At 43.8% G+C, this 57,671-nt stretch carries 44 protein-coding genes, 1 pseudogene and 1 riboswitch (1 of these 46 running past the window's edge); of the genes and pseudogenes, 23 read left to right on the plus strand and 22 right to left on the minus strand.

What is annotated here, in order from left to right; genetic code table 11:
• The first annotated feature begins 75 nt into the window (after positions 1-75).
• Positions 76-1,209, plus strand: a complete 1,134-nt coding sequence (locus tag OQJ75_RS13690; RefSeq protein WP_265973343.1) for a cupin domain-containing protein — start codon at positions 76-78, stop codon at positions 1,207-1,209.
• A 142-nt stretch (positions 1,210-1,351) separates the two neighbouring features.
• Here OQJ75_RS13690 and OQJ75_RS13695 read toward each other — a convergent pair whose 3' ends face one another.
• Positions 1,352-3,469, minus strand: coding sequence for a methyl-accepting chemotaxis protein (locus tag OQJ75_RS13695; protein ID WP_265973341.1), 2,118 nt, complete (start codon positions 3,467-3,469; stop codon positions 1,352-1,354).
• Positions 3,470-3,923: 454 nt separating this feature from the next.
• Here OQJ75_RS13695 and emrD point away from each other — a divergent pair.
• From emrD to OQJ75_RS13725, 6 genes and pseudogenes are all read left to right on the plus strand, one after another.
• A pseudogene (emrD, locus tag OQJ75_RS13700) lies at positions 3,924-5,168 on the plus strand (multidrug efflux MFS transporter EmrD); the annotation flags it as partial.
• Between the two features lie 335 nt (positions 5,169-5,503).
• Positions 5,504-7,594 carry a S9 family peptidase gene (locus OQJ75_RS13705; RefSeq protein ID WP_265973623.1) on the plus strand — a complete coding sequence of 697 codons (2,091 nt, stop codon included), beginning with the start codon at positions 5,504-5,506 and terminating at the stop codon, positions 7,592-7,594.
• 169 nt (positions 7,595-7,763) lie between these two features.
• Positions 7,764-8,570: an exodeoxyribonuclease III gene (xthA, locus tag OQJ75_RS13710; RefSeq protein WP_265973340.1), complete on the plus strand. Its 807-nt coding sequence runs from the start codon at positions 7,764-7,766 to the stop codon at positions 8,568-8,570.
• A gap of 156 nt (positions 8,571-8,726) precedes the next feature.
• Positions 8,727-10,412 (plus strand): type I secretion system permease/ATPase, encoded by a 1,686-nt coding sequence (locus OQJ75_RS13715; RefSeq protein WP_265973339.1) that lies wholly within the window; start codon positions 8,727-8,729, stop codon positions 10,410-10,412.
• Complete coding sequence (locus tag OQJ75_RS13720) at positions 10,405-11,745, plus strand: HlyD family type I secretion periplasmic adaptor subunit (protein ID WP_265973338.1); 1,341 nt, start codon at positions 10,405-10,407, stop codon at positions 11,743-11,745. The genes OQJ75_RS13715 and OQJ75_RS13720 overlap by 8 nt, the downstream gene beginning before the upstream one ends.
• 9 nt (positions 11,746-11,754) lie before the next feature.
• Positions 11,755-11,830: riboswitch (cyclic di-GMP riboswitch) on the plus strand.
• 30 nt (positions 11,831-11,860) lie between these two features.
• Positions 11,861-14,731 (plus strand): hypothetical protein, encoded by a 2,871-nt coding sequence (locus tag OQJ75_RS13725; RefSeq protein ID WP_265973337.1) that lies wholly within the window; start codon positions 11,861-11,863, stop codon positions 14,729-14,731.
• Between the two features lie 163 nt (positions 14,732-14,894).
• Here OQJ75_RS13725 and OQJ75_RS13730 read toward each other — a convergent pair whose 3' ends face one another.
• The 5 genes from OQJ75_RS13730 to OQJ75_RS13750 form a co-directional block, all read right to left on the minus strand.
• A complete protein-coding gene (locus OQJ75_RS13730) occupies positions 14,895-15,572 on the minus strand; it encodes an ABC transporter permease (RefSeq protein ID WP_248397318.1) in 678 nt (225 codons plus the stop codon).
• Positions 15,573-15,574: 2 nt separating this feature from the next.
• Positions 15,575-16,315 carry an ABC transporter permease gene (locus OQJ75_RS13735; RefSeq protein ID WP_139684738.1) on the minus strand — a complete coding sequence of 247 codons (741 nt, stop codon included), beginning with the start codon at positions 16,313-16,315 and terminating at the stop codon, positions 15,575-15,577.
• Between the two features lie 79 nt (positions 16,316-16,394).
• The gene (locus OQJ75_RS13740; RefSeq protein WP_248372124.1) at positions 16,395-17,165 is read right to left on the minus strand and encodes an ABC transporter substrate-binding protein; all 771 of its coding nucleotides are present in this window, start codon (positions 17,163-17,165) and stop codon (positions 16,395-16,397) included.
• Between the two features lie 136 nt (positions 17,166-17,301).
• Entirely contained in the window at positions 17,302-18,072 is a 771-nt protein-coding gene (locus OQJ75_RS13745; RefSeq protein WP_265973331.1) for an ABC transporter ATP-binding protein, read from the minus strand.
• A 237-nt stretch (positions 18,073-18,309) separates the two neighbouring features.
• Positions 18,310-19,773, minus strand: coding sequence for a hypothetical protein (locus tag OQJ75_RS13750; RefSeq protein WP_265973330.1), 1,464 nt, complete (start codon positions 19,771-19,773; stop codon positions 18,310-18,312).
• A gap of 434 nt (positions 19,774-20,207) precedes the next feature.
• On the opposite strand from OQJ75_RS13750, the gene OQJ75_RS13755 reads away from it, so the two are divergent.
• The 7 genes from OQJ75_RS13755 (at position 20,208) to OQJ75_RS22585 (ending at position 28,551) form a co-directional block, all read left to right on the plus strand.
• A complete protein-coding gene (locus OQJ75_RS13755) occupies positions 20,208-21,749 on the plus strand; it encodes a DUF3360 family protein (RefSeq protein ID WP_248372128.1) in 1,542 nt (513 codons plus the stop codon).
• A 306-nt stretch (positions 21,750-22,055) separates the two neighbouring features.
• On the plus strand, positions 22,056-24,332 hold the full coding sequence (gene pflB / locus OQJ75_RS13760) for a formate C-acetyltransferase (RefSeq protein WP_265973329.1): 2,277 nt from the start codon (positions 22,056-22,058) through the stop codon (positions 24,330-24,332).
• 202 nt (positions 24,333-24,534) lie between these two features.
• Entirely contained in the window at positions 24,535-25,536 is a 1,002-nt protein-coding gene (locus OQJ75_RS13765) for a lipid A deacylase LpxR family protein (protein ID WP_265973327.1), read from the plus strand.
• A 164-nt stretch (positions 25,537-25,700) separates the two neighbouring features.
• Complete coding sequence (gene pflA / locus OQJ75_RS13770; protein ID WP_265973326.1) at positions 25,701-26,441, plus strand: pyruvate formate lyase 1-activating protein; 741 nt, start codon at positions 25,701-25,703, stop codon at positions 26,439-26,441.
• Between the two features lie 384 nt (positions 26,442-26,825).
• On the plus strand, positions 26,826-27,326 hold the full coding sequence (locus OQJ75_RS13775) for a YfbU family protein (protein WP_265973325.1): 501 nt from the start codon (positions 26,826-26,828) through the stop codon (positions 27,324-27,326).
• Between the two features lie 544 nt (positions 27,327-27,870).
• Positions 27,871-28,440, plus strand: a complete 570-nt coding sequence (locus tag OQJ75_RS13780) for an outer membrane beta-barrel protein (RefSeq protein WP_265973323.1) — start codon at positions 27,871-27,873, stop codon at positions 28,438-28,440.
• A gap of 3 nt (positions 28,441-28,443) precedes the next feature.
• Complete coding sequence (locus OQJ75_RS22585; protein WP_416340678.1) at positions 28,444-28,551, plus strand: prepilin-type N-terminal cleavage/methylation domain-containing protein; 108 nt, start codon at positions 28,444-28,446, stop codon at positions 28,549-28,551.
• 69 nt (positions 28,552-28,620) lie between these two features.
• Here the strand turns inward: OQJ75_RS22585 and OQJ75_RS13785 are convergent, their stop codons facing one another.
• Positions 28,621-29,376: a MipA/OmpV family protein gene (locus OQJ75_RS13785; protein WP_265973321.1), complete on the minus strand. Its 756-nt coding sequence runs from the start codon at positions 29,374-29,376 to the stop codon at positions 28,621-28,623.
• Between the two features lie 354 nt (positions 29,377-29,730).
• On the opposite strand from OQJ75_RS13785, the gene OQJ75_RS13790 reads away from it, so the two are divergent.
• The 3 genes from OQJ75_RS13790 to OQJ75_RS13800 all read left to right on the plus strand — a co-directional run bounded on the left by OQJ75_RS13790 (position 29,731) and on the right by OQJ75_RS13800 (position 34,593).
• A complete protein-coding gene (locus tag OQJ75_RS13790) occupies positions 29,731-31,665 on the plus strand; it encodes a PrkA family serine protein kinase (RefSeq protein WP_048607448.1) in 1,935 nt (644 codons plus the stop codon).
• Positions 31,666-31,747: 82 nt separating this feature from the next.
• A complete protein-coding gene (locus OQJ75_RS13795; protein WP_265973317.1) occupies positions 31,748-33,019 on the plus strand; it encodes a YeaH/YhbH family protein in 1,272 nt (423 codons plus the stop codon).
• Between the two features lie 11 nt (positions 33,020-33,030).
• On the plus strand, positions 33,031-34,593 hold the full coding sequence (locus tag OQJ75_RS13800) for a SpoVR family protein (RefSeq protein ID WP_248372143.1): 1,563 nt from the start codon (positions 33,031-33,033) through the stop codon (positions 34,591-34,593).
• A gap of 205 nt (positions 34,594-34,798) precedes the next feature.
• Here the strand turns inward: OQJ75_RS13800 and sohB are convergent, their stop codons facing one another.
• Positions 34,799-35,860 carry a protease SohB gene (sohB, locus tag OQJ75_RS13805; protein ID WP_009849001.1) on the minus strand — a complete coding sequence of 354 codons (1,062 nt, stop codon included), beginning with the start codon at positions 35,858-35,860 and terminating at the stop codon, positions 34,799-34,801.
• Between the two features lie 143 nt (positions 35,861-36,003).
• Between sohB and OQJ75_RS13810 the strand changes: the two genes are divergently transcribed.
• The 4 genes from OQJ75_RS13810 (at position 36,004) to OQJ75_RS13825 (ending at position 42,268) form a co-directional block, all read left to right on the plus strand.
• Positions 36,004-36,744 (plus strand): YciK family oxidoreductase, encoded by a 741-nt coding sequence (locus OQJ75_RS13810; RefSeq protein WP_029225624.1) that lies wholly within the window; start codon positions 36,004-36,006, stop codon positions 36,742-36,744.
• A gap of 154 nt (positions 36,745-36,898) precedes the next feature.
• A complete protein-coding gene (imuA, locus tag OQJ75_RS13815) occupies positions 36,899-37,606 on the plus strand; it encodes a translesion DNA synthesis-associated protein ImuA (protein ID WP_265973311.1) in 708 nt (235 codons plus the stop codon).
• Between the two features lie 3 nt (positions 37,607-37,609).
• Entirely contained in the window at positions 37,610-39,079 is a 1,470-nt protein-coding gene (locus OQJ75_RS13820) for a Y-family DNA polymerase (RefSeq protein ID WP_265973310.1), read from the plus strand.
• Between the two features lie 96 nt (positions 39,080-39,175).
• Complete coding sequence (locus OQJ75_RS13825) at positions 39,176-42,268, plus strand: error-prone DNA polymerase (RefSeq protein ID WP_265973308.1); 3,093 nt, start codon at positions 39,176-39,178, stop codon at positions 42,266-42,268.
• Positions 42,269-42,601: 333 nt separating this feature from the next.
• Here the strand turns inward: OQJ75_RS13825 and OQJ75_RS13830 are convergent, their stop codons facing one another.
• Together OQJ75_RS13830 and OQJ75_RS13835 are read right to left on the minus strand one after the other, a co-directional pair.
• Positions 42,602-43,543, minus strand: coding sequence for a chemotaxis protein CheV (locus tag OQJ75_RS13830; RefSeq protein WP_265973307.1), 942 nt, complete (start codon positions 43,541-43,543; stop codon positions 42,602-42,604).
• A gap of 168 nt (positions 43,544-43,711) precedes the next feature.
• Positions 43,712-44,929 carry an ROK family protein gene (locus tag OQJ75_RS13835; RefSeq protein ID WP_248372153.1) on the minus strand — a complete coding sequence of 406 codons (1,218 nt, stop codon included), beginning with the start codon at positions 44,927-44,929 and terminating at the stop codon, positions 43,712-43,714.
• A 319-nt stretch (positions 44,930-45,248) separates the two neighbouring features.
• Between OQJ75_RS13835 and pyk the strand changes: the two genes are divergently transcribed.
• Positions 45,249-46,697, plus strand: coding sequence for a pyruvate kinase (gene pyk / locus OQJ75_RS13840; protein WP_265973305.1), 1,449 nt, complete (start codon positions 45,249-45,251; stop codon positions 46,695-46,697).
• A gap of 160 nt (positions 46,698-46,857) precedes the next feature.
• Here the strand turns inward: pyk and OQJ75_RS13845 are convergent, their stop codons facing one another.
• On the minus strand, positions 46,858-48,072 hold the full coding sequence (locus OQJ75_RS13845) for a patatin-like phospholipase family protein (protein ID WP_265973304.1): 1,215 nt from the start codon (positions 48,070-48,072) through the stop codon (positions 46,858-46,860).
• A 41-nt stretch (positions 48,073-48,113) separates the two neighbouring features.
• Positions 48,114-48,203, minus strand: a complete 90-nt coding sequence (locus tag OQJ75_RS13850; protein ID WP_102308674.1) for a YnhF family membrane protein — start codon at positions 48,201-48,203, stop codon at positions 48,114-48,116.
• A 145-nt stretch (positions 48,204-48,348) separates the two neighbouring features.
• Here OQJ75_RS13850 and OQJ75_RS13855 point away from each other — a divergent pair, with 145 nt between their 5' ends.
• Positions 48,349-48,942, plus strand: coding sequence for a porin family protein (locus tag OQJ75_RS13855; RefSeq protein ID WP_248372158.1), 594 nt, complete (start codon positions 48,349-48,351; stop codon positions 48,940-48,942).
• Between the two features lie 65 nt (positions 48,943-49,007).
• Here the strand turns inward: OQJ75_RS13855 and OQJ75_RS13860 are convergent, their stop codons facing one another.
• The 10 genes from OQJ75_RS13860 to fabG form a co-directional block, all read right to left on the minus strand.
• Positions 49,008-49,412, minus strand: coding sequence for a hypothetical protein (locus OQJ75_RS13860; protein WP_265973301.1), 405 nt, complete (start codon positions 49,410-49,412; stop codon positions 49,008-49,010).
• Between the two features lie 231 nt (positions 49,413-49,643).
• A complete protein-coding gene (gene ptsG / locus OQJ75_RS13865) occupies positions 49,644-51,074 on the minus strand; it encodes a PTS glucose transporter subunit IIBC (RefSeq protein ID WP_102437028.1) in 1,431 nt (476 codons plus the stop codon).
• Positions 51,075-51,519: 445 nt separating this feature from the next.
• On the minus strand, positions 51,520-52,287 hold the full coding sequence (locus OQJ75_RS13870; protein ID WP_265973299.1) for a TatD family hydrolase: 768 nt from the start codon (positions 52,285-52,287) through the stop codon (positions 51,520-51,522).
• Positions 52,278-53,243, minus strand: a complete 966-nt coding sequence (locus tag OQJ75_RS13875; RefSeq protein WP_265973297.1) for a DNA polymerase III subunit delta' — start codon at positions 53,241-53,243, stop codon at positions 52,278-52,280. Before OQJ75_RS13875 ends, OQJ75_RS13870 begins: the two co-directional genes overlap by 10 nt.
• A gap of 6 nt (positions 53,244-53,249) precedes the next feature.
• The gene (gene tmk, locus OQJ75_RS13880; protein ID WP_265973295.1) at positions 53,250-53,882 is read right to left on the minus strand and encodes a dTMP kinase; all 633 of its coding nucleotides are present in this window, start codon (positions 53,880-53,882) and stop codon (positions 53,250-53,252) included.
• A gap of 10 nt (positions 53,883-53,892) precedes the next feature.
• Positions 53,893-54,909, minus strand: a complete 1,017-nt coding sequence (gene mltG, locus OQJ75_RS13885; RefSeq protein WP_265973293.1) for an endolytic transglycosylase MltG — start codon at positions 54,907-54,909, stop codon at positions 53,893-53,895.
• On the minus strand, positions 54,906-55,730 hold the full coding sequence (pabC, locus tag OQJ75_RS13890; RefSeq protein ID WP_265973291.1) for an aminodeoxychorismate lyase: 825 nt from the start codon (positions 55,728-55,730) through the stop codon (positions 54,906-54,908). The genes mltG and pabC overlap by 4 nt, the downstream gene beginning before the upstream one ends.
• A gap of 104 nt (positions 55,731-55,834) precedes the next feature.
• Positions 55,835-57,079, minus strand: coding sequence for a beta-ketoacyl-ACP synthase II (fabF, locus tag OQJ75_RS13895; protein WP_010437291.1), 1,245 nt, complete (start codon positions 57,077-57,079; stop codon positions 55,835-55,837).
• 93 nt (positions 57,080-57,172) lie between these two features.
• The gene (acpP, locus tag OQJ75_RS13900) at positions 57,173-57,406 is read right to left on the minus strand and encodes an acyl carrier protein (protein WP_004737381.1); all 234 of its coding nucleotides are present in this window, start codon (positions 57,404-57,406) and stop codon (positions 57,173-57,175) included.
• A 166-nt stretch (positions 57,407-57,572) separates the two neighbouring features.
• On the minus strand, positions 57,573-57,671 hold the 3' portion of the coding sequence (gene fabG / locus OQJ75_RS13905) for a 3-oxoacyl-ACP reductase FabG (protein WP_170962450.1). The gene runs 636 nt beyond the window's last position; the window shows 99 of its 735 coding nt (coding positions 637-735); its start codon lies beyond the right edge, outside the window; its stop codon occupies positions 57,573-57,575.

Below are 57,671 nucleotides of genomic sequence, written 5' to 3' on the forward strand. Positions count from 1 at the left end.
CTAGCATCTAGCATCTAGCATCTAGCATCTAGCATCTAGCATCTAGCATCTAGCATAAAAACATACAGGATTCACATGTACCAACTTAGCTTTTCTATGCCCGAGTTTCTTGAAAACTACTGGCATAAAAAACCAACCATCTTGAAAGGTGGCTTCCAAAACTTCGTCGACCCAATTTCGCCGGAAGAACTTGCTGGTTTATCGATGGAAGAAGAAGTGGATTCTCGCTTTGTCTCTAACCTCGACAATCAGTGGACTGCAGAACACGGTCCATTCTCTGAAGAAAAATTTGGCGAGTTGACTGAAACTCATTGGCAGTTAATCGTTCAAGCAGCGAACCACTGGCACCAAGGCGCAAATCAGCTGACTGAGGCGTTCCAAGCGTTACCAAACTGGTTATTCGACGATCTGATGATCTGCTACTCAGCACCAGAAGGCGGTGTTGGCCCTCATATTGATCAATACGATGTCTTTATCATTCAAGGTCAAGGTAAACGTCAATGGAAGGTTGGCGCGAAAGATGTTGGCCAATACAAAGAGACAGTTCAAGCTTCTGCACTTCGTCAAATTGAAGGTTTTGACCCGATCATTGATGAAACTTTAGAGCCGGGCGATATCCTTTATATCCCACCGGGCTTCCCACATGAAGGGAATACGTTAGAGCCGTCAATGAGCTATTCTATTGGCTACCGCTCCCCTAAAGAACAAGAGCTGATCAGCAACTTTGCCGACTTTGTGCTTGCTCATGATATGGGTGACGTACACCTGCATGATCCAGAATTCAAAACGCAAGAAGGCTACGGCAAGATTCGTTCGTCAGATTTAAGTAATCTCACTGACATGTTGAAATCTGCACTAGAGCAACCTGAAACCATCAGTGAATTCATGGGTTGTCTGCTAAGCCAATCACGCCACCAGCTTGATATCGTTGCTCCTGAGCCATTATGGGCAGCAGAAGAGATCGCTCAACACTTAGAGTCTGAAGGTGAGATTCACCGAGTATCAGGCTTAAAAGCGCTCTACCACGAAAATGAAAGCAACACGGCTTACATCAATGGCGAAGTGGTTAAGGTTGATGAAGCGGATTCTTCGTTACTCAACATACTTTGCGATGAGACCATGATTACCTCGGCTACTGCCCTATCTCCTTCGGGCGTAACTGTCGTGACTGAATTGGTCAACAAAGGCTACTGGTTTATCGAAGAGTAAGCAGCGTCAACCGCTGGTTATTGACTAGCTTCTAAAGAAACAATTAAAAAAGGGACAAATGAAATCTTCATTTGTCCCTTTTCCTATTCAACCGTTAACTAAGCTTAAATTGCTAAACCTTGAACACCTATACCGTGAACAACTAAACCTTGAACTGATTAACCAATTTCTGTTGCTGTTGAGACAGTTGGTCAATTTCACTTCCCACTTGCTCAGACGCCGCTGCTTGCTCCAGAATCTTCGCGCTTAAATCACGAATGTTAACCACACTTTGATTCACCTCACCGGAAACGGATTGCTGCTCTTCAGCGGCTCGAACGATCTGACTGTTCATATCACTGATCGCCTCAATAGAAGTAAAGATCGAACCTAGATCTTCAACCGCTTTCTGAACGTGTAGTGCTGTGTCATTTGCAAGTATGTTGCCTTCTTGTATCGCTTCGACAACATCTTGTGTTCCAGCATGAACCTTGTCGATCACCGCTCTGATCTCACCAACCGATGACTGTGTGCGACTTGCGAGGTTTCTTACCTCATCCGCAACAACAGCAAAGCCTCGACCTTGTTCGCCAGCACGAGCCGCCTCAATAGCAGCATTCAAGGCTAGCAAGTTAGTTTGCTCAGAGATCCCTTCAATAACACTTAAGATCTCGGTGATATTACCGTTATTTTTTGCCAATTCTTCAACGATAGGTACAGCACTCGACATACGCTCCACCAACTTTCTCATTTCACCGGCTGAAAGTTCGATAACTTGCTGCCCTTGTTGAGCTGAACGATTCGCTTCGCACGCGGCATCAACGGCCACTTCTGCATTTTGTACTACTAAACCTGAGGTTTGAGTCATCTCTTCTGCCGCTGTTGCCACAAGATCGACTTCTTTAAATTGAGATTCACTGCTTTCTCGAGTGCTTGATGCGGACGCTTTAGCCTGGCTCGTCGTACTCGCCACTTGCTCAGTGGTGTGAATGACTTCTTTGATCGTGTGTTGTAGCTTGTCTAAGAATAAGTTGAACCCTTTAGATAACTGGCCAATTTCGTCTTGAGATTTAACCTCTAAACGCTGCGTCAAGTCACCTTCACCAGAAGCAATATCGTTCAGTCGCTCGACTACTTGTCGAATAGGCTTAACAATTGAAAGTGAAGCAAATGCGATAATGGCTAAACCGAACAAAATAAACACAGTACCTGCAATCACTTCCGTCTTTATACCTTCACTTAACTTAGTGCTAATGATGGCATCCAATTTGTTGGCATCGGCGACAACGCTCTCTCTTGGGATCTCAAACAACACACCCCAAGTTTGGTTAGCCGCAACAACAGGCGCAAAGGCAAGTAACCACTCACCGTTTTCGCTCCATTGCGTTGTCACTTCGCCGCCAAATATAAAGTCGGTCATCAAATCGCTGTTAGTGTTGTCACTTTGGAAGGTCGAACCGACTGCAATACTTGAATCATCCGAAGCGATAACCGAGCCATCTAGGCTAACGACATAAACCGCGCCAGCTCCATCAAATAAGCTTTGGTCAGATTGCGTGACCACACTCGTTAAACCATCGAGTCTTAAATCAATACCAAGAAAACCAATAGCAACGTCGTCAACCAAAATAGGGACTGATATTGAAGAAGTCAGAAGTGCGGTACCACCACTGTTCACGATTCTCGGCGTACTAATACACGTTTGCCCTGAAGACAAAGGACAGTAAAAACGTTCGCTATTGCTGTCATCATTCAGGATAGCTTCTGAAATTACGTTCGAGAGAACATTCTCACCGTTGTCTGCTACTTTCCAATAAGGTGCAAAACGGCCTTTTTCATTGGATCCAACATAGTCAGCATCGACATAATTAGCATCTTCACCATCAAGTAAATCAGGCTGGAAAACTAAATATGCCCCTTGAATTGAATCGAAATTTAAAACTGAACGACGCACCATTTCATCTAATGCCGTACGTAACTCTTCACTTGGCGTAAAGTTTTCGTCTGCATTGTTCTTAAGAAACTGAGCACTAGACGCGAGCATCTCGGCGCGATAGATGGCTTCGTCGACATAACGCTGGGTTTCCTGTGCATTGAGCTGAGAAACTGACGCTAATAGTTGCTCGGTCTTATTGATAACCGATTCTGAACTTTGAGATTTGATAACTTGTTGATTACTCGTCGCATTGTAGATCGAGAAACCAATAAGAGACAGTGACGTGATGATTAGACAACAACCTGCTAAGAGGGTTATTTTCCACTGTACCGATAGAGAGCGCATTTAATATCCTTATTTAAGCCAAAAGACTTCCATAACCATAACTATCACATCGACAACGAATTGCTGTACAAAATGTAAATAAGTTAGACGAATAGCTTAGCGGATAATTACAGCACAAATTACTTACATATAAAACGAAAGTTTATACAAATGTTAATAGAGCGTATTTTCTTCCTGTTTTTGTGATTTCAAATAATGTACTCATATAATCATTGGCTATGTTGCTTTGATTCTAACGCTTTGAGCATAACCAAAACATCGATATTTAAAGGAAGTCCACCTCTCCCTCTTTAAAATGTAGCGATTTCGGATTAGTTTTTATAATTCAAACTATAGATTTTTATCTTGATTAACTTCACACTTTTTGATTGCTAAGCCCACAATCAAGCTCTAATATCTCGCGCCTAGATTCCCTGAATACCTTTATTTATTTGGCTCTCCTCAATGGAGCGCTAAGGCTTTTTACGTCTTTAATTTTTGGAGAGATACGCAAATGTCCGCCTCATTTTCATTAGCGAAACTTACCTTTTTAATCGCTATTCTGACTGCCGTAGGTCAAATGACCCAAACGATGTACGTGCCTTCTATCGGTCATATGGCGGGTGAGTTCTTAGTTTCGGCCTCTTCATTGCAAGCGGTGATGGCGTGTTACTTGATCCCTTATGGTCTGTCGCAATTTATCTACGGCCCACTTTCTGATCGCTTAGGTCGTAAACCGATCATCGTTATTGGTTTGATCATCTACATCATGGGCACTCTGGTGGCATTGTTCGCTCACGAATATGAATGGTTCTTAACGGGTAGCTTTATCCAAGGTTTGGGCATCGGTTGTGGCGGTGCGATGTCTCGTACATTGACTCGCGATTGTTTTGAAGGCGCAGAACTGCACCGTGCAAACAGCTTGATTAGCATGTGCGTGATTTTCTCACCATTGATGGCTCCTGTATTGGGTGGTTACCTAACCGAAGCTTTCGGCTGGCGTTCTAGCTACTTATTCCTTGCGTTGTTTGGTATCGCCGTTGTGATCACTATGATGACGAGCATGATGGAAACACTACCGAAAGAGCGACGCAAAAACGAATCGGTTGTAAACAGCTATAAATTCGTTCTGTCTGACAAACGCTTCCAAGGTTACTTATTAGTATTAGTCGCAACCTTTGCGGGTGTAGCCGTATTTGAAGCAGCGGCAGGTGTGTTGCTTGGCGGCGTACTTGGCTTACCTGCAACGACAGTAAGCTTGTTGTTTGTCTTGCCCATTCCAGGTTATTTAGTGGGTGCTGGCTTATCTAGTTACATCGCACAACGTCGCAGTGAGCGCCGCGCACTGAATGTTGGTCTTGTTGCTATCTTGGTAGGCTCAACAGTGGTGTTAATACCGGGTTTATTTGGTCAAACAACAGCATTAACCTTGATTGGCGGCGCAACGATTTACTTCTTGGGCGCAGGTATCTTATTCCCAGCAGCAACAACAGGGGCACTTTCGCCACTCCCATACCACGCTGGTACTGGAGGCGCGATCTTAGGTGGCATGCAAAACCTAGGTGCTGGCATCGCAACACTATTGGCATCGTTCTTCCCCGCTCAAGACCAACTGCCACTCGGTTGCCTGATGATTGCAATGTCGTTCATCGCTATGCTGGGTTTACGTTGGGTTAATCGTAAGCCTGACCACTCAAACGAAATGCCATTGGCTATTTAACGTAAAACTCGAATCCGACCAAACAAAGGAAAGGGACATGCTGAAAAGTGTGTCCCTTTTTTGTTGTACATTTCTTCCACTCTCATGTATCAGTAATTTCATTTAACATTGCTTTGATTTTTTGAAAACAATAACAGACACTTACGATGAAAGTGCATATCCAGAATCCAATTATAAATAACAATCACTGGACGAACACCAAAGTACCTAATAAGGATGCTGGCATTAAAACGAGTAAGGTGCACACTAAGGATATATAGATGCGTATCGCTTTAACCACATTAGCCGTATCGGTCGCGCTTGCAGCCGGATGCAGTAATCAAGGAATTACAACCATGAACCACTACTCTCCATCGCAACTCGTCGCTCAGCAAAAACAAGCTCCTGTTGCTAAGAAAGTCCCTCATACAATGACGATTCATGGTGATACCCGAATCGATAATTACTACTGGATGCGCGATGATGAACGCCAAGATCCAGAGATCTTGCAGCATCTTGAACAAGAGAACCAGTACGCAGATACCGTGCTCAAACATACAGAATCAACACAAAAACAGTTGTTTGAAGAGATCAAAGGCCGAATCGCGAAAGACGACAATTCGGTACCAGTTCGCAAAGGCAGTTACTACTACTCAAATAAAGTCACTGGTGACAACGAATACCCAGTTCACTTGCGTGAAAAAGACTTTTTAGGCACAGACAAGCAAGTCATCCTAGACGTTAATGAACTAGCAAAAGGCCATGAATTCTTCAGTATTGGTGGCCTAACAATAAGCCCAGACGAAAACTTGTTGGCCTATGGCGAAGATACGCTTAGCCGCCGCATTTACACCATCAAGATTAAAGACCTCACCACTGGTGAATACCTAAAAGATGAAATTGAAGGTGCTTCGAGTGCGATCGCGTGGCAAAACGACAACCAAGCCTTCTATTACATAAAAAAAGATCCACAAACATTGCTGGGTTATCAAGTTTACCGCCACGTTTTAGGCACAGATCAGGCAAGCGATGAGTTAATCTACGAAGAAACCGATAGCGCTTACTACACCTCTTTGAGTAAAAGCAAAGATGGTGAACAGGTCTACATTTGGCACTCGAGCACAGAAACCAGCGGTGTTTCAGTCATAGATGCCAACAACCCAAAGGCTACAGCTGAGGCTTTCTACCCAAAAGAGACCGGCATAGAGTACAGCATCGCTAAACTGGGTGATTGGTATTACATCTACACCAACTACCAAGCGGTCAACTTCCGTTTAATGAAAGTCACAACCGAAGACATGCATGACCGCTCAAAATGGGTCGATGTCATCCCAGCAGACGATAATACTCAGCTTGTTGATTTCGAGTTGTTTGATGACCATCTTGTTTACGAGCAACGTGCGGGTGGCTTATCGACAGTGAAAGTTCGCCAACTCTCAACAGGCAACGAGTTCCCACTTGAATTCAACGACACCGCATTTGCCGCTTACCTAACGAATAACTATGAATTAGATAACTCAAAAGTTCGTATCTATTACAGCAGCTTAACCACACCAGGTACTTATTATGATTTCGACCTAAGTACGGGTGAGTCTGAAATCAAGAAGCAAACACCCGTATTAGGTGATTTCGAAGCAGATAACTATCAATCAGAGCGAATCATGGTTACGGCTCGCGATGGTAAGCAAGTACCTGTCTCTTTGGTTTATCGCAAAGACTTGTTCAAGAAAGACGGCACTAATCCAATCTACCAATATGGTTACGGATCTTACGGATCTACTATTGAACCGACCTTCAGCTCAACTCGCCTAAGCCTACTGGATAGAGGTTTTGTTTATGCAATCGCACATATCCGCGGTTCAGAAATGCTTGGTCGCCCTTGGTATGAAGATGGCAAAAAACTGACCAAACAAAACACGTTCAACGACTTTATTGATGTAACCAAAGGGCTTATTGAAGAAGGCTACGGCGCAAAAGATAAAGTGTTCGCTGTTGGTGGTTCTGCTGGCGGTCTATTGATGGGAGCAATCATCAACCAAGCACCAGAACTGTACCGTGGTATTGGTGCACATGTTCCGTTTGTAGACATTGTGACAACCATGCTTGATGAATCGATTCCGCTAACCACCAACGAGTATGATGAATGGGGCAACCCAAACGATAAAACCTACTACGATTACATGTTGGGTTACTCACCATACGACAATATAAAAGTGCAAAACTACCCGAATATGTTGGTAACGACAGGCCTGCATGACTCACAAGTACAGTACTTTGAGCCAATGAAATGGGTCGCGAAGTTGCGTGAGATGAAAACAGACAACAACGTGTTGCTATTCAAAACCGATATGGAAGCCGGTCACGGTGGCGCTTCTGGTCGATTTAAGCGATTGAAAGAATACGCACTTGAATACGCTTTCTTTTTAGATTTACTAAAGACTCAATAGATTCTGCGTAACTGTAAGTATTCACATCATTTAATGTCGCCACTTTGTCTCTACAAAGTGGCGACATAAATTATTAAGCATGGTTAAATACGATGAACCATGAAATCCACCAAATCAAAAACCTTTAAAGACAAGCAGTGACAAAGGTTTACGAGAGGTATAAAAACAAATGAAAGTAATTAGCTTCAACATCAACGGCCTTAGAGCCCGCCTTCACCAACTGCAAGCTATTATCGACAAACACCAACCCGACGTGATTGGTCTGCAAGAGATAAAAGTACACGACGAAGCCTTCCCAATTGCTGATGTTGAAGCAATGGGCTACAAGGTTTACTTCCATGGCCAAAAAGCGCACTACGGTGTGGCTATGCTGTGTAAGCAAGAACCTATATCTGTACAGAAGGGGTTTCCTACTGACAATGAAGACCATCAAAAGCGTATGATCATGGCTACGTTTGAAGATGAAAACGGTGAAAAGGTTACCGTGCTAAATGGCTACTTCCCTCAAGGGGACAACATCAAGCACGAGACCAAATACCCGTACAAACGCCAGTTCTACAAAGACTTGATGACTTACCTAAATGACTACCACAACAAAGACGAACAAGTCATTGTGATGGGCGACATTAATATCAGCCCTATCGACGCAGACATCGGCATTGGTGAACCTAATGCGAAACGTTGGTTAAAAACAGGTAAATGCTCTTTCCAACCAGAAGAGCGCGAATGGTTGAAAACATTGATGGACTGGGGCTTTGTAGACAGCTTCCGCTTGCTGCACCCTGAAGTGAACGATCAATACTCGTGGTTTGATTACCGCTCAAAAGGCTTCGTGGACAACCGCGGCCTACGCATTGATGTGGTACTTGCGACTCAGAAACTTTCTGATAAGTGTACTGAAGCTGGCATCGACTATGAGCTACGCGGCATTGAAAAACCGTCAGATCACGCTCCGATTTGGTCAACGTTTAAATAAAATCCAAATTAAATTTCAAATCAAAAATGCACAAGCTTTTGTTTAGCTTGTGCATTTTTTTTACTTAGCTCAAATCCACTCAAAAATCTTGAGATAGTTCACATTCTCGCCACTGCCCATCTATACTATTTGGACAACCAATGGAGAGAGTTTTGTATGGACGCAAAGCCTTGGGCCGGTATAAATCCAATTAATCTGCGTAGTTTACTTCCGATGATGGTGGTCAGCGGAGCGATCAGCGTATTGATGTTAGTCGTTCCCTTATTCAGCCTTCAAGTGTTTGATCGAGTCCTCTCAAGTCAAAGTTTAGATACGCTTCTATTCTTGGCTTTCATTGCTGTGTTCCTACTGACAGCCCAAGCGTTCCTTGACGCATCTAGAGCCAAGTATGCACAAAAGAAAGCGATCAAATTTGAATTTATCGCGTCTCAGCAGCTATTTGAACAAACCTCCTTCTCATCGAAATCAAAAGAAAAGCATCTGTTCAATGATATCAGCGAGGTAAAGAGCCTGCTCTCTTCTCCAGCCTACTTTGTCATGTTTGATCTGCCATTCACTCCCCTGTTTCTTATCATTATGTTTGCGATTCATCCATATATAGGATTAGTCGGTGTGGGTGCCGTTGTTTTTATTCTCATGACAACATTGCTTTCTCATTGGGTTAAATCTAAACACTTTAAAACCACGTACTTAAGCCAGCTCGCAACACAAAGAAAAAACGACGAGTGCTTTCAAAAACACGCCACGATCTTTAGCCAACATCAGCAACAAGGTCTAAGTCAAACCTACCAAGAAATTTTGGCGGAAAAGAGTTGGTCTCGAAGCCATTTAGATCAAGCCACCTGTTCACTGAGTGCATTTTCTCGTTACATACGTATGGTCCTTCAACTCATCATCATGGCTGTCGGAGCGAGTCTTGTTATTCAAAATGCTATGTCTGCAGGTGGCATGATTGCAGGATCGATCTTAATGGCGAGAGCACTTCAGCCAATTGAGATGCTCTCTAGTGGTATTCAAGCATGGAAAACTGGGTTAGATGCAAACAAACGCTTAGCTAAGGAATTTGCGTCTCATACTAAACACAACGAGCGAACCGAGTTAGAAGTCATTAAAGGTGATTTGGTCATCGACAACGTCACATGGTTCGCCTCTGAAAACCTTAACAAGCCGACTCTTAATGGTTTGAAGCTAAGACTGGAATCTGGAAATCGAGTTGCATTGATAGGCCCTAGCGGGTCAGGCAAGTCTTCCATCTGCAAAATGATCACTAACGGCATATCCCCCTCAAAAGGTGGTATTTCTATCGATGGACTCAATGTCGAGTTATGGAATCAGAATCAGTTCAAACACACCGTCGGTTATGTCCCTCAGCACATCGACTTTTTACATGGCACTGTCAAACAAAATATCGCTAGATTTGATTCCAACGTTACAGATAGCCAAATAGTCAGATCCGCTATTCAAGCCGGTGTGCATGACGCAGTTGTCGCCTTACCGAATGGATATGAAACGATTATCGGTTCTTTTGGTCATCAGTTATCTGGTGGACAAGCACAGAAGCTAGCCATCGCAAGAGCATTGGTTTTCTCACCTAGGTTACTCGTGCTTGATGAGCCCGATTCACATCTCGACAAAGAAGGCGAAGAGTTTCTTGTTTCGCTATTACAATTGGCGAAAGAGAAATCCATTTCTGTCGTGATGGTAACGCATAACCCAAGCTTACTCAGACATGTCGATTGGGTTGTTGAATTGAAAAACGGCCAAATAACACAAGCAGGTGAAGCGAGTAAAGTAGTCCGTTCGCTCTTCAATGTCGCCTCTCCGGAGGTGTCGAATGGCTAGTATTCATCATGACGATAAAGGTATTCACTTCGACGATGGTAGAAAACTGAACTTTTCTACCTTCAAAATACAGGTGTTTATCTGGTTAGTTCTTGTGACCACTCTTGGTGGCTTTGCTGCTTGGGCATACTTAGCCCCGCTTTCTTCTGCCGCCATCGCACCTGGTGTGATTATCGTAGAATCAAAGCGAAAACCCATTCAACATTTAGAAGGCGGGATTGTAGAAATCGTCCATGTTTCTGACGGCGATCATGTTCAAAAAGGCGAACTGCTCATCACGTTAAGTCACACACAAGCTCAAGCATCGCTTCTAAGGCTAAGAGCCCAGTGGCAAAGTGATTTAGCGCGGCTGAACCGCTTACAATCAGAGTTAGCGAGCCATCAAGAGATTCAATTTGATATGAGATTACTCTCCCTTATGAGTGACCCAAACGTATCAAGCTTACTTGATACGCAGAGTAAGCTTTTCAGCAAAAGACAATCGTTAAAATCTGGTGAATCCGATGTGTTACAGCAAAAAGTGGAGCAATCAAAACTGGATCTACAAGGTTTCCAACAACGATTCTTTGCCGGAAATCGAAGCCTAAAGTATTTAGAAGAACAGGTACAAATGCACCAAGACTTGCTTGTTTCCGGCAACACATCTAAATCTCGCTTACTGGATTTACAGCGAGAACGATCTCAATTACAAGGTGATGTTGCAGACCTCAAAGCTAGGATTGGACACGCAAAACGTACCATTGCAGAAGCAAAATTAGAGCTTATCAACGCGGATTATACTTACGCTAAAACGCTCGGCGAAGAGATTCAAGACTTAGAACGAAAGCTGAATGAAACCAGAGAAGCTATGGTCAACGCTCAAGATATACTCACCCGAGTTGAAATTAGAGCACCTCAGAGTGGTGTGGTGGTTGGACTTAATATTGTGTCTGAAAATGCCATTGTTCCACCGGGTGAAACCTTAATGGAATTGGTTCCTCAAGATGATGAGCTAATTGTTGAAGCATTAGTGAAACCAGAAGACATCGAAGCCTTGAGAATTGGCTTAGATACCCAAGTAAGGCTTACCGCATACAGCTTCCGTAAAACGCCACCGATTCGTGGAAAATTAGTCCATATTTCGGCTGACCGCATTAGCGATCAAGCCACAGGATCTTCTGCTTACCTAGCCAGAGTATCGTTAGATAAGTCTGAGCTAGAAGCATTAGAAAGTATCTCATTGTACCCAGGCATGCCCGCCGAGGTGATGATCTTATTAGAGCAGCAAACACCTCTTGAGTACCTACTCAACCCACTATCTGTTAGTGCCTATAAAGCGATGAGAGAAATTTAACCAAGTACAAGAAGACAAAGCCAAACCTACTGTGAAGTAGGGACGGAAAGCGACAGGTCTCTAAGGAGATGGCTGAGCTGCCTCTATGTATCGAATGATATATGAGGAAAAAACGATGGCAGAAGTAACCAACACAGCAGCAGGACTGAAAAGTAATGGTAGCAATGATACCAATATATTAGTAGATGGTCCTAACCTCCCCACCCCAGAATCTAGAGATGTCAACAATAACCTTTCTAACCTCAGCGGCGATAACCTCGAAGTACGAGCCGGTAAAGGCGACGACATTGTGCATACCGGCAGCGGCGATGACTTTATCGCTGCTGGACGTGGATCGGACACAATTAAAGCAGGTGCCGGAAACGATGTGGTTGAAGCTTGGAATCATTCGCTCAATGCTGGTGATGAAGCCGGCGCTAACCGCGATTTAAGCGCGGCACGCGATAAAGATTTAGAAGCGCTAGGAGAAGAGTGTGTTGACGACATTGTGGTTGCAGGTGCCGGTGATGATTACGTCGAAGGCGGTGCGAACAATGACATTATTTATGGTGACAGAGGCGCTGGTGCTGAATTTGGTGAAAACCTAATCAGCGATGGTGATTTTGAAGCTTTTGACCTTGGTAATACGTGGGGAACAGACACAGACGCTGGTGATTGGAACGCCGAGGTTGGCAGTATCGAGATTCAAGAACAACTGCATGGCGGTGTCCCCGCTGGTGGTTACGGAACTGATATCGCCAGTGGTCACTTCCTAGAATTAGACTCGCATGGCGCGAATTCAAACTCAACCGTCTCCCAAACATTTACGGTCGATGACGACGGTATATATCAACTCGATTTTTCCTACGCTTTCCGTAATAAAGGAGGCGATAGCACCACCGCTCCTTTTACAGTTCAAATAATGGCAGGCACAGAGGTTGTATTCGAGAAGTCTTTCCAAGACATTGACGGCATAGATGATGATTGGGATCTGTTTAGCGAAGATGTCGATCTCTCTTCAGGAAATTACTCACTCAATTTTATTGCCGACGGTGCAGAAGACACCTTTGGGGCCCTGATTGATAACGTGTCATTGAAGCAGGTACTGCATAACGATGTACTCATTGGTGATAACGGGCCAGACGCTGCAAATGAAGGCGCTGCTGGGAATGACTTGATTCGAGGCGGTAAAGGGAATGACGTAATTATCGGCGATAACTTTGAAGCGCTGTCGTTTAACGAAGGAACCGGCGAGTTTGAATTAGCAGAGCCAACGACATCCGTCGACCTATCAGCAAATTCAACCGCCTACAACGCTGATGGATCTGTCGGTACCGTTGATACAGGTAATGCAAGTTCTGGCGGTACAGGTTATGGGGTAGATGGCGCAGCAGAGGCCGGCGTGCTTGCTCAAATTGGCTTCAGCTACGACGGAGGTACCGGTGAAGGTGCATCAGAGATGTTTTCTGTCAGCTTAGACGAACATACAATGATTGCTAAAGTCGGCATTTCCAACCTCTACTTAAATGAAGGAGACAATGGCGTAGATGAGGCTGGCCATTGGGCAGCATATCGAGAAGGTATTCTGGTCGCAGAGGGCGATTTCATTGCGAGCGATTTAGCGGATGGCAATAACAACAGCGGTTATCTAAACATCGGTCCTGATGACACGGGTTTTAAAGCCTTTGATGAACTTCAGTTTACTGCCGTTGGTCCTGCATTTGACAAAAACGGAAACGCTAATGCCGATTCAAGTGACTACTACGTCACTTCTGTTACCACCGATGGCCTAACGGGTGACGGAACCGATATATTGCGCGGTGGTCGTGGCGACGATGTCATTCTTGGTGGCGACAACGCCAAGGGTGGCGTACCTGAACTCGATCCTAATACGGGTTACTACGATGTAAGTAACTTCAGAGGGACTATTGATGTCACTATGGAAGGCACCGAAGCGGGCTTCGAAAATTCGTTTGGTTACTTCACAAAAGACAGTGAAGGCAATGTAAACGCTGAAGTCATTTGGGGAAATGTGAAGGATCACCTTCCAAACTCTGAAGCTGGCAACAGCTTTAGTCTCGATTTGGGGCACTGTGATGATTACGTTGATACGCTCGGGTTCTTCATTATCCCTGATGGTGGGAATGACGGTTTCGTCTCAGGCGAAAGTATCGCGATTGACTTAAACACTCAACAAGCGACAAGCTCTAACAATAGTGACCACCCCTTCTTGCTGGGCGTACAAGATTTAGTCGGTAGTAACGGCAACCTTACCTTAGATGTTAGCGGCATTAACAACTTCAATCCGGGTACAGAACTCGGAAATCAGTTCTGGAATGACAACCCTGGCGGTGATGGTGACTTCGATGATGTGGTAACCACCGTTGAAATCGACGACCAACCAGAGCAATTGTTTGGTGGTAAAGGCGATGATTGGCTTGATGGCGGAGACGGAATCGACCATATCAAAGGCGGTAAAGGCGATGACATCATCATTGGTGGTGGTGGTGCAGACGAAATCCGTGGGGGTAAAGGCAACGATACAGTAGCCTTTGATGCAGAGGATACTCTAATCCATGGTGGTAAAGGGTTCGATGTGCTTGTCGCCAATGACCCTGGTGGTGTCGATATCGACATGTCGAAGGGGTCAAACATCAATGGGTTTGAAGCAGTCATAGGGGGAGACTCAGCTAATGACAAACTGACTATTTCTCTAGGTAAAACCTTCAATCAAAACCATGACCTTGATGGTAATAGAGCAAAGAACGACGACCAAGTTGCTGAATTCTTTGCTTTAGGAATTGAAGATATCGACGCAAGTCATCTTCAAGGTTTCCAATACCAAACCGCAACATCAGTGACGCTAGACCAAGATATGCAAGATAAGCTTGGACTCGATGGAACTGAAACGATTACCGCTTATAGCTTCACCAAAGGAGGCAAAGAAGTCATCATCTACACTGATGCATCCTTTGATGGTGATTTCATTGGCGTTAATGAAGTTTAATTACTTTTTGATCTAGTAAATCAGAAACAAAGTTAAAGGACTTATTACTTGTGTAATAAGTCCTTTTTGCTTCAAAGAGCTACTCAACTAATTCGTATACAAACCCTAAATAAGGACGGCGCTCAATGAGCGCCGTTTTGTTAACTGTATGGATACCGTGCTATTAGCTAAGGGGTCTTAGGTAAGCAAGGAAACGTTTCTCTGCGAATTTGAAAATCGCGATGATGATGAACGTTAGTGCCATGTAGAACAGACCTGCCGTTAGGAAAGACTCGAATGGGGCGTAGTAACGAGAGTTAACCAAACGCGCTGCACCTGTTAAGTCCATAATGGTTACGATACCAGCTACCGCAGAGCCGTGAAGCATGAAGATAACTTCGTTACTGTAAGCCGGTAATGCACGACGTAGAGCACTTGGCAAAATGATGCGGCGGTATGTCTTGGGTGTGCTCATACCATAAGCCTTTGCTGCTTCTACTTCGCCTTTCGGTAAGCCGTTAATAGCACCGCGAATGATCTCTGCTGTATATGCTGATGTGTTAAGAATAAATGCCACCAGAGCGCAGAACCACGCGTTTTCCCATAGTGTGTCTTTTACTGGAAAGAACTGATCCATACCGTAGTAAATCAGGTACAACTGCACCAGTAATGGCGTACCACGGAAGAAATAAATGAACGACCAAGCCGGAGCGTTAATCAGCATGTTTGGGCTGTTACGAGCGATCGCTAATGGTATGGCTACAAATAAACCAATAATCAAAGCGACACAAACCATCCAAGCCGTTGTCCATAAACCATCAAGGTAAATAGGCAGGCTTTCAATTATCAATGAAAAGTCCATAACTACCTCGCGTGGATACTGAATTTACGTTCAACCAACTTAAGTAAGCCCGTCGAAACACTGGTGAAGAATAAGAAGATAATCGCTACTGTCATATAGAAGGTAAATGGCATTTTGGTTGAACCTGCCGCTAGTGCGCTAACACGTACCATGTCTTCTAGGCCAATAATCGAAACCAGCGCGGTAGTTTTAAGTAAAACCAGCCAGTTGTTACCAAAACCCGGTAGTGCGTGACGAATCATTTGCGGTAATAGAATACGACGGAACGCTAAAACGGGGCCCATGCCATAGGCCTTTGCTGCTTCCATTTCACCGCTGTCAACCGCCATGATTGCACCACGGAAAGTTTCGGCCATGTAAGCGCCAAAGATGAAGCCAATGGTTAAGACACCAGCAATAAATGGGCTGACATCAATATAATCAGGTAAGTAAGAGGTCCATTCGTGGTTAGGATCACTTGATGTGAACCACTCGTTGAGCCACTCATTGATGGAATACAAACTGTTGTTTAAAAGGATTTGCCCACCAAAGAAAATCAGCATCATCAAGACGAGATCAGGAATGCCGCGAATAACGGTTGTGTAGAGGGTTGCAATAGCACGAGCCCAGCGATAAGGCGCTAGCTTTGCTAAGGCACCTAGCATACCAAGAACCATAGCTAAAATTAGCGACAGTAAGGCAACTTCGATTGTAAGCACCGCCCCTTTCAGGATCGACGCTTCATATCCTTGTAAATCAAACATAATGAATTCCAACAGAACTGCGAAAAAGTTGGTAAGACAGGGAGAGGAGAACCTCTCCCTTAAGAAGTGATGCTAGAGATTACTCACCGTATACGTCGTAGTTGAAGTATTTAGCAGCGATATCTTGGTAGATGCCTTTTTCACGTAGTGAAAGGATTGCCGCATCTAATTGCTTAGTCAGATCTTTGTCTTGCTTACGTAGAGCAATACCAAAACCTTCACCGAACCACTTAGGATCTGTTAGTGATGGACCAACAAACTCGTAGTCTTCACCACCAGCTTTGTTTAGTACGCCTTCTTCTAGAGCAGATGCATCACCCAGTACAGCAGCAACACGACCGTTTGCTAAATCAAGGTAAGCTTCATCGAATGAACCGTAACGAACGATTTCTACTGTGTCACCGTAGTTGTCTGTTAGGTACTTATCGTGAGTTGTTGCACGTTGAACGGCAATCTTTTTACCACTTAGATCATCAAAGTTAAGGTCTGCACCTTTCTTAGCAATGAAATTGTTTGGGATAAGTGCGTATTTACCAGTGAAGTCGATCTTTTTCTTACGCTCTTCCGTGATAGACATTGCCGCGATGATCGCATCATATTTACGAGCAAGTAGAGAAGGAATAATACCATCCCAATCTTGTGCAACGATCTTACACTGCACCTGCATTTCAGTACAAAGCGCGTTAGCCATATCGACATCGAAGCCTTTCAGTGAACCGTCAGCTTCCGTCCAGCTAAATGGAGGGTAAGCACCTTCAATACCGAAACGTACTGTTTTCCATTCTTTTGCTTGAGCTACGCCCGTTGCAGCAGTTGCAGCAAGTGCCGCGACTAATAACCACTTTTTCATATCCCTACTCCTGTGATTTAGGTTTTTATGTTTTGCTAGTTTTAATATTGTGTTTGTTGTTACTTATTAACTTACTTGTTGTGTTTTATTGTTCACACCGTCGCTGTTTACCTTGGCAACGGCATTTCAATTCTGATTAGTAAATCGATGAGATAAATTGTTGTAAACGCTCAGATTCAGGTTCCGTAAACAGTTTAGCTGGATCGCCCTGCTCTTCCACTAAGCCTTGGTGCAGGAACATCACATGATTTGATACGTCACGAGCAAAAGCCATTTCATGTGTTACCACAAGCATGGTTCTTCCTTCTTCTGCTAGATCGCGCATTACACCAAGTACTTCGCCTACTAACTCAGGGTCAAGTGCTGATGTGGGTTCATCAAACAGCATCACTTCCGGATCAACAGCTAGCGCTCGAGCAATTGCCGCACGTTGTTGTTGTCCACCTGATAAATGACCTGGGTAGTAATCTTTACGCTCATACAAGCCTACTTTTTTAAGGAGTAGTTCTGCATTTTCAACCGCTTGAGCTTTAGGTACACCTAATACGTGAACGGGTGCTTCGATAACATTTTCGAGAACGGTCAGGTGAGACCACAGATTGAAACCCTGAAAAACCATCGCTAAGCGAGAACGGATTCGCTGTACTTGTTTTTCATTGGCAGGAACAGAAACACCTTGGCGGTTGTTTTTCATTTGAATTAATTCGCCATTAACCCAAATCTCGCCTGCGGTTGGTGTCTCTAAAAGGTTGATACATCTAAGGAAAGTACTTTTACCCGACCCTGAAGATCCGATAATCGATACTACATCGCCTTTATGCGCAGAAAGTGAAATTCCCTTTAAAACTTCATTTTGACCAAACGTTTTGTGTAGATCCTTTATGTCCAGCGCTGGTACATCTTTCATGCGCTTTCTCTCCCAAGTTTGTGAAAATGCAAGGTACTCCGACCTTTTCATGCGATACAAACTAGCACCACACGGAATAACATGCAACAAATTATTAACCTAATAATTTGGAATAAATAGCGATTCGCTCTGACTTATTATGCAAAAGGTAGCGTTTTCGCCTCAATTTAATGAATGCGATTTATTAAAAAGCCCCAATTAAGGGGCATTTTATGTTTTATTTTTGTTAACTAAATACTATTTACTAAGCATTAGGTAGTTTTGATTCTGGATCTTCACACCGGTTTCATTTAATGCAACTTCATTGATAACAAGGCCATCTAAGTCTTCATCCAAATCAGTGACGTTACCGTGCGCGAATGCAGTCAAGAAATCGTAACCTGTAATGTCTGACTCTTCTGTTTCAATTAGAACTGTCTGGTGGATCGGATCTGCAGTTGGATCCAACTGTAGCTCATCCTTTATAGTATCAGAGTAGTCATAGTAATGAAGTTCGGGAACTACCACCGTATTTTTTAAATGAGTAAACAGCTTATGTGTCAATTTATGGAGGCCACTACTTAAACTTTCTGTCGTATAAGCGACTCTCATTTTTCCAATTTCATCCGTAAAGCTGAAATCAAGATCTAAATTATTACCCAATAGTGTCGGCAAGTTAACTGGCAAAGAATTCAAGTCAAATAAAGAATCAGTCGCAACGCTTACATCCCACGAGCCTTCAACATACAACTTTTTATTAATATCAATATTCCAACCATTTAATGGAGTATCCGATTCAACACTCAAGCTCCAATTTTCGGTGTTAGGTGTATCTGGATGTGCAAAATCCGCTTGAGTACTTGGTATCGTTACTATGTCATAGCTAAAGTCGCTCTGTGTAACCTTAATTTCTACTTCAGAATAGTCAAAGTCATTGGTGTGTGTTAACTGACCGTTGTTACCCGCCATACTAACCAGTAATAATGGGTCAGCATTACTCCAATCACGCACACCATATTGATGTAAATACCCATCTTTGAATTGCGTAACGATAGTTGATTCAGTTGCCCCATTAGGCAGGCCACGCGCATCTAAACTATCAATCGAATATGTCGGTACAGACGCTTCTGCTAACTGTGATTGAAAAATATAGTTTCCACCACCAGATACAACTGCAAGATAAGATAGATCATTGCGTGTGGTGCTATTAAAGTTATCACCTTTATTACAGCTACTAACGGCTTCGCGATTCATACCAAATGTCGCATTTCTAAGCGTTAAGTCTTCTAAGTACTCTTTAGAAAATGTATTTGCAGTAAAATGCGTATTATTCGCCTCACGAGTTTGAAACGTAATAAAGCCATCATCAGGTATACCTTCTAAGGTAAATGATAACTTCAAGTTACTAGGAACAATTAAATCACCAACCCTTGCTCCTGTTGCATCCGAGTAGTAGGCAATCACATTTTCATTATTTAGTTGTGACTCAATCGCAGGTTGGTAAGTCAAAACCGTCGCCTGTTGACTACTATTCTCTCCGTGCTCATAGACTGTGCAGTTTGAAGTATTGCTACTTTCAAGAATTGTGTTCGGAGCAGAGAACATGAAGTTAAACTTTGTTGATGGTGCACCACCGCCACCACCGCCGCTGCTTCCACCGCCACAACCAACTAGTAACCCTGAAACCATTGCCGCTAGTGGCAACATTAATGTCTTTTTCATCTATTCTCGTCCTGTTTGTGGCAACAGCTCGCCAAAATTAAATATCTATCAGCGATTAAGCAAAAAGTAAGCCAATCATTAAAAATGGAATTTATATAGGATAAGAACTGTGACAAGACGATGAAAACGACAGTTTGTGAAAACTAATTACATGATTCATCAATGATAAGTTAATGAATCGCTGCGTTTTGTAGCTTTCTTTCACATAAACTCATAAAGTGATCAAGATCAATCACCCTAAAGGGTAAGCTTGTTAGACTCCTCAGCAAAGAATAAGGCATTAAAAATGCCAAACATTTCTTTTAACTTAGCTGCATAAAGCACATCAAAATCGTGCAACATAATGTTAATGAGTTATAACTAAGAAATAACGCAATTACGCGAACTTATAGAATTCAATTTTAGAATTACTAACATAAAAATATGAGGAATCTATGTCAGACGTTGTGAACAATGCGAACTCTGAAGTAGAAGAGAAAAGCTACAAAGAGCTACACCGCCCTGCTTCTGAATTTGAGAGCCGCTCAGATTATCTAGATCACGAACTTCAAATCATGAAGCCTCGCCGCTTCGGTCTAAACCTTCCAGGTCGTGACTTCCGCTTTGAACTTGAAGACCTTGTTCCTGCACTTGCTGGTACCATTGGTATCATCGCGATGTACTCTGCAGTAATGATGTCTTGGGCTGATGGCCTAACTCAAGCTTGGGACCACGTAAACCTAGGTAAAGACTTCGCAATTGAAGTTGCTCGTGTAGAAATGCTTATTCCTGCACTACTGTTTTGTATCCTTGCTTCTGGTTTCTTTAACCCTAAAGCAAACCTTGCCGGTAACCACGGCCCAATGATCCCTCTTATTGGTACCATCGCTCTCGCTGGTGCTCACCCTCTTGCATTGGCAATCCTTATCGGTGTCTTCGGTCTAATCCTAAGTTTCCTAAAAGGCGGCTCCAAGTTGGTTAACCTTACTTCGGAAGGTACCGCTGGTGGCTTGCTCATTTTCTTAGGCCTAACGGGTACAATGAGCCAAATCAACTCAATTCAAGAATGGGCGGTTGGTCTTCAATCTTCTACTGTTGAAGCGGGTAGCATGGGTTACGTTGGTTTAATCGTTCTTGCTATTACTATTGCTATCTACGCTTTCCTAGCAAAAGTGAACAAGCGCTGGTTAGCTATCCCAGTTTGTGCATTCACAGGCCTTGCGATTGCTTTAGCACTAGGTGCTGGTTTCGATATCGTATTCGAAACCAAAATGGGTATTCCAAACCTAAACCCAGTTTACTGGTGGGGTTCTACTTCTGAAGGTTGGATGCTTGGCTTGCCAAATGTTGAACACTTCATTGCATCTCTACCATTTGCAATCCTTGCTGTAGCAATGTGGTCACCTGACTTCCTAGGTCACCGTATCTTCCAAGAACTTAACTACCCTAGACGTTCTGAAAAAGTGCTTATGGACGTAGATGACACAATGACTATGTGTTCAGTTCGTCAAATGGTGGGTACTGCAGTTGGTGGTGGTAACATCACATCTTCATGGGGTACGTACATGATCCCGGCAGCAATCGCGAAACGTCCAATTCCTGGCGGCGCAATCTTGCTTGGTTCTCTATGTATTATTGTTGCAATCCTTGGTTTCCCAATGGATGTTGCGGTTTGGCCACCAGTAATGCGTGTCGCTCTACTTGTAGGTGTATCTCTACCTCTACTTGAGGCGGGTATGCAAATGGTTAAGGATTCAAAAGATTCTCAAGCGGCTGGTATCTGTATCTTCGGTTCGGCAGTTGTTAACCCTGTATTAGCATGGGCACTAACTATGCTTCTTGATAACAATGGCTTTATTGGTGATAAAGAACGTGCGAAGCGTCTATCATTTGTAGACAAAATTGTTATCCCAGTTGGCGTTTTAGTTATCTGTCTAGTAGCAATGCTTGCAGTTGGTATGCTAGAAAGTCAATATGGCCTAAAAGCTTGGCTATAATAGTCTTAACTACACAAAAGTAGTATTGAGACTAAAAAAAAGTTTGGGTGGCAACCCCTGCCACTCAAATTCTTTCAACTTTTTTTAGCATTTATTGATTTAGTTTAAGGTTTGCAGGAATTTTTTAGCGTAGTCTTGAATTCATAGAGTAACGACAACATATAAAAAGTAGTGACAATATATATAACCATATGACGCTTATATGCTCATATATATTGTTATTAATAAGAGTGTACTACCCTTACGAGGGGCGCTGGCTCAACAGTGTTAAGTACGAATTTTTTCTACTAAAAAGGTAGGTATGTCATGGCAGAGCAATTTGCTAAAGCTTGGGAAGATTTTGCTGCAGGTGAGTGGCAAAGCGAAGTAAACGTTCGTGATTTCATTCAAAAGAACTACACGCCATATGAAGGCGACGAGTCTTTCCTAGTTTCTGAAGGTACTGAGGCGACTAATACGCTTTGGGCTTCGGTAATGGAAGGTATCAAACAGGAAAACGCAACTAAAGCACCTGTAGATTTCGATACTTCTGTTATCTCTACCATCACTTCTCATGATGCGGGCTACATCCAAAAAGACCTTGAAACAATTGTTGGTCTACAAACTGAAAAACCACTAAAACGTGCAATCATCCCTAACGGTGGTGTACGTATGGTTGAAGGTTCTTGTAAAGCATACGGTGAAACTCTTGACCCGATGGTTTCAAAAATCTATTCAGAATACCGTAAAACACACAACGCTGGTGTTTTCGATATCTACACGCCTGATATTCTGAAATGTCGTAAGTCTGGTGTTCTGACTGGTCTTCCAGATGCATACGGCCGTGGTCGTATCATTGGTGATTACCGTCGCGTAGCACTTTACGGTATTGATTTCCTAATGAAAGACAAAGCAGCTCAATTCGCTTCTCTACAAGAGCGTTTCGAGAATGGCGAAGATCTTTCTGCAACAATGCAATTGCGTGAAGAGATTTCAGAGCAACACCGTGCTCTAGGTCAAATCAAGCAAATGGCAGCGACTTACGGCTTCGATATCTCTGAGCCTGCTCAATCTGCTCAAGAAGCTATCCAGTGGACTTACTTCGGCTACCTAGCTGCTGTTAAATCTCAAAATGGCGCTGCAATGTCTCTAGGTCGTACTTCGACTTTCCTAGACATCTACCTAGAGCGTGATATCGCTGCTGGTAAAATCACAGAAGACCAAGCTCAAGAAATGATCGACCACTTCGTAATGAAGCTGCGTATGGTTCGTTTCCTACGTACTCCTGAGTACGATGAGCTATTCTCTGGCGACCCAATCTGGGCAACAGAATCTATGGGTGGTATGGGCATCGACGGTCGTACGCTAGTAACGCGTTCGAACTTCCGTTTCCTTAACTCTCTATACACAATGGGTCCTTCTCCAGAGCCAAACATCACTGTTCTTTGGTCTGAGCAGCTACCTGACGGCTTCAAACGTTTCTGTGCGAAGGTATCTATCGATACTTCTTCTATCCAGTACGAAAATGATGACCTAATGCGTCCTGACCTTGAGTCTGATGATTACGCTATCGCTTGTTGTGTATCTCCAATGATCGTTGGTAAGCAAATGCAGTTCTTCGGTGCTCGTGCTAACCTTGCGAAAACAATGCTTTACGCAATCAACGGCGGTGTGGACGAAAAACTTAAGATGCAAGTTGGTCCTAAAGAAGCTCCAATGACTGACGCTGTTCTTGATTACGATAAAGTAATGGACCGTCTAGATCACTTCATGGACTGGCTAGCTAAGCAATACGTGACTGCACTAAACAGCATTCACTACATGCACGACAAGTACAGCTACGAAGCGTCTCTAATGGCTCTTCATGACCGTGACGTTCGTCGTACTATGGCTTGTGGTATTGCTGGTCTATCTGTTGCAGCTGACTCACTGTCTGCAATCAAGTTCGCGACTGTTAAACCAATCCGCGACGAAGATGGCATCGCAACTGACTTCGAAATCGAAGGCGATTACCCTAAATACGGTAACAACGACTCTCGTGTAGATGACATTGCTTGTGAACTAGTTTCTACGTTCATGAACAAGATCCGTAAGCTTAAAACTTACCGTAACTCTATCCCTACACAGTCAGTTCTTACTATCACGTCTAACGTGGTTTACGGTAAGAAAACAGGTAACACTCCAGACGGTCGTCGTGCTGGCGCTCCTTTCGCTCCTGGTGCAAACCCAATGCACGGTCGTGATGAGAAAGGCGCTGTAGCTTCACTAACGTCTGTAGGTAAACTACCGTTTGCTGACGCACAAGATGGTATCTCTTACACGTTCTCTATCGTGCCAAACGCACTAGGTAAAGAACAAGACAGCCAACGTGCTAACCTTGCAGGCCTAATGGATGGTTACTTCCACCACGAAGCTGGCATTGAAGGTGGTCAACACCTTAACGTTAACGTTCTTAACCGCGAAACTCTTGAAGACGCAGTTAAGCACCCTGAGAAATACCCTCAGCTAACAATCCGTGTATCTGGTTACGCTGTTCGCTTTAACTCTTTAACTGCAGAGCAACAAGCTGACGTAATCGCACGTACATTTACTGAGTCTCTATAAGCTCACCGCTTAATCGACAGTAAATAATATTAGCCTCGCCAATGTGCGGGGCTTTTTTATATCACTCATAAATTTATTATTTCGCTTTCACTTATACCAAACGTCAGATTGAGCAAAAAAACCGTCATCTATTCACTTTTTTTTCACACCTAAACTCTAATTACGGTACTATCTTAGTTCATAATTTAAGAGTAACTGCTCCATGAAATACCTGCGTTGTTTACCCCTGATTCTTCTCTCTTTCTCATCTCTAGCCTCTGAGCGTTCTACGCTGACTTTTGCTTTAGATAATGATGGTATTTTTGGTGTCGACCAAGACTATACCAACGGCTTATTTCTGGGTTACACATCGTCAAGTATTACGCCATACAATTGGGTGAAACCATTGAGTCTTTCCTATTGGGGCGCAAGCTCTTTAGATAAGTGGGAAATAACCATTGGCCACAAGATGTATACGCCTTCCGATATTGAAGCAGAAGAACCCCTTGCCAATGATCGCCCATACGCTGGCTACCTGCATACAGAATTCAACTACATCAGCTTGAACCCACAACAAGCTCAACGTTTTAACATCACGTTTGGTACAACAGGCGAACGTGCATTGTCTGAAGATGCTCAAAAGTTGGTTCACTCGATCACAAAATCGGATGAGCCTATGGGTTGGGAATATCAAGTTGATGATGAGTGGGCGGGGAGCGTTGGTTACTTAAGCCATTTCAACCTAATGCGTAATCAAGCTCTAGCGAACACCGACTTCGAAATATCAAATATCTCAGAAATTAATGTGGGTAACTTTAGAAGTGATATCCAAACGGGCTTCATGTTTCGTTGGGGTACCGACTTAGATGGTAACTTTGGCGCGGCTAACATCAGCACTGAAAACCCATTTAAAGCTGGCATGATTGGCGCATCCAACACAGGTTGGTTTACCTATGCTGGCCTTGAAGGTCGTTACCGATTCAATGACTTGACTATCGAAGGTGATCGCTCTGGTGTAGATGAATATACTGATAAAAACGGCCTAGATCCTGCTATCTACGATGTCACTTTAGAGAATGTTCAAGCAACGGCTGTGCTAGGTGTGGCTTGGTATAACCAATACGTTGGTGCATCCTTCGCACTTACGGCAAAAACGCCAGATTACGAAGAAGCAAAAGAGTCAATGTACACCACTGGTGGTATCACAATGTTCGCTTTCTTCTAGCCACCAATAAGGGCTTTCGTCCTTTACTTTTCAAGTTTAATAAAGGCAATCATCTTCACAGGTGATTGCCTTTATTTTTAAAGGTCTCGTTACCATTTGACCCTATTTTATGTGCCGTTTTTGTAATAAAATAAACGGTATAAATTCCTCTACGAGAATAGCTCATGTCTACAACTGGTCGCATTCACTCATTCGAATCTTGTGGTACTGTCGATGGCCCTGGTATCCGCTTTATTGTGTTTCTTCAAGGCTGCTTAATGCGTTGTATGTACTGTCATAACCGCGATACATGGGATCTTCATGACGGAAAGGAAGTTACGGTCGAAGAGATCATCAGCGAAGCAAAATCATACCGTCATTTCATGAAAGCCTCTGGTGGTGGTATCACCTGTTCTGGTGGCGAAGCGATGCTACAACCTGAGTTTGTTCGTGACTTTTTCCGCGCAGCTCAAGCCGAAGGCATTCACACTTGTCTTGATACTAATGGCTACATTCGTAAGCACACAGAAGTGGTTGATGAAGTACTAGAAGCCTCTGATCTAGTGATGCTTGATCTTAAACATATGCGAGACGAGATTCACCACGATTTCATTGGTGTATCAAACCGACGTACTCTCGATTTTGCACGCTACCTGCACAAAATCGGCAAGAAAACTTGGATTCGCTATGTGATTGTTCCTGGCTACACGGATACAGCTGAAGATGCACATCTTCTTGGTGAATTCATTAAAGACATGGATAACATCGAGAAAGTAGAACTGCTTCCATACCACAAGCTTGGTGCTCACAAATGGGAAGCGCTTGGTTTTGACTACCCTCTTGAAGGTACAAATCCGCCAAGCAAAGAGAAAATGGACGAGATTGTTGCTGTGCTTAACCAGTACCATTCAAACGTAAAATACTAATCTCGACTTACGTTCATAGTGATTTCAAACGCCTCAATTTCGATTGGGGCGTTTTCTTTTATGATTATACCAATCGTAGTAAATAACTGGTCATCCTAGCTGGTTAAAACGCTCAATAACTGCGTTAGAAATTTTGATTGTAGAATAACTACTTATCGAAAATGTCTGCCTTGTTCTTAAACCTTTTTCCTGCGCTATTTATGATCACTTACTTACTGTGATTGGTATCAAAACAATCCTTTCACTTTTCTTTACAACTTTTGTTTATCAATTCAAAAAATCATATTAAATCCGTGTTGAGATCATGTTTCCACTCGTAGGAATGCTGTTACTCTTACTGCAACAAAAGAATACAACATTTAGTTTTTTAGTGAGGCTCCTCCCATGGAAATGACCAATGCTCAGCGTCTAATTCTATCAAATCAATACTACCTAATGTCTCAAATGAATCCTGAGAACTCCGCTAAATACCAACGTCTACAAACGATTGTAGAACGTGGTTACGAACTTCAAATGCGTGAGCTTAACAAAGAATTTGGTTGTTTGACTGAAGCAGAATGTCGCGAAATTATCGACATCATGGAGATGTACCATGCAATGCAAGAGTCGAACAAAATGCTTGCAGAACAAGAACGTGCTGAAGTTGACCAACGTCGCCTGCAGTTCTTAGGTTTTGATATCGCTTCTGAAGCACAGGCCGTACACTATGTGCGTTTCCTTGTGGATTCTGAAGGTCTTTACCCTCAATTCGACAAAGCCGATCATCACTTCAATAGCCAAATGCCAATGCTAGATAAGTACCGTCGCATGCTAACAACATGGCGCAACTGCCCTCGTCAGTACCACCTATGTGCGACAGAGCTATCTCAAATTTTTAGCGCTTAATGCATTAGAAAATTAGCTCTAACTGGGTTTATAAAGTTTCAAGAAAAGGGTTACTCACCATGAGTAACCCTTTTTTAATATTCGTACACAAAGAGAAAACAAAGCAACTAGAAAACGTAAGCCACACCGACATTTGACGCCACATGTATGTAGATAGTCCACTTTCAGAAGTGGGCTTTTTATATCAAAGAGCCAGTAACGATGTTGTGTAAGTCTGCAGATAGTGAATATTCACAAACAGAAAACGGGACTTATGAAGCGATGTGGATAAAAAGTGTACTTCAGATACAGAAAACGAGAATGAATCATAAAGATAAGATATTAAACATTGAACCATTTCCAATTAATTTCTCTGATTCCGCCCATTAACCCACGAACACAAACCTAGTATTTACAATCAATTAGGTCATTCATCTTTGTTAATTCCACTTCGAAACCTTTAATACAAATTAAAAACCATCGTTCGATTTTGAACGGTGTTTTTTATTTTAAATAAGATAGCTAGAATTCTCCCCGAAATTTATTAACCAGAGCGATAAACAAAATGAGAAAATTCATCCTTGCATCACTAGCTATCATGTCTACTTCAGCTTTCGCAGCTAACGAAATGTACGTACTTGGGGGCGTTGGCATTAACGAAGACGATACAGGCGCACAATTCACTGTTGGTTCACAAATTCTTGATACAAACTTTTATCTAGAATCAACTATGAATTACATCGACTCAGACAGCAGCGATGTTATTTCAGACGTAAACGGCGACCTAACTAAGTACAAGGGCGATTACCAACACTTCAAAATGTCTCTAGCGCCAATGTATAAATATAGCTTCGATGACTCTTTTGCTATCTACGGTAAGGTTGGTCTTGCTTACTCAAACTTTAATTCTAAATCAACATGGGCTAATGCTGACGAATCAGACACTCACAAGTATTCAGATAGCAAGTGGGGCGCAACTTACGGCATCGGTGCTGAATTTAAGTCAGCGCAACCAATGTTTGGTAACTCGAAGTTTATGGCACGTGTCGGTTTCGATTGGTACGACTTCAGCTCAGGCAGCATGAACTTAGGCAGTGATGCCACTCTAGGTCTACAAGCTGGTTTCACTTTCTAAGATATGAAGCAGAAAGGTTTTACATTAATTGAGCTAATGAGTTCTAAATCTAGCCATGCAATGCCTTTCTTTGCTTTGATTCTTGTAATAATCAGCCTGTACTTCGCATAAATAAAAAGGGTTATTCATCATGAGTAACCCTTTTTTAATGTTCGCACACAAAGAGAAAAACCAAAGCAACTAGAAAACGTAAGCCACACCGACGTTCGCGGCCATGTTGATGCCACTTTCAAGTATTGGACTATTCTCAATATCGCCTTCAAGGTTGGTATAACGAACGCCACCAGTTACTCGAACATTTGGCGTAACATGCAAATAGCCTCCTAAACCAATAAAGTACTGACCATTCCAGTCTGCGTCGAATTCATTTAAGTTAGTTCTTGCCGCTTCAGCTGAACTCACACCATATAAATGATTGTTCAAGCGCTCGCTGTTGTAAGCGTAACCAATAGATGGGGTAATCGCCCAGCCATTACGACGTATAGGTAGACGCCACGCCGCTTCCGCATAGATGCCGTTGTGCTTAAAGCCTAAATCCGAACCAGCAGTCGCTTCAAACATACCAACCAGAGTGATCACTTGATAGCTGATACCGCCCAATATCGAGGCATCACGTTCATCCAATTTTTGAATATCGACGTTATCGGAATCACCCGGCTTTAATATTCTTGAATCATAAACCGCTCGAAATACGATGTTTTGTGGTGAGCCTGCTGGTAATAAGCGATAACCAGCGCTAAAACCACGCATAAAGAAGTGCTCGCCTTCATAACCAACCATAGGGATCACGGCACGGTTTGACGGTGTATCTTTATAAACAGCAGGAGAATAAGAGGCTGCAACACCCAGTGACCACCGCGAGATTCTTGCATGTGTTGCTGTTGAAGCCAGTAACGCAGCACTGATTGCCACTATTTTAAACCCATTATTCTTCACTACATCTACCTATTTATTGAGCAAATTTTGATAACGTCGCGTATTATATGGTACTTCATTCCAAATAATCAATAGAGCCCAGTTATACATCTAATACACATAAATCCATTGTGAGTATTGTTAAGCGACCTAAAATCTCAAAACAAACGGCCAGATCCCCTCGAATGTAAAATAATTTGATTCTAAGCGCCTCAAGTTGCGTATTGTGCTCGCCACGTTTTTCACACGCAAAATTGTAAATAAATACATAATTGTTAAGCAAAATTGTGGAAGCGGGTCTAACCTTAAAATGTAGGGAGAGCCTATTTTTCAATCGCTCGTCAGTTTTGACTGGTTAACAAGGGGAATGTGACTATGAGTATTTTTGACCACTATCAATCACGTTATGAAGCAGCCAAGGAAGAAGAGCTGACATTGCAAGAGTTCTTAGGGCTGTGTAAAGACGATAAAAGTGCTTACGCTAATGCTGCCGAGCGCTTATTACTAGCCATTGGCGAACCGGAGGTCATTGACACAGCTCAAGACCCTCAACTGAGTCGTATTTTCTCGAACCGTGTCATCTCACGATACAGCGAATTTAAAGATTTCTACGGCATGGAAGATGCGATTGAACAGATTGTTTCTTACTTAAAACACGCTGCGCAAGGTTTAGAAGAACGTAAACAAATCCTTTACCTACTTGGCCCTGTGGGCGGTGGTAAATCTTCTCTCGCAGAAAAACTTAAAGCCTTGATGCAGAAACTACCAATCTATGTATTGTCTGCTGACGGTGAACGAAGCCCAGTAAACGATCACCCATTCTGTCTATTCGATGTTAACGAAGACGGCGACTTATTAAAGAACGAATACGGCATTGAGAAACGCTACCTTCGCTCGATTATGTCTCCGTGGGCAGCGAAACGTCTGCACGATTTTGGCGGTGATATTTCCAAATTCAAAGTCATCAAACTGCGCCCTTCTATTCTCGATCAAGTTGCGATCGCGAAAACAGAGCCTGGTGATGAAAACAACCAAGATATTTCGTCTCTGGTTGGTAAAGTCGATATTCGTAAACTTGAACACTTCTCTCAAGATGATCCTGATGCCTACAGCTACTCTGGTGCGCTATGTAAAGCCAACCAAGGTGTGATGGAATTCGTGGAGATGTTCAAGGCACCAATCAAGGTATTGCACCCTCTACTAACGGCAACACAAGAAGGTAACTTCAACGGTACCGAAGGGCTTTCTGCGCTGCCATTTGACGGTATGATTCTGGCTCACTCGAACGAATCCGAGTGGCAGACCTTCCGTAACAACAAAAACAACGAAGCCTTCCTCGACCGTGTGTACATTGTAAAAGTCCCTTACTGTCTGCGCGTCTCTGAAGAAGTTAAGATCTACCAGAAACTACTTGAACACAGTGAGCTCTCCAAAGCCCCTTGTTCGCCGAGCACACTCGATCTGCTATCGCAATTCAGCATCCTATCGAGACTGAAAGAACCTGAAAACTCTTCTCTGTTCTCAAAAATGCGTGTTTACGATGGTGAGACTCTAAAAGACACCGATCCAAAAGCGAAGAGCTACCAAGAGTACCGAGATTATGCCGGCGTTGACGAAGGCATGTCTGGGCTATCAACGCGTTTCGCCTTTAAGATCCTGTCTCGTGTATTTAACTTCGACCAAGCCGAAGTGGCGGCAAACCCAGTTCACTTGTTCTACGTTATTGAACAACAAATCGAACGTGAACAGTTCCCTCAAGAGACCGCTGAGAAATACCTAGAATTCTTGAAAGGATACCTAGTACCGCGTTACGTAGAGTTCATTGGTAAAGAAATTCAGACCGCTTACCTAGAGTCTTACTCTGAGTACGGACAGAATATCTTCGACCGCTACGTCACCTATGCTGACTTCTGGATTCAAGACCAAGAGTACCGCGATCCAGAAACAGGCCAGCTATTTGACCGTGCTTCTCTGAATGGTGAACTAGAGAAAATCGAGAAAACCGCTGGTATCAGTAACCCTAAAGACTTCCGAAATGAGATTGTGAACTTTGTGCTTCGTGCCAAAGCCAACAATAACGGTCAAAACCCAGTTTGGACGAGCTACGAGAAACTGCGCACTGTGATTGAAAAGAAAATGTTCTCCAACACAGAAGAGCTACTTCCTGTTATTTCGTTCAATGCTAAGACCTCAACGGATGATCAGAAAAAACACGACGACTTCGTTGCTCGTATGATGGAAAAAGGCTACACCGAGAAACAAGTTAGACTGCTATCCGAGTGGTACCTAAGAGTTCGTAAATCCTCATAACCAAACTGTACTGAGCTGTTCAAGTGAGCAGCTCGTACATAATAAAAAGTAGGATCGTGACATCAGCTGAGAGGGAGTTCTTATGGCACAATTTATCGATCGGAGGCTCAATGGCAAAAATAAGAGTGCTGTTAACAGACAGCGATTCTTACGACGCCATAAAGAGCAAATCAAAGAATCTGTGGCCGATGCAGTTAACCGTCGCTCAATCACCAATACTGAAACGGGTGAAGACGTCACTATTCCCCATAAAGACATCAAAGAGCCGAACTTTCACCAAGGTCAAGGTGGCATTAGAGAACGAGTTCACCCAGGTAATGACCAGTTCATCACGGGCGATAAAATTGAACGTCCTAAAGGTGGCGGTCAAGGTGGTGGCTCAGGCCAGGGTGACGCAAGCCCTGATGGCGAAGGCCAAGATGAATTTACCTTCCAAATTTCAAAAGATGAGTATCTTGATATTCTCTTTGAAGATTTAGCTCTACCTAATCTAGAGAAGAATCAGGTAAACAAAATCACCGAATGGAAAACTCACCGCTCTGGTTACCAAAGTGCGGGGATTCCGTCCAACATCGCTATCGTTCGTTCACTGCAGCAATCTCTGGCTCGTAGAACTGCGATGACAGCAGGTAAAAAGCGCGAGCTTAACCTACTGATGGAGCAGCTTGACCAAGTTAAAATGACAGAGCCGGCACAACCTTTTGAAGAAGGTCGCCTCAAAGAAGAGATTGCCGAGTTACGTAAAAAAATTGAAAGTGTGCCGTTCATTGACACCTTCGACTTACGTTTTAAAAACTACGAGAAGCGCCCTATTCCATCTAGCCAAGCGGTCATGTTCTGTCTAATGGATGTGTCTGGCTCAATGGATCAGGCCACAAAAGATATTGCGAAGCGCTTTTATGTCCTTCTGTATCTATTCCTAAACCGCACCTACGAAAACGTCGATGTTGTGTTTATTCGCCACCATACTCAGGCTAAAGAAGTCGACGAACATGAGTTTTTCTACTCACAAGAAACGGGTGGCACCATTGTTTCGAGTGCATTGAAACTGATGAAGGAAATTGTCGCAGACCGCTACCCTGCTAATGAGTGGAACATCTATGCTGCACAAGCCTCTGATGGCGATAACTGGGCTGATGACTCTCCTCGTTGTAAAGAGCTATTGGTCAATACGCTTCTGCCAACTTGCCAATATTACTCTTACATCGAAATAACACGCCGCTCTCATCAAACGCTTTGGCACGAATACGAAAAACTCGAGAGTAGCTTTGACAACTTCGCCATGAAAAACATTAAAACGGTGGATGATATTTTTCCTGTGTTTAGAGAACTGTTCCAGAAAGAGACAGCGTAAGGGAGTTTGCCATGACAGCGAAATCAAACGTTGCAGAGAAAGATAAAGCTGCACAGAAAAAAAACGACAAGATGCTGCCTGACGGTCCAGATTGGACGTTCAACCTCTTGGAGAAATACCACGTAGAAATTAAGCGCGTGGCGCAGCATTACCGTTTAGATACTTACCCAAACCAAATCGAAGTAATTACTTCAGAGCAGATGATGGATGCATACTCAAGCATTGGTATGCCAATCAATTACAACCACTGGTCATTTGGTAAAAAATTCATTCAAACTGAACAAAACTACAAGCATGGCCAAATGGGATTGGCGTACGAAATCGTAATCAACTCCGATCCTTGTATCGCTTATCTGATGGAAGAGAACACGGTCACGATGCAGGCGTTGGTAATGGCTCACGCTTGCTATGGTCACAACTCTTTCTTTAAAGGTAACTACCTGTTCCAAACATGGACCGATGCCAGTTCTATCATCGATTACTTGTTGTTCGCTAAGAAATACATTAGTGGCTGTGAAGAGAAATATGGTGTCGCTGAGGTCGAGCAGCTCCTTGATTCTTGCCATGCATTGATGAATTACGGCGTAGACCGATACAAACGCCCTGAGAAGATTTCCATTGCAGAAGAGACAGCAAGACAAGAAGAACGCGAAGCTTATCTGCAATCTCAAGTGAATGAGCTTTGGCGAACCGTTCCTCAGAATAAAAGTAAGGAAGAAGAGACCAAGATCCGTTTCCCTAGCGAGCCTCAAGAAAATATTCTCTACTTTATCGAGAAGAACGCACCACTGCTTGAACCTTGGCAGCGCGAGTGTGTTCGTATTGTTCGCAAGGTAAGCCAATACTTCTACCCTCAGAAACAAACTCAAGTGATGAACGAAGGCTGGGCAACCTTCTGGCATTACACCATTCTTAACCATCTTTATGACGAAGGCTTGGTGAGTGATAAGTTCATCTTAGAGTTCCTACACAGTCACACCAGTGTGGTTGCTCAACCCGCCTACAACAGCCCTTATTTCAGTGGGATAAACCCTTATGCACTTGGCTTTGCCATGTTTAGAGACATCCGACGCATCTGTGAAGAGCCAACTGATGAAGACAGAGAGTGGTTCCCTGAATTAGCAGGAAGTGATTGGTTAGAAGCGGTGCATTTTGCTATGCACAACTTCAAAGATGAAAGCTTCATCAGCCAATACCTTTCTCCAAAAATCATTCGAGACTTTAAGCTATTCTCTGTACTTGATGATGACCGTAAAAACACCATTGAGATAAGTGCTATTCACGATGACCCGGGCTACCGCCTAATTCGTGAGAAGCTTGCGGCGCAATACAACCTAAGTAACCTTGAACCGAATATTCAGGTGTTTAACGTCGATGTTCGTGGTGATCGCTCAATGACGCTGCAGTATGTACCTCATGATCGCATCCCACTTGATAAAGGCTACGATGAAGTAATGAAGCACCTCTACCGTTTATGGGGCTTCGATGTAATTTTGGAAGAGGTCAAAGACACGGGTCATAGAGAAATTCTAACCACTTGTCCAAAACGTAATGATTACGGAGCCAAGATTTAAGACCCATCACAGTGAGTAGATGATGGGTATAAAACTCCGCTCCCCCTACAACATAGTGGTCAACCCGCTCGGAAGTGGAGCAATAAAAAAGCGCATAAGTCTGATGACTTATGCGCTTTCTTTTTAAAGCTCAAACGTCTGTAAATGAACGTAAGGCACTAAACCTAGAACTAGAACTAGATACTAGTGCTAAAACGGAACAAGCTTAAACAATCGGCTTTTGACCGCGTTCAATCAGTTTCATCAGCACACTGTCTGCAGATTTACCTGCTACGCCCGCTAGTTTGTCTGACAGCTTTTTCTTCTGAACGTAGTGAATCGCTAGAACCGTCTTGTCTTTACATGCCGCTACGACCAAATCATCAGAAGTGCTGATCTCATCCACAAGCCCAAGTTCATGTGCTTGTGTACCAAACCAGTGCTCACCGGTTGCTACTTTTTCAAGATCTAACGCAGGACGATGGTCACGTATGAAGTCTTTAAACAAACCATGAGTTTCCTCTAGCTCTTCTTTAAACTTCTCGCGTGCTTTATCACTGTTCTCACCAAACATAGTAAGCGTGCGTTTATACTCACCTGCCGTTAGCTGTTCAAACTCAATGTCATGCTTTTTAAGCAGCTTGTTGAAGTTTGGCAGTTGAGCGATAACACCAATAGAACCAACAATAGCAAACGGTGCAGATACGATTTTGTCTGCGATACATGCCATCATATATCCGCCACTTGCTGCAACTTTGTCTACTGAGATAGTCAGAGGCAGACCTGCCGCTTTGATACGATCAAGTTGAGAAGACGCCAAACCATAGCCGTGAACCATGCCACCGCCAGATTCCAGCTTAAGCAAAACTTCATCACCTTCACGAGCAACAGCCAATACCGCCGTTACCTCTTCACGTAGCGAAGCTACTTCTTTAGCATCAATGCTGCCATTAAAGTCTAGAACGAATAGGTGTGGTTCACGCTTACTATCAAGCTCACCCTCTTTCGCTGCTTTCTTCACTTCTTTACCACGTGATTTTACTTTTTCTTTTTCCGCTTTCTTTTCTGCTTTATCACGTGCTTTGATGAAAGCATCATCATGCAAATGGTGCTCTAGTTGTTCAATCGTCTGTTTGTGATGCTCAGATAGGTTCGTGATTTCCAGCTCACCTTTAATTGCGCTTGATTTTCCACCCACAGATTTAGCTATCACTAAAATTGCAATGATGGCGATTACAACGGTCGCAATCTTGGCTAAAAACAAGCCGTAGTCCAACAAAAATTCCAATGTCATATCCCCTATTGTATGAATTAGTGTATTGTAACCATCTTGTCACGATTACCAAGAATTTCTCATCATTCCTGCGGTTATCTGTGTGATTAAACATCAATGGAATGACGAACATAATAAAAGAAAGAAGGATAAGCACAGTGGATTACCCAATCTCTACAGATGCCCTCAAAGATAAAGTAATTTTGGTTACAGGTGCCGGTGCTGGCATTGGTCGCCAAGCCGCACTAAGCTTCGCTCAACATGGTGCAACTGTCATTCTGTTAGGCCGCAATGTCAAAAACCTTGAATTGATTTACGATGAAATCGAAAGCGCTGGTTACCCACAGCCTGCGATTATCCCATTGGATTTGAAAGGTGCGACAAAGCAGAACTACATCGACATGGCTGAAACCATCGAATCACAGTTCGGTCGTTTAGATGGTCTACTGCATAACGCAGGTGTGCTTGGCACGTTAAGTCCATTCGATCAAATCGATGAAGAAACGTTTGATGGCGTCATGCAAATCAATGTTAAAGCTGAATTTCTAATGACTCAAGCGTTACTGCCTGTCATTAAGAAAGCAGAAGCGGGTCGTATTGTCTTTACCTCTTCAACGGTTGGTCATTCTGGCCGAGCGTTCTGGGGCACTTACGCGATTTCAAAGTTTGCAACAGAAGGCATGATGCAGATCTTAGCCGATGAGCTTGAAGGTACCGATATCCGTGTTAATGCGATTAACCCAGGCGGTACTCAAACACGCATGCGTGCAAAAGCGTACCCAGGTGAAGATGCAAACAAGCTAAAAACGCCACTCGACATCATTCCGCTGTATCTACACTTAATGAACCCAAGTGTGACAGACATTAATGGCCAATGTATCGACGCCCAACCTAAGTAGTTGATATTATAACCAATAACAAGAAGTCGCTTTAATAGCGGCTTTTTTTGCATCTAAATCAACCATCTAATACTTACTTCCGCCAATTTTCATCATTTTACTTTGCATCTTTTTCATTGTTAAATATACTGTATAAATATACAGGTATTTAATTATGCATGAACTCATAAAAAACTTACAAGACCGCCAGCTAATCTGGAAAGGGCTACAATCAACAACGCAAGGAACTACCACTTCGACAGGCTATCCGCAATTGGATAAACAGCTTGATGGTGGTTTTCCGACACACGGCGTTATTGAAGTTGAATCACAACAAGGGATTGGCGAACTGCGCCTGCTTACCCCCTATTTAGCTCAGCAAAACTCACAGAAGCTGGCTATATTCATTAACCCGCCAGGGAAGATCTGTGCCGAGTTTTTTAGCAGCCAAGGGATTGAGCTCGATAACATCTTGGTGATCGAGCCTCAACGCGATCTCGATGCATTATGGGCTGCTGAACAATGCCTCAAGAGTGGTGCTTGTCATTCTGTATTGTTATGGGGAGCCGATCTCGAAATCCACCAAACCAAACGCTTACAAGCGGCAAGCGAAACGGGTAAATGCCTGCAATTTCACTTTAAAGCCACCAGCCATAATCAGTTATCCCTGCCCGTTTCTTTAAGCATGAAGCTCTCTTCTCACGCGCAGGGTTTAAAGGTTGAGGTGACGAAAAGAAAAGGTAGCTGGTCGTATGGCAGCTTTATTCTCGATATGACCCACAATTGGCCGTTACTGACAGAGAAAGTCATCAGCATCGACAGTTCACATCACAATCTGTCAGATAATACTGTGTTGGCCTTTCCTATTGCGAAGCAAGGTTAGCGCATGCTGTGGCTTTATCTGCACTTTCCATCTCTCCAGTTGGATACCTTATTTAACTCTAATGAATTAGGTTTGAACGAAGAATCACACGAACAACCTATTATTATCGTGGATGAAAAAGATCATCGTGTGCTGCAAGCTAATCAAGCCGCGCTAGGCTCAGGCATTACACTGGACATGGGTCTAGGGTCTGCGGCGGCGCTTTGCCATAACTTACACGTCCACCCTTACAGTATTGAACTAGAGAAAAATAAGCTGAAAGAGATTGCTCAATGGGCGTATCTGGTCACTTCTGATATGGCGTTATTGCCACCTAATGGTTTATTGATTAAAGCTTCTAACATGCTGTCACTTTACGACGGGCTAGATAACTATTGGCATGAACTCAAAAACCATTTAAAAACACTCAACATCCAGTTCAGCTTCGCTACGGGTTATTCGCCGCTTTCTGCGATCCTTTTGGGTAAGCAAGCGATCAACCAAGCAACAAACAATGTTCAACAGATGAAGAGTTGGGTTAACCAACAAGCTCTAAGTTCTAGCGAACTACCGCCTAAACAAGTTGAACGCTTAAATCGTGTCGGCATTAATATCGTTGAAGAGCTATTGAAACTGCCTTTGCAAGAAGTCGCACGTCGCTTTGATATCGACTTGGTGAATTATGTTGGTCGCCTTAATGGGCAGTTCAAGCACCCTATTGATTTCTATCATCCACCAGAAAGCTTCCAGCAATATCTGGAGCTGCTGTTTGATATTGAAAACATTCTATTTATCGAAAAGCCGCTGCTGAAATTGTTGAATCAACTGGAATGCTTTTTGAAGCTACGTGACCGAGTAGCTTTTGAGTTAACGCTGACTCTGCATCTTAGAGATAAAGACGATCACCATGTCTCTTTCTATTCGGCGCAGGGTGATTATCTTGCCAGCAAATGGGCGAACCTAACGCACCTCACCTTAGAGTCACTGAAGATCACAGCCCCCGTTCAAGGACTCACTCTCTCGTTAACTCGTCATGGTGAGCCTCAAATGGCCTACCATGATCTTTTCGATGGTAATACCGGAACACTTGCCGCGCTAGATTTGCTCTCACTACTGCAAGCAAAGCTTGGGCAAGCCTGCATTCAAACACCGAAAATACAGCACGACCCAAGGCCAGAAAAGGCCAATCAGTATTCGCTCCCTACACTGAGTAAATCTGTGGCAAAGAGGCAAACGCCCACAGGGTTCGAGCAACAAGCCACTGCTTTCAACATCAACCAACAACGACTCAGGCCCAGTATTTTACTGCCAGAGCCCGAAGCCTTAACCGAAAGCGTCACCTTATCTCAAGGCCCTGAGCGCATTGTGTCTGGCTGGTGGGACGGAGAGAAAGTCATTCGTGACTACTTTATTGCTCACAGTGAAAACGGCCGCAGATTATGGGTATTTAGAACGCCAGATAAACAATGGTTTTTGCACGGTTTATTTAGCTAGCCGTAAGGCTGTTTGGTAAGTCGTTCTTACCACTTGTTCCATTTAAACGTCCCTTTTCAATCATGTTCACTCGCAACGGTTAAGTGAGATTCCATTATGTCTCAGCAGTACTCAGAGCTATTTTGCCAAAGTAATTACTCCTTCCTTGAGGGGGCTTCACACGCGGAAGAGCTGGTTTTACAGGCCGACTTCTTACGTTACAAAGCACTCGCAGTTACTGATGAGTGCTCGGTCGCAGGCATCGTTAAGGTTCACTCTGCAATCAAGCAACATAAACTGTCGCTCAAGCAAATTGTCGGGAGCATGTTTTGGTTAAATGATGAGTGCCAAGTGGTTTTGCTATGCCCAAACAGACAAGCCTATGCCGAGCTGTGCCGTATTATTACCAACGCGAGACGTCGTAGCAGTAAGGGACATTATCAGCTCTCTGAGTGGGATATCATGTCGGCTAAGCACTGCTTTATTCTTTGGCTTCCTCAACAGAAAAATGAAGACGCGCACTGGGGGCAATGGCTTTCTCAACATCATTCCGGTCGATTGTGGATCGGCTTACAACGACACCTAAAGCAAACCGACCAGCAGTACACAGATTACTGTGTTGAGCTGTCACAACATCATCAACTGCCGATAACAGCTTGTGGTGGCGTGCTGATGCACAACGCGAATCGCTTACCCTTGCAGCACTCACTCACTGCGATCAAATATCAAAAGTCAGTGACTGAAGTGGGCAATCACTTACTGGCGAATGCCGAGCGCTGTTTACGAAGCATCAATAAGCTCTCTCATATATTCAAAGCTGAGTGGCTGGAAGAGAGCAACCGAATTTCTGAACTATGTGAATTTGATTTAGGTAGCCTACGTTACGAATACCCAAGTGAGCTGATTCCTCAAGGTGAAACACCCATGAGTTATCTGCGCATGTTGGTTGAGAAAGGAAAACAAGCTCGCTTTCCACAAGGTGTCCCTCATGACATCCAACAGATCATAGATAAAGAACTAGGGCTGATTGGCGAGCTCGACTACCCTTTCTTTTTTCTCACGATTCACGACATCGTGATGTTTGCTAAAAGCCAAGGGGTTCTTTACCAAGGTCGAGGTTCAGCGGCCAATTCAGTGGTCTGTTACTGCCTAGAGATCACCTCTGTCGACCCAAGACAAATCTCAGTGCTGTTTGAACGCTTCATCAGTAAAGAGCGTGATGAGCCGCCTGATATTGATGTCGATTTTGAACACGAACGCCGTGAAGAAGTCATCCAATACATCTACAAAAAATACGGTAGAGAACGCGCTGCGCTTGCCGCGACTGTCATTTCATATCGCTTCAAAAGTGCGGTAAGGGATGTCGGCAAAGCTTTAGGGTTACAGGAAACCCAGCTTGATTACTTTATTAAGAACACCAACCGCAGAGACAAAAGCTTAGGTTGGCAGGCTCAGTTAACTCAATTAGGACTACAACCTGACTCTTTGAAGGGTCAGCAGTTTATCCATTTGGTTAATGAAATCATCGGCTTTCCACGTCACTTATCTCAGCACGTTGGTGGCTTTGTGATCTCTTCTGGACCTTTGTACGAATTGGTTCCCGTCGAGAATGCCGCGATGCACGACCGAACAATTATCCAATGGGACAAGGATGATCTAGAAACCTTAGGCTTGCTGAAAGTTGATGTACTCGCGTTGGGTATGCTCTCTGCGATTCGTAAATGTTTCGACCTAATCAAACGTATTAACGGGCGATCACTGACCATTGCTGATATCACTCGCCTCAAGGACGATCCTCAGGTTTACGGCATGATTCAACGGGCAGACACGGTCGGGATATTCCAAATTGAGTCACGTGCACAAATGAGCATGCTACCAAGGCTTAAACCGAAGACTTATTACGACTTGGTGATTCAAATCGCTATCGTACGCCCAGGACCAATTCAGGGTGATATGGTACATCCGTTTCTCAAGCGTCGAGATGGTATTGAGCCAATCAGCTACCCATCTAAGGATGTTGAATCGGTACTGTCGCGCACCTTGGGTGTACCTATATTCCAAGAGCAAGTGATCAAACTCGCGATGGTGGCCGCAGGCTTCACAGGCGGAGAAGCGGATCAACTCAGACGCGCAATGGCAGCTTGGAAGAAAAATGGCAACGTCTTTAAGTTTAAAAACAAACTCATCGAAGGCATGCAAAAACGCGGTTATAAGACAGAGTTTGCTGAGCAGATCTTTAAACAGATATGCGGTTTTGGTGAATACGGTTTTCCAGAAAGCCATTCTGCTTCATGTGCGGTGTTGGCCTATTGCTCAGCTTGGTTGAAATGTTACTACCCAGAGTGTTTTTACGCGTCTTTGCTAAATAGCCAACCTATGGGGTTCTATAGCCCATCACAGTTGGTACAAGATGCGCAGCGACATAATGTGGTAATACTTCCGGTATGTGTGAACGCTTCTCAAAACGATCACATGGTTGTCTCTCATCAGAATGGTCTAGCGATTCGATTAGGGCTACGACAAATCAAAGGATTCAGCGAACATGGCATTCAAAGCGTGCTCGCCAATCGTCCACAATCCGGTTATCGCCACCCTAGCCAGGTGAAACAATTATCGATGAATAAGAAAGATATCGAGCTACTGGCATCAGCCAATGCGCTACATAACGTTTCTGGAGACCGCTTCCAGACTCGCTGGGCGATCATGGACTCCGCTTCTGATCTACCTCTGTTTAGCCAGATCTATGACGATACCGAGGATGAGACTGGCGAACACACACTGCATAAGCCCAACGAGATGCAAGATCTACTCGAAGATTTCACAAGTGTCGGAATTTCATTAAACAAGCACCCAATCACTTTGCTCGAAGAAGCGGGGCGATTAGGTCGATTCACACACATGAAAGACTTAATACAACAAAGGCACAAATCTATGGTCACCGTTGTCGGATTAGTCACAGGCAAACAATCTCCCGGAACCGCGGCAGGTGTCACCTTTGTCACTCTAGAAGATAGCACTGGTAATATTAATGTCGTGGTATGGGGAGCAACCGCACGCGCTCAACAGCAAGCTTATCTCACAGCCAAGGCGTTAAAAGTACAAGGGATATTAGAAAAAGAAGGTGAAGTCGTGCATGTTATCGCGGGAAAACTTATCGATATTACCGATGAAATTGTTGGCTTGAAAACCAAATCTCGGGATTTTCATTAGCGAAGTACCAACTGTTCTCAATCGATCATTGGCTAAAGAAACGAGAGAAAGAGAAACGAAAAAGGGAAGCACCCGCTTCCCTTCGATTCCAATTGTTGAGTTATGACTCAACTTCAGCTTCCGTACGTCTTTTCTTAAATTCCCTATACAGTAATAAGCTCAAAGTCATAACGACTTTAGACGTTAACCATATCATTAAGAGGAACTACCTTAGATTGTGTGTGAAAAGTTACGCTAGTAGTTGAGCATATTTCGTTAAGAAAAATATACTGCGTGAATATTAGCAAACGTTTTCTATAAGGTCACTCAAAACAAACCGTACAGCAGCATTAATTATAAAATCTGACGCATTCGCTCTTGAGTCACTTCAACCAAGAGGTCTGGCTGGAACTTAGAAATAAAGCGGTTACACCCTACTTTCTCAACCATAGCTTCATTAAAACTTCCACTTAATGAGGTATTTAGCGTGATGAATAGGTCATGCATTCTTGGGTCAGTACGTACTTCGTGTGTCAGTTTATAGCCGTCCATTTCAGGCATTTCAGCATCAGTGATCATCAACAATATTTCTTGATTGATGTCTTTGCCTTCATCACACCAGCCCTTAAGTAAGGTCAGTGCTTCTAAGCCATCACAACACTCAATAATGTTCAAACCCAACTGCGACAAGGTGCCTTTGATCTGGTTACGCGCTGTTGAAGAGTCATCAACGATAAGCACGTTACGTCCTATCATCTCCTGAGCTAATTGTTCATCTAAAACGCCTTCAGAGATCGAGACATCGTAATCAATGATCTCAGCCAACACTTTCTCAACATCGATGATCTCGACGATCTTGTGCTTCTCTTCTTCTTGAATATGCGTAATAGCGGTTAGGTAGTTTGCGCGGCCTGTTGTCTTTGGCGGCGGCTGGATTTCAGTCCATGTTGTATTAACGATATTACGCACTTGCCCAACCAAGAAGCCTTGTACGGTTCGGTTGTATTCCGTAATGATCAGGTTGCTCTCTTGAGATTCCGCACGAGATGGCGGAAAGCCAATAGCACTACGCAAATCAATAACAGGCACCGATTCACCACGTAAAGACGCAACACCCGTAATATGATGATGAGAGCCCGGTAAGCGAGTGAGTACTGGCACTTTGAGGACTTCTTTCACTTTAAATACGTTAATCGCAAATAGTTGACGACTATTTAAGCTGAATAACAAGAGTTCCAGACGGTTTTCACCGACCAGCTTGGTTCTCTGATCAACCGAATTTAAAACGCCAGACATACAACACCTTAGTGACAAATAATAACTGTGGCTACAATAGCCTAATTCAATAGGTTAAAGCAAAGCGCCAATGCACAGAATGCTTAAACTAAGTACAACAAATGATGTTATACAAAGCTTAAGTACATGGAAAGGTTCAGGGTAAGGCTACAAGACGAGAAAAAGGGGCTAGCCTTCAATAACTTTCATTAACAATTGGCCATCGTATAAGGCCTGCTTGATGAGCGCAGCACCTGGCATGGTTGCCTGCTTATAAAAACGAGATTCCACCAGCTCTAAGTCTTTATGGTAAACCGATAGACTCTGCTCTTCGATACACTTTTGAATCGCTGGATATAACACGCTCTTCGCCTGATTGATAACCCCACCCACCAAGATTTTCTCTGGGTTGAACAGGTTAATCACAATCGCAATCGCAGAACCTAGGTAACGACCTAACTGTTCAATCACTTCGACAGCTAACGGATCACCATCAGCAGCGGCAGCGCAGATCTGTTCAATAGTGACGTCTTCAAACACCGTTAGCGTTGATTCTTCACCATTGGCCAAACGCGCTTTGACTTGCTCACGGATTGCCTGAGAACTCGCCACCGTTTCTAAACAGCCTCGATTACCACAGTGGCAAAGTTTGCCTTCCTTATCGATCTGGATGTGCCCCAACTCACCGATGTTACCGTGACGCCCTTGCAGAACGCGACCATCAAGAATGATCCCGGCGCCTAAACCGTGGTGAATCGAAATAAGAACAGAGTTGTCGTTGTCTTGTGAGTTACCAAACAGCTTCTCTGCTAATGCCCACGCTCGGGTATCATTGGCAATAAAAACTGGCAGGCCCGTTTCTTTGTAGATCTCCGGCCCCAACGCTAAGTTTTCAACGTTGTAGTGCGGCATCTGCAACACAATACCTTGCTCTGAATTCACCAGACCAGGCAGTGTGATTGCGATACTCGTCACCCTGTCGAGTTGCTCGGCATAGGTTTGGAAGAACTCATCGATTTCATGGAGAAGACGCGCAAGCACATCATCTTGATCTCGTTCATGGATATCAATCTTGGTATCGATAAGCACGTCACCGCCCAATTCATGGAGCGCGATCGTCAAGTATCCACGACCAAGACGCATCGACAAAAATTGCCAACCTTCGTTATTGGTTTGTAGACCGACAGCAGGACGCCCACGAGTCGTGGCTTCTTGAACCGTCGTTTCGTGAATAAGGTGAGCTTCAATGAGTTCACGGGTAATTTTAGTAATACTCGCCGGAGCCAACTCACTTTGCTTGGACAGATCGATACGAGAAATAGGACCTTTAAGGTCAATTAGTTTATATACACGACCAGCATTGACCTGTTTGATATGATCAATATGGCCCGGTTGAGCCATGTACATTTTACGCTCCAGAAATCATCAACGAGGTAATTTTTTTACTTTGCGAAGTAATTGTGAAGTCACTTGGTATATCGCCGTGACCAGTATCACGTATATACATGAATCTTTGTGTATCGAGTCAAATAGTTCGAGGAAAATTAACACCCACATCGATAATTTGCGACTTAATTTTCAGAATAAAACATCGCGTTTGAGCCCTGAATTCAATAATTAAAGGCAAATCAAGAAATATCCTCCTAGCTCCCAATAAATTATCAATTAATGCATATACTTAATTCAGTCTTTCAAAAGATTACTTGGCCTCACTCTAGGAGTATTCATGACAACCGAATTAAGAAAAACGAAAATCGTCACAACGCTAGGCCCTTCTACTGATAAAGGTAACGTGCTTGAAGAGATCATCAAGGCAGGTGCCAATATCGTCCGTATGAACTTCTCTCACGGCACCAGCGACGACCATATTCAACGCGCAGAAAAAGTCAGAGCAATAGCAAAAAGACACGGTACTCAAATCGCCATTCTCGGAGACTTACAAGGTCCCAAGATTCGTGTGTCGACATTCAAAGATGGCAAAATCCAACTTGCCGTAGGCGACCTGTTCACTCTCGATAGCAGCCTAGGTTTAGGCGAAGGTAATCAAGAAGCCGTTGGCCTTGATTACAAAGAACTGCCTAACGATGTGTCCGCCGGCGATATCCTGTTGCTTGACGATGGTCGTGTTCAACTCAAAGTAACCAAAGTAGAAGGCTGTCGCGTTCATACCGAAGTCATCATTGGCGGCCCACTCTCAAATAACAAAGGCATCAACAAAAAAGGTGGAGGCCTTTCCGCTGAAGCGCTAACAGAAAAAGACAAGCGCGACATCGTCACCGCCGCACAAATCAAAGTGGATTACCTAGCGGTGTCTTTCCCTCGTAATGGTGAAGACATGCACTATGCTCGTCAGCTTGCACGAGAAGCAGGCTTAGAAGCTCACCTCGTCGCAAAAGTGGAGCGAGCAGAGACAGTAGCCACTGTTGAGAACATGGATGACATCATAATGGCCTCAGATGTGGTCATGGTGGCTCGTGGTGACCTCGGAGTGGAAATTGGCGACCCTGAGTTGGTCGGAGTACAAAAACAACTTATACGCCGTGCCAGAGCGCTTAACCGAACAGTGATCACCGCAACTCAGATGATGGAATCAATGATTTCAGCGCCAATGCCAACCCGTGCTGAAGTCATGGACGTTGCCAACGCCGTACTCGATGGAACAGATGCTGTGATGCTTTCTGGTGAAACCGCTGCCGGTGATTACCCTGTAGAAACCGTAAAATCAATGGCAGAAGTCTGTATTGGTGCCGAAAAAATGGCAGGTATTAACAACCAATCCAATTACCGTATTGATCGCACCTTTGTCACCGCAGAAGAAACCGTGTCGATGGCGACCATCTATTCCGCGAACCATATGGAAGGCATTAAAGGTGTCGTCACTCTCACCGAATCAGGCCGCACTGCACTGATGATGTCTCGCTTAAGTGCTGATATGCCTATCTATGCATTATCTCGTAACGAAGGAACACTTAATCGCTGTACCTTGTACCGAGGTGTGACACCGATCTACTTCGAGACAGAAGCCGAGGACAGCTTCGATATTGCACTATCGACTCTTGCTTGCTTGAAAGAAAAAGGACATCTTAAGTTTGGCGACCTAGTGATCGTCACTCAAGGCGACATTATGGATGTGGCGGGGTCGACCAACTGTATGAGAATCTTGCCTGTCACCTAATATTTGACCTTAAGGCGAAACGATTCGCCTAATCTCAAAAGCCCAAAAGGGTTATCGAACCAAGTTCAATAACCCTTTTTCATTTCAGAACACGACTCACTAACGATCTGGTTAAACAGCATGATGAACTCACAGCATGCTAACTCATCAACTTCGAGGATTACTTGCCAGCAGCAATAGTGGCTAACTGTGATATATGCGAGTTGCGAGCGTTTTCCGTTGAGGTATAGGTTTCTATAAATCGGTAACCGGCTTCTAAACCCAGGTCGTAATCATACAACAAGTCTTCTTTATCACTCATTAATGAACTCGACTTGAGCGGTTGACTCGGCGCAATCTGCACCACAAACGCATCATCCGGCGGAGAGTTTAAAAAGTCTTGGGTTAAAGAGTATGTTTGATAATGCACCATCAACATGTCAGCTAACCCTGAATCAAATTTATCTCCGATTAAATGGCTTAAGCGATAAATATCATCCGCACCAAACAGCCAGCGACCACCATTCAGCAGGTCCAAATGCCCACGGTCACGTTTCTGCTCTTTTGAGCGCATGATTTGTTGTTGGAAAAAAGAGGTCCAGTCGGTTTTCCACTGTTCCACCTTTTGCTGCCAATGACCTTGAACACTGTCGAAAGATTCACGGAACCATTCCAGTTCTTCGGCAGATATCGGTTTAGGCGCTTTGACTGAAGACCCATTGACTGGTCTTTCAACCAAATGGCCATTGCCTTCCTCAACCACAGGTTCAGTGCGAATCACCACAATAGAGCGAGCTTGTCTTCGCCACGCTTCTTGAACCGGTATACACGCTGATACACCACCGTCCACATAAGCACTGTCACCAATATAAATTTCATCATTGTACAAACGAGGAATGGCGCACGTCGCGATCATCACCTTGTACCAATCTTCGCCTAGTAGCGGAAAGTAGTGGTCTCGTAAGTCTTTAGAATCCGTTACAGCCGCATAGAAATGGCGATCACCTAGCGTTTGTCGCCCTAAATCCAGGTCGAGCTTATATGGGTAAGCCATGATTTGTTCTAAGGCCCACTCTAATCCCAGATTCTTCCTGTGTCGTATATAGGAGAAGATATTAAAGAATTCAGGAGAGGTGGTTAGGTCGAGAACAAAAGAACGGCTAAGGCCTTTATCGCGGCATAGATAAGCACATAAATTAAGAGCGCCTGCTGAGGTACCAAAAAATTCGTCGAAGGGGTCAAAATTAGAGAGAAGAAAGGCATCCAGCACTCCAGAAGTAAAAATACTTCTCTGTCCGCCACCTTGAGCGACCAGTGCTGTTTTTCCAGCAATAAACTTAGCGTAATAATCCAAGTCTATCGCTGTATCAATATTGGTTATAATCCCACTATTCATTATTCCCTGAGTATAAAAACTCAGCCTCGCAATCGATGGTATTAACTACCAATCGCAATAAAGCCAAATGAAAGAATGATTGTGTAGATAAACACGGTTATTTGTAGGGCATTTTTCAGATTATGGTCCATAGACACCTCTGGCTTATTATTAATTTGTCGAGTCTCTATTTAAGTACTATCAGGTGTGTGAAGTATCTTCAAGAATCGTCGAAATTAGTCGCACAATATTGATGTAACCATCACAATTAGTAAGTGTATGGATAAGGATATACTCATGAATAACAAAGCAAATATGATGGCACTGATTACGCTTCTCTCCGCTTCAAACGCGTATGCTTCGCCGGAGATCATCATTACACCTATGGTGGGTTACACCGGCGGTGGCAGTGTCGAAGACCAGGATGGTAAAACCTATGACATGAAAGGCTCTGAAAACTACACCTTTGCAATCGAAACACCAGTTGACAAAGGACGTATCGGTTTCTTCTATTCCAATCAGAGTTCTGAATTAGAAACACTCAACCTAAGCTCCTCCATCCAATACCTGCACTTTCAAAGTAGCATCTACTACCCTGCTTCGCCTGTATTATCGGGTTATCTAGGGCTAGGCCTTGGTGCTTCTTACGTCGATGTAGATTGGGCAAAAGATAAGTATGGATTCTCAACTTCCATCTTTGGTGGCTTAGAATACAAATTTAGTGACCGATTAGCGTTGAACACACAAGTACGTTGGCTGGGTACAGTTGTCGATAACGATACCTCCGGCGTTTGTAACATCCCAAGTAACGGCCAAGAGTGCATCATTCGTTTTGATACCGACTGGATGAACCAATTCCAAGCCAATGTCGGACTGAGTTTTACTTTCTAAGCGGCCCAAATGAAAAAACCAGCTAAATGCTGGTTTTTTCATTATTAAAGCGGTTTTAGTTCAGGTTAGAACTTATAGGTAACACCTAAAGCGCCGCCCACTTGCAACTCAACACCTTTATACATATCGAGTTCAGGGTGAACTTGAGCGTAAGCATTCCAACCTTCGTAGAAATTCACTTTCACGCCTAACGGCAAGCGTAAGCCAAAGTCGTCATTCCATTCAGCCCAAGCACCAGCACCGACGTACCAGCTCAACGGAGCTTCAGTTTCGAACTGACCACGCTTCAAAATGTAATCAAATGCAGCGCCGTCATTGCCAATCGTAGCACGGTATTTCTGGTCAAATTCCACAACGACACTCAGGTCTTGGTCAATGGCGAGTCCAACTTCCAAAGCTGGAGCTTCAGAAGCTTGAGCAAACGAGGCTCCGCTGTAGCACATAAGGCCGATCAAGTAACGATGTTTCATAATATTCTCAGACTGTATTTAAAAAATGGGAGTCTACTGGAATCTCAACGAAAGGTGTCATCGCTAGGTAAAAGATAAAAGACACGAAAAACCTGAGAACGACCATCACCTGATCGAGCTTAATGGTAACTATTTGACTTAATAGGGATTAGACGCAGAAAGGTGTTTCATAGAGCAGAAAACAAAAAAAGGAGGCCTGTCGGCCTCCTTTCAATTTATTGAATCAGTGAATTAACCGTTGTTACGGATCCACTCATCCATGTCTGTTTTAAGGTTGTCAGACTTAGTACCGAAGATAGCTTGTACGCCACCAGCAACTACAACAACACCTGCAGCGCCTAGTTTCTTCAGTTTGTCTTGGTCAACAACTGCTGTATCAGCAACTGCAACACGTAGACGAGTAATACAAGCGTCAAGACCTGTGATGTTCGCTTTGCCACCGAATGCAGCAACTAGCTCACCAGCAAGCTCTGTGCCAGTTGCAACGATTTCGTCTTCTGACTCGTCTTCGCGACCTGGAGTTTTAAGGTCAAGTGCTTTAATCACAGTGCGGAATACGATGTAGTAAATTGCAGCGTAAGCAATACCACATACAACCATTAGGCCCATCTTAGACGCGTTGCCAGATAGAACTAGGAAGTCGATTAGACCGTGTGAGAAAGATGTACCGTGTACAAAACCTAGAGTGTTCGCAAGAACGTATGCAGAACCAGCTAGTAGAGCGTGGATTGCGTACAGTACTGGAGCAACGAATAGGAAAGAGAATTCGATTGGTTCAGTGATACCCGTTAGGAATGAAGTCAACGCAGCAGAAGCCATGATGCCCATTACTTTAGCGCGGTTTTCAGGCTTAGCTGAGTGTGCAATCGCGATTGCAGCAGCAGGTAGACCGAACATCTTGAACATGTAACCACCAGCTAGCTGACCGAAGCCATTGCCCGCTGCACGAGATGCGTCATCAGCAACTAGGTAACAAGTAAGAACACCGTTTTGAGTTTCGCCAGCAGCGTTTACACAAGTACCAGCTTCAAAGAAGAAAGGTACGTTCCAAACGTGGTGAAGACCAAATGGAATTAGAGAACGCTCAACGATACCGTAGATACCAAACGCCACTTGTGGGTTTTGGTGAGCAGCCCAATCAGAGAACGCAGAGATAGCGCCGCCAACTGGTGGCCATACTACAGATAGTAGGATTGCTAGACCAATCGCAGAGAAACCTGTGATGATTGGCACAGCACGCTTACCAGCGAAGAAGCCAAGGTACTCTGGTAGTTGAATACGGAAGAAGCGGTTGAATGCCCAAGCAGCAACACCACCGACTAGGATACCACCTAGTACACCAGTATCGATTTTATCAACGCCCATTACACCAGCCATTACGCCAAGTGTAGCAGTCATGATGCCGTAACCAACGATAGCAGCTAGACCCGCTACACCATCGTTGTTAGTAAAGCCAAGTGCAACACCTACTGCGAACAGTAGTGCCATTTGACCAAATACTGAACCACCAGCTTGTTCCATTAAGTTTGAAACGATTTCTGGAATGAAAGGAAGATCTGCTGCACCGACACCTAGCAAAATACCCGCAACTGGTAAAACTGATACTGGAAGCATCAGAGACTTACCAACTTTCTGCAGGCTAGCAAAAAGGTTCTTAAACATGTTTATGCTCCTGATAAAGATAAAATAATTATATTGGGTTCTAACGGCACACCCCCGTAGCCTATATGTTAGCACCCTGCGAAAATGTAACCATGTATTGCATTATATTTTCTGCCGCTAAATATATATTGATGGGGAACTAACTTTCTAGTCACTTACGAAATTTAGTTTCAAAACACGTCTTGGATCACATGTCAAATCTAGAAATGCAATGCTTTACAATCATTTAATTCATTGAAATATATAAGCATTTTTCAAGAGCCCTATTATTTTACTGGGTGAATAAAATAGGATCGAATGTTATTTTTAGTAACAAAATTACAAATGTTATAATTAGCGCTCTCAAGTTCAACATAATTCGTAAACATTAAAAAAAAACGTATTTTTGGTGATCAAAAACACAAAAAGGGAGCTTTCGCTCCCTTTTATTTGTTTACTTAGATTTTTATCGCAAAAAAAGTTTTTGGTAATTTTTGGTCGTTTGTTCGGCAACCTCTTTCATCGACACACCTTTTAATTGCGCAATGTAGGCCGCCACTTCGACTACATATGCAGGCTGATTCTGCTTTCCACGATATGGGATGGGTGCCAAGTATGGAGAATCCGTCTCGATCAGTAACCTGTCTAACGGTAGGTTTTTAACAACTTCTTTAAGTTCTGTAGCCTGCTTAAAGGTCACAATACCCGAAATTGAGATATAGAAACCCAGTTCCATTGCTGCTTCAGCGAACGCTTGATCTTCGGTAAAGCAGTGAATCACACCACCACACTTATCAGCTCCGCCATCACGTAAAATAGCTAATGTGTCTTTACGTGCGTTACGAGTGTGAATGATCAAAGGTTTATTCAGCTCAACAGCCAGCTCAACATGCTGCTTAAATCGTAGCTGTTGCAGCTCTGCCGTCTCTGGTTGGTAGTGATAATCTAAACCTGTCTCACCAATCGCCACAACCTTAGGGTTGCTCGCGTATTCACGCATTGTCTCTAGGCTGAAATCACTTTCAACATCGAGAGGGTGAACGCCACAAGAGGCTTTAACGTTATCAAACGGCGAGATCATCTCGAGCATGTTTTCAAACGAATCTAGTGTCACACCGACAGAAAGCAGCTGGTCTACATTAGCAGCCTTCGCCTTGTTCACCACATCTTCTACGCTTGTGTGTAAATCTTGATAATCCAATTTGTCTAAATGACAGTGGGAATCTACGAACATGTTTCCTCGCAAGTGGCTATTAGCCAATTCATTATGAGTAGCTCCGTATTGAGCCCAGGGTGTTGCTTTAACTGCTCAATCAATATCAGCAGCTTATTCGATGCTGCGTAAGCATTTTGATAAGACATCACTTCGACCAGTGCTTTCGCGCTAGGAGTCATAGCCTGAGTCGCCAAGTCAAAATGCAGCTTCTGCACGTCAGACAATAAGTGCCATAGCCAACCCAATTGAATCAAAGGGTCTTTGCTAAGCTCTGTCGAGAATTTTAGCATGTCAGGTTGAGTGCCCTTAATGACATTAACAAAGCCATCGAGCGCTTTGGTCGAAGCTTCAACTCCACCCTGCTCGAACATCGCCTTTGCTTTTAAAGGCGCGTTGTCATTCAGCGCTAAAATATATTGTGGAACAGCCTTACCAACTTCACCATCTAACCAAGCCGATCCTGCCTCTAACTGTGGGCTTACCACATTAAATTGTTGGCAACGGCTAATGATAGTTGGCATCAAGCGGTTACTGTTACGAGTAGACAGAATGAAGATGCACTTGCTTGATGGCTCTTCCAGAGTTTTCAGTAATGCATTGGAAGCCGATTCGTTCATTGCTTCAGCAGGGTTAAGCAAGATAACGCGCAAACCACCTAACTGCGACGATTGTTGAGCCCAGCGGTTACTGGCACGCACTTGATCAACCGTGATCGCCTTGCCTTCTTTCTCTGGTGAGATCACATGAAAATCAGGATGACTCCCCGACTTCATTAATTCACAGCTGTGGCAAAACCCGCACGACTCGTTTTCATAATTCGTGCACATCAAAACGTCGGTAAGTTGGCTAATCAACGCATCAACGCCGAGCCCTTCCGGTGCATTAACAATCACAGAGTTAGGAAAACGCTCCGCATCGAGACTTTTTTTCCACTCACTCCATACCGGTGTGAGCCAAGAATACACTTCCGCCATGATTACCTACTGTTTGTCGAGCCAAGCAGTTAGCGCGACTTTAATATCAGCGGCTACTTGCTCAATTTCTTGCTGCGCGTTAATCACAAGTACAGAATCATCTTGTTTTGCAATTTCTAGATAGCGCTCACGCGTACGCTCAAAGAATGAGATGTCCATCTTTTCAATTCTATCAAGCTCACCACGGCCTCTAGCACGCTCTAGACCTACTCTAGGGTCTAGGTCCAAATATAGCGTTAGATCGGGTTTAAAGCCGCCTAGCGTGGTTGCTTTCAGTGATTCCATAGTCGTGCGCGCGATCTGACGACCACCGCCTTGGTATGCCTGTGAAGACATATCATGACGATCACCCAATACCCATTGACCACTGTCGAGTGCGGGCTTGATGACGTTTTCTACTAATTGAACACGTGCTGCATACATCAGCAGCAATTCAGTCATGTCTTGAAGCTTCTCGCCTTCGTGCTCTTCTTTAACCAATGAGCGCATCTTTTCAGCTAAGACAGTCCCACCCGGCTCACGAGTATTAACAATATCCTCAACACCCGATGCTTTTAATGTCTCAACGATGGCATTGATTGCTGTGCTTTTACCAGCGCCTTCAAGGCCTTCAACCACGATAAATTTCGACTGATTCATAATTATTTCTTTATCTGTTTTTTCTTAATTGCTTTAAGTAAGCTCGCACTGCACGGTTATGCTCAGTCAAACTCTTTGAAAATACGTGACCACCTGTCCCACTCGCAACGAAATACAAGTAGTTGCTCTTCTCTGGATTCAACGCCGCGTTGATAGACGCTTTGCCTGCCATAGCGATAGGAGTCGGTGGCAAGCCACTCATTGTATAGGTGTTGTACGGCGTTGGCGTGCGTAAGTCTTTTTTACGGATATTGCCATCGTAGCTGTCACCCATGCCGTAGATAACCGTTGGATCAGTTTGCAGACGCATACGCTTGTTCAAGCGGTTAACGAACACAGAAGAAACACGCTCACGTTCTGACGCAACGGCGGTCTCTTTCTCAATAATAGACGCAAGAATTAACGCTTCGTATGGCGATTTAAGAGGAAGCTTATCATCTCGATTTTCCCACTCTTCATTCACCACGTTCATTAGATCTCGGTGGGCGCGCTTCAACAGATCTAAATCCGTTGTGCCATAGGTGTAGTGATACGTTTCTGCTAAGAAAAGACCTTCAAGCTTTTCATTTTCAATACCCAACTTTTCAGCGATCTCTGTTTCAGACACACCATCCAGCGTCTGTTGAATGAATTCGTTGTCTTTTAGCTGAACAAGCCACTCATCAAAGCGACTGCCTTCTACGAAAGTAATCATGAACTGGTGCTCTTTCCCTTCGACCAGCACTTGTAGCGCTTGCTCGAGGGTTAAACCTGGCTCAAGCAGGAATGTACCCGCTTTTACGTCTACAAGCTCAGGATGTAACTTACGGATTAATTTCTCGTAAGGAGAAGCCTCAAATAGCCCCTCATTTATCAACTGTGCCAGAACACGATTAAAGCTGCTGCCTGAAGCAACAGTCACAACTTGTGGTTTTTCTAATTGAATAACTTGTTTCAGGTTATCTTGCGCTTGGTTATAAATGTAGAAACCAGCAGCACCGGCTGCAATTAGGCACAAGATAATAAAAATAAATAACTTTTTGATCACGAGTTTAGTTGTCCTTGAAGGCTACGAGTAACGTTTCCAATGTTAAATTGGGTATCACTTATACGGGTAACTGGGGCAACCCCTAAGATGGAGTTGGTCATGAAAACCTCATCAGCTTGCATGAGTTGAGATAAGCAGTAGTCACTAATAGTAACGGAAAGTTCAGCTTGATTCAGCGCGGTTAACACTTGCTTACGCATAACCCCAGCAACGCCACTTTGCGTCAGTTGAGGAGTGTGAATCGTCTGCCCTTTTCGCCAAAACAGATTGGCCATGGTGGTTTCAATCACATTACCTGAGATATCAAGAACCACACCATCAACTTCATTAGCTTGATCCATTTCATCTTTCATCAAAATCTGCTCAAGACGATTATTGTGCTTATGGCCAGCAAGTAGTGGGCTCAAACCTAGCGCTTGATGACAGATACCGAGTTCAACACCGTAGTCTTGCCACGCTGAATAATGACTTGGGTAATCAAAAGTACTGATGGTGATTGTCGGCTTGGCGATATTCTTCGTACTGTAGCCACGCCCGCCTGCCCCACGGCTAACGTGCAGTTTGATCCCTGATTTTTCATTATGAAGATCGTTATCTTGGATATGTTGAAGCGCACTATCGAGCCAAACATTAACTACATCCCAATCAAGAGCAGAAATGCGTAACGCTTTCAGGCATTCATCGACGCGACGCTGATGATCGTGAAAATGTTGAATCTGACCACCTTGAACAAGCATGGTGGTAAAACAGCCATCTCCGTACTGAAACGAACGGTCCAAGATATCGACAGTTTGCTGGCTTTCTCCATCAACCCAAAACATGTTTTTCCCCATAAAAAGAAACGGCTCAATGCTAAAGCATCAAGCCGTTTAAAAACAAGTCTAATTGTGACTATCTACGAGTGTTTACGTCTTTAATAAGATGATTAAATCTTTTTGAAGATCAAACAGCCGTTTGTACCACCGAAACCGAATGAGTTACATGCAGCATATTCCATGTTGCTAACTTCACGCGCAGTGTGAGGTACTAAGTCAATATCTAAGCCTTCTTCAGGATCATCTAGGTTGATTGTTGGTGGAACAATTTGATCAACCAGAGACATAGCCGTGATGATAGCTTCAGCAGAACCTGCAGCACCTAAAAGGTGACCAGTCATCGATTTCGTAGAAGAAACCAATACTTGCTTGCTGCCTGCTTCGCCAAGAGCACGTTTAATGCCCTTAACTTCTGCTACGTCACCCGCAGGAGTCGATGTACCGTGTGCGTTAACATAACCGATTTGCTCACCAGTAATGCCAGCATCACGCATAGCCGCTTCCATCGCTAATGCACCACCAGAGCCATCTTCACTTGGAGATGTCATGTGGTAAGCGTCACCCGACATACCGAAGCCAACTAGCTCACAGTAAATCTTAGCGCCACGAGCTTTCGCATGTTCGTACTCTTCAAGAACCATCATGCCTGCACCGTCACCAAGAACGAAGCCATCACGGCCTTTGTCCCATGGACGAGAAGCTTTTTGAGGCTCATCGTTACGAGTAGACAGTGCTTTAGCCGCACCAAAACCACCCATACCTAGTGGCGTTGATGCTTTTTCAGCACCACCCGCTAGCATTGCGTCAGCATCGCCGTATGCAATCATACGAGCCGCGTGACCAATGTTATGTAGGCCAGTCGTACATGCAGTAGAAATCGCGATGTTTGGACCACGTAGGCCGCGCATGATAGACATGTGACCAGCAATCATATTCACGATCGTAGACGGTACGAAAAACGGGCTGATCTTACGAGGGCCTTTTTCAGTTAGAGCTTGGTGACCGGCTTCGATCAAACCAAGACCACCAATACCAGAACCGATAGCAACACCCACACGAGGAGCGTTTTCTTCAGTAATAGTTAGGGCTGAATCATCTAAAGCTTGAATACCTGCTGCGACGCCGTACTGGATGAACAAGTCCATCTTACGAGCATCTTTTTTAGTCATATACTCTTCGCAGTTAAAGTCTTTAACTAAACCTGCAAAACGAGTTGAGAAATTGGTTGCATCAAAATGATCGATATTAACGATACCACTTTGACCAGCTAGCAGGGCTTTCCAAGAAGATTCTACAGTGTTGCCTACCGGCGACAACATACCCATGCCAGTGACAACTACACGACGCTTGGACACGATATTACACTCCGGGGATTGAGGTGATTTAAGATGAGGATAGATGAGTTAGATAAAACACAGGCGGTCGAGGTGACCGCCTGGGACAGATTATTACTGAGCGCTAGTTACGTAATCGATAGCTGCTTGAACAGTAGTAATTTTCTCAGCTTCTTCATCTGGGATTTCAGTGTCGAATTCTTCTTCTAGAGCCATTACTAGCTCAACTGTGTCTAGAGAATCTGCACCTAGGTCATCAACGAAAGAAGCTTCGTTTTTAACTTCAGCTTCGTCTACACCTAGCTGTTCAACAATGATTTTCTTTACGCGTTCTTCGAGGTTGCTCATTTTTTCTTTTCCTTTACAGAGTTCGCTTTATGCGATGTTTTCCGTAGTTTATTCAATCTATTGAAAGTTGCAAGGTCAACTTTTCTGGTCAAACCACAATTTTCACGATTTTAACCGAAATTACGTATGATCTTGACTTAAATCATGCACAAATGTTGCACATAATTTACACCATGTACATACCGCCATTGACGTGAAGTGTTTCACCTGTGATATAAGCTGCCGCAGGTGACGCCAAAAATACCACAGCTTCAGCGATTTCGCG

It is taken from the genome of Vibrio sp. 14G-20 (genome assembly GCF_026241515.1).
Taxonomy (GTDB): Bacteria; Pseudomonadota; Gammaproteobacteria; order Enterobacterales; family Vibrionaceae; genus Vibrio.

Excerpts from the sequence above, each read along its gene's own strand:
- OQJ75_RS13725 (WP_265973337.1), top strand. The coding sequence starts at position 11,861 with ATGGCAGAAGTAACCAACACAGCAGCAGGACTGAAAAGTAATGGTAGC.
- OQJ75_RS13850 (WP_102308674.1), bottom strand. The coding sequence starts at position 48,203 with ATGGACCATAATCTGAAAAATGCCCTACAAATAACCGTGTTTATCTAC.
- OQJ75_RS13780 (WP_265973323.1), top strand. The coding sequence starts at position 27,871 with ATGAGAAAATTCATCCTTGCATCACTAGCTATCATGTCTACTTCAGCT.
- OQJ75_RS13735 (WP_139684738.1), bottom strand. The coding sequence starts at position 16,315 with ATGTTTGATTTACAAGGATATGAAGCGTCGATCCTGAAAGGGGCGGTG.
- pflB (WP_265973329.1), top strand. The coding sequence starts at position 22,056 with ATGGCAGAGCAATTTGCTAAAGCTTGGGAAGATTTTGCTGCAGGTGAG.
- OQJ75_RS13855 (WP_248372158.1), top strand. The coding sequence starts at position 48,349 with ATGAATAACAAAGCAAATATGATGGCACTGATTACGCTTCTCTCCGCT.
- OQJ75_RS13875 (WP_265973297.1), bottom strand. The coding sequence starts at position 53,243 with ATGGCGGAAGTGTATTCTTGGCTCACACCGGTATGGAGTGAGTGGAAA.
- acpP (WP_004737381.1), bottom strand. The coding sequence starts at position 57,406 with ATGAGCAACCTCGAAGAACGCGTAAAGAAAATCATTGTTGAACAGCTA.
- pabC (WP_265973291.1), bottom strand. The coding sequence starts at position 55,730 with ATGTTTTGGGTTGATGGAGAAAGCCAGCAAACTGTCGATATCTTGGAC.
- OQJ75_RS13690 (WP_265973343.1), top strand. The coding sequence starts at position 76 with ATGTACCAACTTAGCTTTTCTATGCCCGAGTTTCTTGAAAACTACTGG.
- OQJ75_RS13830 (WP_265973307.1), bottom strand. The coding sequence starts at position 43,543 with ATGTCTGGCGTTTTAAATTCGGTTGATCAGAGAACCAAGCTGGTCGGT.
- OQJ75_RS13835 (WP_248372153.1), bottom strand. The coding sequence starts at position 44,929 with ATGTACATGGCTCAACCGGGCCATATTGATCATATCAAACAGGTCAAT.
- OQJ75_RS13775 (WP_265973325.1), top strand. The coding sequence starts at position 26,826 with ATGGAAATGACCAATGCTCAGCGTCTAATTCTATCAAATCAATACTAC.
- OQJ75_RS13695 (WP_265973341.1), bottom strand. The coding sequence starts at position 3,469 with ATGCGCTCTCTATCGGTACAGTGGAAAATAACCCTCTTAGCAGGTTGT.
- xthA (WP_265973340.1), top strand. The coding sequence starts at position 7,764 with ATGAAAGTAATTAGCTTCAACATCAACGGCCTTAGAGCCCGCCTTCAC.
- OQJ75_RS13745 (WP_265973331.1), bottom strand. The coding sequence starts at position 18,072 with ATGAAAGATGTACCAGCGCTGGACATAAAGGATCTACACAAAACGTTT.
- OQJ75_RS13870 (WP_265973299.1), bottom strand. The coding sequence starts at position 52,287 with ATGTTCGTAGATTCCCACTGTCATTTAGACAAATTGGATTATCAAGAT.
- OQJ75_RS13750 (WP_265973330.1), bottom strand. The coding sequence starts at position 19,773 with ATGAAAAAGACATTAATGTTGCCACTAGCGGCAATGGTTTCAGGGTTA.
- OQJ75_RS13765 (WP_265973327.1), top strand. The coding sequence starts at position 24,535 with ATGAAATACCTGCGTTGTTTACCCCTGATTCTTCTCTCTTTCTCATCT.
- tmk (WP_265973295.1), bottom strand. The coding sequence starts at position 53,882 with ATGAATCAGTCGAAATTTATCGTGGTTGAAGGCCTTGAAGGCGCTGGT.
- OQJ75_RS13755 (WP_248372128.1), top strand. The coding sequence starts at position 20,208 with ATGTCAGACGTTGTGAACAATGCGAACTCTGAAGTAGAAGAGAAAAGC.
- OQJ75_RS13800 (WP_248372143.1), top strand. The coding sequence starts at position 33,031 with ATGACAGCGAAATCAAACGTTGCAGAGAAAGATAAAGCTGCACAGAAA.
- OQJ75_RS13715 (WP_265973339.1), top strand. The coding sequence starts at position 8,727 with ATGGACGCAAAGCCTTGGGCCGGTATAAATCCAATTAATCTGCGTAGT.
- OQJ75_RS13845 (WP_265973304.1), bottom strand. The coding sequence starts at position 48,072 with ATGAATAGTGGGATTATAACCAATATTGATACAGCGATAGACTTGGAT.
- OQJ75_RS22585 (WP_416340678.1), top strand. The coding sequence starts at position 28,444 with ATGAAGCAGAAAGGTTTTACATTAATTGAGCTAATGAGTTCTAAATCT.
- OQJ75_RS13795 (WP_265973317.1), top strand. The coding sequence starts at position 31,748 with ATGGCACAATTTATCGATCGGAGGCTCAATGGCAAAAATAAGAGTGCT.
- imuA (WP_265973311.1), top strand. The coding sequence starts at position 36,899 with ATGCATGAACTCATAAAAAACTTACAAGACCGCCAGCTAATCTGGAAA.
- OQJ75_RS13825 (WP_265973308.1), top strand. The coding sequence starts at position 39,176 with ATGTCTCAGCAGTACTCAGAGCTATTTTGCCAAAGTAATTACTCCTTC.
- ptsG (WP_102437028.1), bottom strand. The coding sequence starts at position 51,074 with ATGTTTAAGAACCTTTTTGCTAGCCTGCAGAAAGTTGGTAAGTCTCTG.
- OQJ75_RS13730 (WP_248397318.1), bottom strand. The coding sequence starts at position 15,572 with ATGGACTTTTCATTGATAATTGAAAGCCTGCCTATTTACCTTGATGGT.
- pflA (WP_265973326.1), top strand. The coding sequence starts at position 25,701 with ATGTCTACAACTGGTCGCATTCACTCATTCGAATCTTGTGGTACTGTC.
- OQJ75_RS13720 (WP_265973338.1), top strand. The coding sequence starts at position 10,405 with ATGGCTAGTATTCATCATGACGATAAAGGTATTCACTTCGACGATGGT.
- OQJ75_RS13790 (WP_048607448.1), top strand. The coding sequence starts at position 29,731 with ATGAGTATTTTTGACCACTATCAATCACGTTATGAAGCAGCCAAGGAA.
- OQJ75_RS13705 (WP_265973623.1), top strand. The coding sequence starts at position 5,504 with ATGAACCACTACTCTCCATCGCAACTCGTCGCTCAGCAAAAACAAGCT.
- pyk (WP_265973305.1), top strand. The coding sequence starts at position 45,249 with ATGACAACCGAATTAAGAAAAACGAAAATCGTCACAACGCTAGGCCCT.
- OQJ75_RS13860 (WP_265973301.1), bottom strand. The coding sequence starts at position 49,412 with ATGAAACATCGTTACTTGATCGGCCTTATGTGCTACAGCGGAGCCTCG.
- OQJ75_RS13740 (WP_248372124.1), bottom strand. The coding sequence starts at position 17,165 with ATGAAAAAGTGGTTATTAGTCGCGGCACTTGCTGCAACTGCTGCAACG.
- OQJ75_RS13820 (WP_265973310.1), top strand. The coding sequence starts at position 37,610 with ATGCTGTGGCTTTATCTGCACTTTCCATCTCTCCAGTTGGATACCTTA.